Source organism: Aequorivita antarctica (genome assembly GCF_007997155.1).
GTDB lineage: Bacteria > Bacteroidota > Bacteroidia > Flavobacteriales > Flavobacteriaceae > Aequorivita > Aequorivita antarctica.
Window position 1 is genome coordinate 288,358 of the sequence record NZ_VORT01000003.1, and the last position, 57,671, is coordinate 346,028.

58 protein-coding genes (2 of these 58 only partly in view) are annotated in these 57,671 nt (G+C 37.4%); 42 read left to right on the plus strand and 16 right to left on the minus strand.

Annotated elements, in window-relative coordinates:
- Positions 1 to 19: the 5' portion of a DNA repair protein RadA gene (radA, locus tag ESU54_RS05940; RefSeq protein ID WP_111843364.1), read on the minus strand. The gene continues 1,343 nt to the left of window position 1, outside the view; only the first 19 of its 1,362 coding nucleotides appear in the window; its start codon is at positions 17 to 19; its stop codon lies beyond the left edge, outside the window.
- Between the two features lie 47 nt (positions 20 to 66).
- Here radA and ESU54_RS05945 point away from each other — a divergent pair, with 47 nt between their 5' ends.
- A complete protein-coding gene (locus tag ESU54_RS05945) occupies positions 67 to 2,928 on the plus strand; it encodes a sensor histidine kinase (RefSeq protein WP_111843363.1) in 2,862 nt (953 codons plus the stop codon).
- Positions 2,929 to 3,582, plus strand: a complete 654-nt coding sequence (locus tag ESU54_RS05950; protein WP_111843362.1) for a response regulator — start codon at positions 2,929 to 2,931, stop codon at positions 3,580 to 3,582. It begins immediately after the preceding gene.
- A gap of 2 nt (positions 3,583 to 3,584) precedes the next feature.
- Here ESU54_RS05950 and ESU54_RS05955 read toward each other — a convergent pair whose 3' ends face one another.
- The 4 genes from ESU54_RS05955 to panC form a co-directional block, all read right to left on the minus strand.
- The gene (locus tag ESU54_RS05955; RefSeq protein ID WP_111843361.1) at positions 3,585 to 4,733 is read right to left on the minus strand and encodes an alpha/beta hydrolase; all 1,149 of its coding nucleotides are present in this window, start codon (positions 4,731 to 4,733) and stop codon (positions 3,585 to 3,587) included.
- A 78-nt stretch (positions 4,734 to 4,811) separates the two neighbouring features.
- Positions 4,812 to 5,783 (minus strand): lysylphosphatidylglycerol synthase transmembrane domain-containing protein, encoded by a 972-nt coding sequence (locus tag ESU54_RS05960; protein WP_111843360.1) that lies wholly within the window; start codon positions 5,781 to 5,783, stop codon positions 4,812 to 4,814.
- A 1-nt stretch (position 5,784) separates the two neighbouring features.
- Positions 5,785 to 6,135: an aspartate 1-decarboxylase gene (gene panD / locus ESU54_RS05965; RefSeq protein WP_111843359.1), complete on the minus strand. Its 351-nt coding sequence runs from the start codon at positions 6,133 to 6,135 to the stop codon at positions 5,785 to 5,787.
- Between the two features lie 12 nt (positions 6,136 to 6,147).
- Complete coding sequence (gene panC / locus ESU54_RS05970; RefSeq protein WP_111843358.1) at positions 6,148 to 6,993, minus strand: pantoate--beta-alanine ligase; 846 nt, start codon at positions 6,991 to 6,993, stop codon at positions 6,148 to 6,150.
- Between the two features lie 129 nt (positions 6,994 to 7,122).
- Here panC and ESU54_RS05975 point away from each other — a divergent pair, with 129 nt between their 5' ends.
- The 8 genes from ESU54_RS05975 (at position 7,123) to ESU54_RS06010 (ending at position 16,309) form a co-directional block, all read left to right on the plus strand.
- On the plus strand, positions 7,123 to 7,932 hold the full coding sequence (locus ESU54_RS05975; protein ID WP_111843357.1) for a glycogen/starch synthase: 810 nt from the start codon (positions 7,123 to 7,125) through the stop codon (positions 7,930 to 7,932).
- Positions 7,933 to 8,088: 156 nt separating this feature from the next.
- Positions 8,089 to 9,636, plus strand: a complete 1,548-nt coding sequence (locus ESU54_RS05980; RefSeq protein WP_160113244.1) for a DUF4270 domain-containing protein — start codon at positions 8,089 to 8,091, stop codon at positions 9,634 to 9,636.
- Positions 9,637 to 9,645: 9 nt separating this feature from the next.
- On the plus strand, positions 9,646 to 11,493 hold the full coding sequence (gene glmS / locus ESU54_RS05985; RefSeq protein ID WP_111843355.1) for a glutamine--fructose-6-phosphate transaminase (isomerizing): 1,848 nt from the start codon (positions 9,646 to 9,648) through the stop codon (positions 11,491 to 11,493).
- A 127-nt stretch (positions 11,494 to 11,620) separates the two neighbouring features.
- A complete protein-coding gene (locus ESU54_RS05990) occupies positions 11,621 to 12,343 on the plus strand; it encodes a sulfotransferase-like domain-containing protein (RefSeq protein ID WP_111843354.1) in 723 nt (240 codons plus the stop codon).
- 1 nt (position 12,344) lies between these two features.
- A complete protein-coding gene (locus ESU54_RS05995; RefSeq protein WP_111843353.1) occupies positions 12,345 to 13,238 on the plus strand; it encodes an aminotransferase class IV in 894 nt (297 codons plus the stop codon).
- Between the two features lie 202 nt (positions 13,239 to 13,440).
- Positions 13,441 to 14,946: a F0F1 ATP synthase subunit beta gene (atpD, locus tag ESU54_RS06000; protein ID WP_111843352.1), complete on the plus strand. Its 1,506-nt coding sequence runs from the start codon at positions 13,441 to 13,443 to the stop codon at positions 14,944 to 14,946.
- Between the two features lie 76 nt (positions 14,947 to 15,022).
- Entirely contained in the window at positions 15,023 to 15,298 is a 276-nt protein-coding gene (locus ESU54_RS06005) for a FoF1 ATP synthase subunit delta/epsilon (RefSeq protein ID WP_111843351.1), read from the plus strand.
- 147 nt (positions 15,299 to 15,445) lie between these two features.
- Positions 15,446 to 16,309, plus strand: coding sequence for a cupin-like domain-containing protein (locus ESU54_RS06010; protein WP_111843350.1), 864 nt, complete (start codon positions 15,446 to 15,448; stop codon positions 16,307 to 16,309).
- A 102-nt stretch (positions 16,310 to 16,411) separates the two neighbouring features.
- On the opposite strand, the gene ESU54_RS18305 is transcribed toward ESU54_RS06010, so the two are convergent.
- The 3 genes from ESU54_RS18305 to ESU54_RS06025 form a co-directional block, all read right to left on the minus strand.
- Positions 16,412 to 16,885 carry a regulatory protein RecX gene (locus ESU54_RS18305; RefSeq protein ID WP_111843349.1) on the minus strand — a complete coding sequence of 158 codons (474 nt, stop codon included), beginning with the start codon at positions 16,883 to 16,885 and terminating at the stop codon, positions 16,412 to 16,414.
- Between the two features lie 210 nt (positions 16,886 to 17,095).
- Positions 17,096 to 18,640, minus strand: coding sequence for an Rne/Rng family ribonuclease (locus tag ESU54_RS06020; protein WP_111843348.1), 1,545 nt, complete (start codon positions 18,638 to 18,640; stop codon positions 17,096 to 17,098).
- Positions 18,641 to 18,999: 359 nt separating this feature from the next.
- Entirely contained in the window at positions 19,000 to 19,290 is a 291-nt protein-coding gene (locus ESU54_RS06025) for an HU family DNA-binding protein (protein ID WP_014782104.1), read from the minus strand.
- A gap of 127 nt (positions 19,291 to 19,417) precedes the next feature.
- On the opposite strand from ESU54_RS06025, the gene mutY reads away from it, so the two are divergent.
- The 7 genes from mutY (at position 19,418) to rpmA (ending at position 24,717) form a co-directional block, all read left to right on the plus strand.
- Complete coding sequence (gene mutY, locus ESU54_RS06030; RefSeq protein WP_111843347.1) at positions 19,418 to 20,482, plus strand: A/G-specific adenine glycosylase; 1,065 nt, start codon at positions 19,418 to 19,420, stop codon at positions 20,480 to 20,482.
- Between the two features lie 110 nt (positions 20,483 to 20,592).
- Positions 20,593 to 21,042 carry a single-stranded DNA-binding protein gene (locus ESU54_RS06035; protein ID WP_111843346.1) on the plus strand — a complete coding sequence of 150 codons (450 nt, stop codon included), beginning with the start codon at positions 20,593 to 20,595 and terminating at the stop codon, positions 21,040 to 21,042.
- A 21-nt stretch (positions 21,043 to 21,063) separates the two neighbouring features.
- Positions 21,064 to 22,386 (plus strand): gliding motility-associated protein GldE, encoded by a 1,323-nt coding sequence (locus ESU54_RS06040; RefSeq protein WP_111843345.1) that lies wholly within the window; start codon positions 21,064 to 21,066, stop codon positions 22,384 to 22,386.
- On the plus strand, positions 22,373 to 22,936 hold the full coding sequence (gene gldD, locus ESU54_RS06045) for a gliding motility lipoprotein GldD (RefSeq protein ID WP_111843344.1): 564 nt from the start codon (positions 22,373 to 22,375) through the stop codon (positions 22,934 to 22,936). Before ESU54_RS06040 ends, gldD begins: the two co-directional genes overlap by 14 nt.
- A 91-nt stretch (positions 22,937 to 23,027) precedes the next feature.
- Positions 23,028 to 23,483: a DUF4199 domain-containing protein gene (locus tag ESU54_RS06050; RefSeq protein ID WP_111843343.1), complete on the plus strand. Its 456-nt coding sequence runs from the start codon at positions 23,028 to 23,030 to the stop codon at positions 23,481 to 23,483.
- Positions 23,484 to 23,666: 183 nt separating this feature from the next.
- Entirely contained in the window at positions 23,667 to 24,422 is a 756-nt protein-coding gene (rplU, locus tag ESU54_RS06055) for a 50S ribosomal protein L21 (protein WP_111843342.1), read from the plus strand.
- A gap of 31 nt (positions 24,423 to 24,453) precedes the next feature.
- On the plus strand, positions 24,454 to 24,717 hold the full coding sequence (rpmA, locus tag ESU54_RS06060) for a 50S ribosomal protein L27 (RefSeq protein WP_111843341.1): 264 nt from the start codon (positions 24,454 to 24,456) through the stop codon (positions 24,715 to 24,717).
- Positions 24,718 to 24,790: 73 nt separating this feature from the next.
- On the opposite strand, the gene ESU54_RS06065 is transcribed toward rpmA, so the two are convergent.
- Together ESU54_RS06065 and ESU54_RS06070 are read right to left on the minus strand one after the other, a co-directional pair.
- On the minus strand, positions 24,791 to 25,438 hold the full coding sequence (locus ESU54_RS06065) for a transglutaminase domain-containing protein (RefSeq protein WP_111843340.1): 648 nt from the start codon (positions 25,436 to 25,438) through the stop codon (positions 24,791 to 24,793).
- Positions 25,439 to 25,504: 66 nt separating this feature from the next.
- Complete coding sequence (locus ESU54_RS06070; protein ID WP_111843339.1) at positions 25,505 to 26,485, minus strand: DUF1028 domain-containing protein; 981 nt, start codon at positions 26,483 to 26,485, stop codon at positions 25,505 to 25,507.
- A 301-nt stretch (positions 26,486 to 26,786) separates the two neighbouring features.
- Here ESU54_RS06070 and ESU54_RS06075 point away from each other — a divergent pair, with 301 nt between their 5' ends.
- Positions 26,787 to 28,937: a tetratricopeptide repeat-containing hybrid sensor histidine kinase/response regulator gene (locus ESU54_RS06075; protein ID WP_146743960.1), complete on the plus strand. Its 2,151-nt coding sequence runs from the start codon at positions 26,787 to 26,789 to the stop codon at positions 28,935 to 28,937.
- Positions 28,938 to 28,993: 56 nt separating this feature from the next.
- Here ESU54_RS06075 and ESU54_RS06080 read toward each other — a convergent pair whose 3' ends face one another.
- The 4 genes from ESU54_RS06080 to ESU54_RS06095 all read right to left on the minus strand — a co-directional run bounded on the left by ESU54_RS06080 (position 28,994) and on the right by ESU54_RS06095 (position 35,370).
- Positions 28,994 to 29,740 carry a succinate dehydrogenase/fumarate reductase iron-sulfur subunit gene (locus ESU54_RS06080; protein ID WP_111843337.1) on the minus strand — a complete coding sequence of 249 codons (747 nt, stop codon included), beginning with the start codon at positions 29,738 to 29,740 and terminating at the stop codon, positions 28,994 to 28,996.
- A gap of 3 nt (positions 29,741 to 29,743) precedes the next feature.
- Positions 29,744 to 31,747 carry a fumarate reductase/succinate dehydrogenase flavoprotein subunit gene (locus tag ESU54_RS06085; RefSeq protein WP_111843336.1) on the minus strand — a complete coding sequence of 668 codons (2,004 nt, stop codon included), beginning with the start codon at positions 31,745 to 31,747 and terminating at the stop codon, positions 29,744 to 29,746.
- 11 nt (positions 31,748 to 31,758) lie between these two features.
- On the minus strand, positions 31,759 to 32,421 hold the full coding sequence (locus ESU54_RS06090; protein WP_111843335.1) for a succinate dehydrogenase cytochrome b subunit: 663 nt from the start codon (positions 32,419 to 32,421) through the stop codon (positions 31,759 to 31,761).
- Positions 32,422 to 32,529: 108 nt separating this feature from the next.
- Positions 32,530 to 35,370, minus strand: coding sequence for a WD40/YVTN/BNR-like repeat-containing protein (locus tag ESU54_RS06095; protein ID WP_111843334.1), 2,841 nt, complete (start codon positions 35,368 to 35,370; stop codon positions 32,530 to 32,532).
- A 187-nt stretch (positions 35,371 to 35,557) separates the two neighbouring features.
- Here ESU54_RS06095 and ESU54_RS06100 point away from each other — a divergent pair, with 187 nt between their 5' ends.
- The 8 genes from ESU54_RS06100 to ESU54_RS06135 all read left to right on the plus strand — a co-directional run bounded on the left by ESU54_RS06100 (position 35,558) and on the right by ESU54_RS06135 (position 42,070).
- Positions 35,558 to 35,941 carry a hypothetical protein gene (locus tag ESU54_RS06100; RefSeq protein WP_111843333.1) on the plus strand — a complete coding sequence of 128 codons (384 nt, stop codon included), beginning with the start codon at positions 35,558 to 35,560 and terminating at the stop codon, positions 35,939 to 35,941.
- 150 nt (positions 35,942 to 36,091) lie between these two features.
- Entirely contained in the window at positions 36,092 to 36,670 is a 579-nt protein-coding gene (locus ESU54_RS06105; RefSeq protein ID WP_111843332.1) for a sigma-70 family RNA polymerase sigma factor, read from the plus strand.
- A 345-nt stretch (positions 36,671 to 37,015) separates the two neighbouring features.
- A complete protein-coding gene (locus ESU54_RS06110) occupies positions 37,016 to 38,335 on the plus strand; it encodes an NAD(P)-binding domain-containing protein (RefSeq protein ID WP_111843331.1) in 1,320 nt (439 codons plus the stop codon).
- Positions 38,336 to 38,607: 272 nt separating this feature from the next.
- Entirely contained in the window at positions 38,608 to 38,997 is a 390-nt protein-coding gene (locus ESU54_RS06115; protein WP_111843330.1) for a hypothetical protein, read from the plus strand.
- Between the two features lie 289 nt (positions 38,998 to 39,286).
- A complete protein-coding gene (locus tag ESU54_RS06120; protein ID WP_111843329.1) occupies positions 39,287 to 40,579 on the plus strand; it encodes an aminopeptidase P family protein in 1,293 nt (430 codons plus the stop codon).
- A gap of 74 nt (positions 40,580 to 40,653) precedes the next feature.
- Positions 40,654 to 40,968 (plus strand): DUF3784 domain-containing protein, encoded by a 315-nt coding sequence (locus ESU54_RS06125; RefSeq protein WP_111843328.1) that lies wholly within the window; start codon positions 40,654 to 40,656, stop codon positions 40,966 to 40,968.
- A 22-nt stretch (positions 40,969 to 40,990) separates the two neighbouring features.
- Complete coding sequence (locus ESU54_RS06130) at positions 40,991 to 41,761, plus strand: alpha/beta fold hydrolase (protein ID WP_111843327.1); 771 nt, start codon at positions 40,991 to 40,993, stop codon at positions 41,759 to 41,761.
- A 3-nt stretch (positions 41,762 to 41,764) separates the two neighbouring features.
- Complete coding sequence (locus ESU54_RS06135) at positions 41,765 to 42,070, plus strand: hypothetical protein (protein ID WP_111843326.1); 306 nt, start codon at positions 41,765 to 41,767, stop codon at positions 42,068 to 42,070.
- Between the two features lie 74 nt (positions 42,071 to 42,144).
- Here the strand turns inward: ESU54_RS06135 and thiL are convergent, their stop codons facing one another.
- Positions 42,145 to 43,200 (minus strand): thiamine-phosphate kinase, encoded by a 1,056-nt coding sequence (gene thiL, locus ESU54_RS06140; RefSeq protein WP_111843325.1) that lies wholly within the window; start codon positions 43,198 to 43,200, stop codon positions 42,145 to 42,147.
- Positions 43,201 to 43,402: 202 nt separating this feature from the next.
- On the opposite strand from thiL, the gene ESU54_RS06145 reads away from it, so the two are divergent.
- The 16 genes from ESU54_RS06145 (at position 43,403) to ESU54_RS06220 (ending at position 57,275) form a co-directional block, all read left to right on the plus strand.
- On the plus strand, positions 43,403 to 44,815 hold the full coding sequence (locus ESU54_RS06145; RefSeq protein WP_111843324.1) for a choice-of-anchor B family protein: 1,413 nt from the start codon (positions 43,403 to 43,405) through the stop codon (positions 44,813 to 44,815).
- A 20-nt stretch (positions 44,816 to 44,835) separates the two neighbouring features.
- Complete coding sequence (locus ESU54_RS06150; RefSeq protein ID WP_111843323.1) at positions 44,836 to 46,218, plus strand: hypothetical protein; 1,383 nt, start codon at positions 44,836 to 44,838, stop codon at positions 46,216 to 46,218.
- 29 nt (positions 46,219 to 46,247) lie between these two features.
- Positions 46,248 to 47,084: an MbnP family protein gene (locus ESU54_RS06155; RefSeq protein ID WP_111843322.1), complete on the plus strand. Its 837-nt coding sequence runs from the start codon at positions 46,248 to 46,250 to the stop codon at positions 47,082 to 47,084.
- A gap of 10 nt (positions 47,085 to 47,094) precedes the next feature.
- A complete protein-coding gene (locus tag ESU54_RS06160; RefSeq protein WP_235004533.1) occupies positions 47,095 to 48,198 on the plus strand; it encodes a cytochrome-c peroxidase in 1,104 nt (367 codons plus the stop codon).
- 155 nt (positions 48,199 to 48,353) lie between these two features.
- Positions 48,354 to 48,683: a HesB/IscA family protein gene (locus tag ESU54_RS06165; RefSeq protein ID WP_111843321.1), complete on the plus strand. Its 330-nt coding sequence runs from the start codon at positions 48,354 to 48,356 to the stop codon at positions 48,681 to 48,683.
- A 13-nt stretch (positions 48,684 to 48,696) separates the two neighbouring features.
- A complete protein-coding gene (gene sufB, locus ESU54_RS06170) occupies positions 48,697 to 50,145 on the plus strand; it encodes a Fe-S cluster assembly protein SufB (RefSeq protein ID WP_111843320.1) in 1,449 nt (482 codons plus the stop codon).
- A gap of 72 nt (positions 50,146 to 50,217) precedes the next feature.
- The gene (locus ESU54_RS06175) at positions 50,218 to 50,625 is read left to right on the plus strand and encodes a hypothetical protein (RefSeq protein ID WP_111843319.1); all 408 of its coding nucleotides are present in this window, start codon (positions 50,218 to 50,220) and stop codon (positions 50,623 to 50,625) included.
- Positions 50,626 to 51,375, plus strand: a complete 750-nt coding sequence (sufC, locus tag ESU54_RS06180; RefSeq protein ID WP_111843318.1) for a Fe-S cluster assembly ATPase SufC — start codon at positions 50,626 to 50,628, stop codon at positions 51,373 to 51,375.
- Positions 51,376 to 51,431: 56 nt separating this feature from the next.
- A complete protein-coding gene (locus ESU54_RS06185; RefSeq protein ID WP_111843317.1) occupies positions 51,432 to 51,821 on the plus strand; it encodes a four helix bundle protein in 390 nt (129 codons plus the stop codon).
- A gap of 39 nt (positions 51,822 to 51,860) precedes the next feature.
- Positions 51,861 to 53,174, plus strand: coding sequence for a Fe-S cluster assembly protein SufD (gene sufD, locus ESU54_RS06190; protein ID WP_111843316.1), 1,314 nt, complete (start codon positions 51,861 to 51,863; stop codon positions 53,172 to 53,174).
- A 10-nt stretch (positions 53,175 to 53,184) separates the two neighbouring features.
- Positions 53,185 to 54,402 (plus strand): aminotransferase class V-fold PLP-dependent enzyme, encoded by a 1,218-nt coding sequence (locus tag ESU54_RS06195; protein ID WP_111843315.1) that lies wholly within the window; start codon positions 53,185 to 53,187, stop codon positions 54,400 to 54,402.
- A gap of 56 nt (positions 54,403 to 54,458) precedes the next feature.
- The gene (locus tag ESU54_RS06200) at positions 54,459 to 54,899 is read left to right on the plus strand and encodes an META domain-containing protein (RefSeq protein ID WP_111843314.1); all 441 of its coding nucleotides are present in this window, start codon (positions 54,459 to 54,461) and stop codon (positions 54,897 to 54,899) included.
- 9 nt (positions 54,900 to 54,908) lie between these two features.
- Positions 54,909 to 55,334: a SufE family protein gene (locus ESU54_RS06205; RefSeq protein WP_111843313.1), complete on the plus strand. Its 426-nt coding sequence runs from the start codon at positions 54,909 to 54,911 to the stop codon at positions 55,332 to 55,334.
- Positions 55,335 to 55,338: 4 nt separating this feature from the next.
- On the plus strand, positions 55,339 to 55,662 hold the full coding sequence (locus ESU54_RS06210) for an SUF system Fe-S cluster assembly protein (protein WP_111843618.1): 324 nt from the start codon (positions 55,339 to 55,341) through the stop codon (positions 55,660 to 55,662).
- A gap of 68 nt (positions 55,663 to 55,730) precedes the next feature.
- Complete coding sequence (locus ESU54_RS06215) at positions 55,731 to 56,237, plus strand: DUF2480 family protein (RefSeq protein ID WP_111843312.1); 507 nt, start codon at positions 55,731 to 55,733, stop codon at positions 56,235 to 56,237.
- 111 nt (positions 56,238 to 56,348) lie between these two features.
- Complete coding sequence (locus ESU54_RS06220; protein WP_111843311.1) at positions 56,349 to 57,275, plus strand: DUF3078 domain-containing protein; 927 nt, start codon at positions 56,349 to 56,351, stop codon at positions 57,273 to 57,275.
- A gap of 78 nt (positions 57,276 to 57,353) precedes the next feature.
- On the opposite strand, the gene hflX is transcribed toward ESU54_RS06220, so the two are convergent.
- Positions 57,354 to 57,671, minus strand: partial view of a GTPase HflX gene (hflX, locus tag ESU54_RS06225; protein ID WP_111843310.1) — the end only. Its footprint extends 894 nt past the window's final position; the window shows 318 of its 1,212 coding nt (coding positions 895-1,212); its start codon lies off the right edge, out of view — the gene reads right to left on this strand; the stop codon is at positions 57,354 to 57,356.

The window sequence follows — 57,671 nt, forward strand, 5'->3', positions numbered from 1 at the left end:
TTGATTTTGTTTTGGCCATAATAGTTCCGCTAAAATAAATATATTTACGCTACAAACCTTCGCTAAATGAAACGCTTATTTCTTATATTTTTTTTATTGTCTATTTGCTCTTTATCTGTAACCGCCCAGCGATACCAATTTAAAAAATATAAAACCGAAGAAGGTTTGGTTAACAACGAAACCTATGCTATCATGCAAGATAGCAAAAACAGAATTTGGGTAAGCACCACGGGAGGAATAAGTTGCTTTAACGGTAAAACCTTCAAAAACTACACCACGGAAGATGGACTAGTTTCCAACATTGTCTTCAGCATTTTCGAGGATTCTAAAGGACGAATGTGGGTTGGCACACTGGACAATGGCATAAGCATTATTGAAAACGGTAAAATCACCAACCCAAAGGGTGTTGATTTTGATTATCTGGGAAGTGCCACCTATATTTTGGAAGGTGCCGATGGCACTATTTATATAATTTTCGTAAAAGGAATCGTAATATATAAAAAAGGTAAACTTGAGTACTTGATAAAAGGAACTGAAGACAATCAGATTTCGGGAATGCAAAGTGCCGATTGGTATGACGACAATAACCTCTATATAGCCTCATCGAATAAAGGCATTTATAAAATGACACTTAATCCGTTAAAAATCGAAAATATTTTTAATGAAAAAGACGGTATAAACAATATTTGCTATTCGGTATTTGTAGATGCTAAAAAAGATATTTGGGTGGGGGCTTATGGCGAATTATATAAAATATCAAACGGAAAACTTACCATATATAGATTTAAACCTGAAGATTTTGACAAAAACCGGGTCTATGGAATTCTTGAAGAAAATGAAAACGAGCTGTTTTTGAGTTTTGAAGGCAATGGCTTTGGGATTTTCAACAAACAAACCGGTGATCTAAAGATTATTAATGAAGCACAAGGCCTACCTACTAAATACATTTACCAGATGATCAAAGACACAGAAGGTAACCACTGGATGACCTCTTATGGGGAAGGAATTATCCGTTTTAGAGATACTGCTTTCAAAATTTATGATGACACACAGGGTTTGTCATCGGTGAATGATATTGTGGAATGGAACGAAGAATTGATTATAGCCACAAATGATGGAGTAGTTGTTTTAGATGAAAACAAAAACATCTACCAAATTACTAAAGGTAGCCCGATAAAAAATCTTTTTGTTACACCTGAAGACAACCTTCTTTATAATACCGGCAAAGCAGTTTTTGAACATTCCAATAATAGTACAAAACTCAAACTTATTGATGAAGGAGATTACAATTTGTTGTTCAAGGAACGAGATAAAACATTTCTTTTTGGAACTGATAATATTAAGGTTCTGGCAGAAGATTCAACATATTTTATAAAATCTAAAAGAGCAATAACCATTAAACCCATTGGAGACCGTTATTTAGTCTGCAAAATAAGTGGCTTGCTTCAAATGAACGATAAAAAAATAGATACCATTCCTGGGCTTAATCCAAAACTGCATAATGACTTTCGAAGTATGGACATCATTAATGCAAACGAAGTACTTGCCGGAAGCGAGAAGAAGTTATACCACATAACAATCCACAATGACAGTTTTAAAATTCAGACGTTTAATATGAGTCGCTTTCCCTCTCTAAAACATTTTCGGGCATTGAAGGTTGATGGCAATGATTTATGGTTGGCCGGTAGAGATAAGTTACTGAAAGTGGATCTTGAACTTTTATTAAAAAAAGATACAGTTATAGCAAAGAAATATAATACTATGTCTCATTTTTTGGAAAACGACATCGATTTCAATTCACTTTTGATTACTGATGACAAAACTATTTTAGCCGCTTCTCTGAGTGGAATGCTTGCCTTTAACGAGAAAGCCTTTCTTCCAAACACACAACCTCCAAAATTGGATATTTCGCAAATTCTTTTGTTTTCTGAGCCTTTGGAAGATAGCCTTTTTAGAACAAAAAAAGGTATCGTTCTCCCCTTTCAAAAAAACTATTTAAGTTTTTCAATGGAAGCCATAACATATACAAATCCCGAGGACGTTCATTATCAATACCGCATGAAAGGACTTCGGGACGGAAACGAATGGTCACAACCCACAAAAGAACCAAACGTAGTGTTTTCCTACCTTCCACCAGGTGAATATGTTTTTGAATTTATTGCAGACAATGGTGATGGTGTATGGCAGACCCAGCCCTATCAATATTCATTTGTGATAACAGTCCCATTTTGGAAGACTTGGTTCTTTTGGGTTTCTCTTTTATCGATTACTTCGATTAGTGTTTTCCTTTTTTATTATTTAAAAAACAAGGCTGAACAAAGAAGAAACGAAGCCTACACACACAACCTTATTAAAGCCCAAGAGGAGGAACGCACGCGAGTGGCACGTGAACTTCACGACAGCGTGGGGCAAAAATTGATGCTCCTTACCAAAAAAACCAAAAGTACTGGAAACCAAGAAATGGAAACTTTAGCAACCAATACGCTGCAAGAATTACGGGCTATCTCTAGAGGATTACATCCGGCAACATTAGAACGATTGGGCCCCGCAGCTGCAATTAGAAATATGGTTGATGAGGTAGATGCAAATACAAATATTTTTTTTACCCACGAAATTGAAGATATTGATACTTTGTTAAGCAAAGAAGCATCCTTACATTTGTATAGAATCATACAAGAAGTTTTGAACAATATTGTAAAACACGCCGAAGCCAAAGCCGCTTCTGTGACTATTGAGAAAAAGAAAAATACCATTGAAGCAATTATTACAGACAATGGAAAAGGCTTTGAATTTTCTGAAAAGGTTAAAATCAGTGAAAGCTTGGGCATGAAAACCTTATTGGAGCGAGCAAAAATTTTACATTCAAAAATTGATTTTAAAAGTCAAATTAATAAAGGAACAACAGTAACCCTTACTATTCCAATTTAAATGGTTGATAAAAAAAATATTTCCACCGTTATAGCCGATGACCACCCGATGATCCTCAAAGGGCTAAATGATGAACTCACAGCAAATAATTATAATATTGTTGGGCAAGCTGCAAACGGAATGCAAGCTCTGGAACTTATTTTAACCCATAACCCCATCATTGCGCTTTTAGATATCGATATGCCACTTTTAACAGGCTTTGAAGTAATAAAAATGGCCAAACAAAAAGAAGTGGACACCAAGTTTATCATTTTATCTTATCATAAGGAAAATGAATATATATCTCAAGCCAAGGCACTACAAATCAATGGTTATCTTTTAAAAGAAGACTCTTTTTCCGAAATTGAGGAATGTATTGAATGTGTATTGAAAAATGAAGTATATTTTAGTCGTTCCTTTGTTCCAGCTTCACTTGTAAGTGTTTCGGAGGATTTAAAAAAAATAAAGCACTTGACTTCCTCCGAAAAAACCATTTTGAAATTGGTAGCTCAGCAAATGAGCAGCAGCGAAATTGCAGAAACACTCTTTATTTCAATACGCACCGTAGAAAAACATAGAAGCAATATAATTACAAAACTTGAAATAGAAAATAACACCGCCAATACCCTGACCAACTGGGTCTACCTTCATAAAAATGCAATTAAAGAACTTTAGGGTTAATAACCGAAGTCATCTTTAATCTTGTCTGCCCTATCCAGCAATTTATCAATGGTTATAAAATCCACTTCTTTTTTGTTATAGGCTCCTTGGAAGGTTTTCATTGCTTTTTTTGGCTCACCGGTTTCTTCGTAATAGCGGCCTAAATAATAATCGCCGAGCACGGTGTCTGGATATTGTCTTTTTGCAAGTGTTGCAATCTCACGTAAAGATTCCCATTGATTTTTCTTTTCTGCAGCAGTTGCAGTGGCTATAAAATCGTTTACGCGAATGTTGTTTGTTATACCGAAAAGATCCTCAATCACTTTATATTTATCTAGTAAATATTGACTGATTGGCGTGTCCATTTTCAGCAAAACTTCAGAAAACTCCTTTTTACTAATGGGTCTATAAACTGAAAATATTTTTTCCAAAGCATTCGGAATACCACGTCCGCCAAGGGAATAATGGGTAGCCCCATCAAAATTGTCATAATAATAATTGAAAGATTTACTTTTTAAACCACTTAATTGACTGTTTAAATCCTGAGTAGATTCCATCAACCCTTTAATATCGTCAGTTCCGGTAGCCAAGTAATAGAATATTTTTTCAGGTATTTGTGGAATCCGCGCCACAAGCCGTTCTTCCATCATGGGTGCCATATCTGGACTCAAGTTTATGTATCCATTCAGCAATGGTGGATCTTTGAAAAGATAATAGTTGAGAAAGTTTGCCGTAAAATCGTGCCCAACGCCAATGATGAATTTTGCTGTGCGGTATTTTTTGTCAACATAAGGTATCAATTCTAACCCAATAAATTCAAAAAATTGGGCGCCCTTTTCACCTGGCATAAAGGTTTCGTCATTATAAGAACAATCGTCATAACGGGAATCACCCTGCATAATTCCAATGACTATAGATTCTGGCATATCCTCCCAATAGCTGAAATAATCAACATTTCCAGCCACTGGCTCAAAAAGATAATCAGCATCAAGCACCAATACAATAGGATATTTTTTTTCTACATTGGTTTCGTAATTTCTTGGAAGCTGAATTTTCAGTCTTCGAGTTTCACCGAGTTTGGTAGAATTGAATTCCTCGTAAATTATTTGGGAAAAGGAGGCGTAATTAAGTAAAACGCAAACTGCGAATAGTAGGATTTTTTTCATTGGTTAGAAGTTTTAGGCTGCGGAAAGATAACAAATTTTGAATTTGCGGCATTTTTCGGAAGAAAATTATTTTTAAAACTACAGTCTAAGTCGTTTGCGGTTATAAAGAGGAAGAAGCACTAGAGATAGCACCCCAAAGAAAACAATGGAAGAGATATTTGAAATCCAAACAATCCATCCAAAAGCCACGCCAACGGTTTTTGCGATGCCGAAAACTGTTAAAATTCCAGCTACTGCTGCAGGATAGGTACCGAAACCACTATTGGTAAAGGCAAAAGTGAAACTGCCTACCACAAAAGTGATTATAATCGTGCCGAAAGAAATGTTTGAAGTTTCCGGTAAAGCGTGCATTGCGGTATAAAAAGAAAGCAGATAAAGCCCCCAAATAATAAAAGTGTGAAATAGAAAAGCGCCTTTTTTTTGCATTTTCAAAATACTGAAAACACCTTCTTTCAGACCAATTATAAAGCTTTTTAGTTTTTTATTGATATTCGATTTTGAAAATTTAATATACAACGGAATGCTTATGGCCATCAAAACAATTCCAAAAATGAGAACATATAATATAGATGGCGGTATGCTTTCTAGAACGTAATCATATAGCACATCAAACTTGATTAATAATGCAAGAGCTGTGAAAAAGAGCAGAAAAATAAGATCCACAACTCTTTCAGAAATAATGGTGCCGAATCCTTTTTGAAAAGGCACACCCTCATATTTGTCTAAAATGATACCCCGAGAAACCTCGCCGCTTTTCGGAATAAAAACATTCATTAAATAGGCTACGGAAACTGCCATAAAATTATTGACCAATTTGGTTTTATAACCCAATGGTTCTAACATAAAACTCCAACGATAGGAGCGAGAAAGATGGCTCAAAACACTAAATGCAACCGAAAGCAGAACAAAACCATAGTTTGCATCTGCAAAATATTTTTTGGTTTCTTCAAGTTGTTGCGGTGTGAACGATTGGTAGATATACCAAATCAAGAAAACTCCTAACCCAAGCGGAATCAAGATCTGTAAAAATTTTGAAAGCGATCGGCTCAATTTATCGGAGTAGGTTTGTTTCCTCGTCTGGGAAAACCATTGCGGGCTTGAAAGTTTTGGCTTCTTCCAATTCCATCAGCGCATAAGTGATGAGTATCAGCACATCACCTGGGGCTACGCGTCTTGCTGCGGCACCATTTAATGTGATTTCGCCACTGTTTCGCGGGCCTGGAATAGCGTACGTTTCAAGACGTTCGCCGTTGTTGTTATTTACTATTTGGACTTTTTCGCCTTGAATAATGTTGGCAGCGTCCATTAAATCTTCGTCAATAGTAATGCTGCCAATGTAATTTAGATCGGCGCCGGTAACTTTTACTCTATGGATTTTAGATTTTACTACGTGTATTTGCATCGTGCAAAGATATTAATTTAAAGGCATATTATCTATTAACCGAACTTCGCCAGCAAATGCTGCAATAAAAGCTCTGTATTTTGAACTTTTGTTTTTTTGCTTTGCAGTTTTGAGTGTTTCTTCGTTGGCTATTTCAAAATATTCCAATTTCAAATTGGGGTTTTGCAAAAATCGTTCCGCAACCAAAGCATTCAATTCTTTAATGGATTTAGAACTGAATTTTTCGCGAACTTCATTTAATGTTTTGTAAATAATCGTGGCTTCTTCAAATTGTTTTGCACTTAGTCGTTTGTTTCGCGAACTCATTGCAAGTCCGTTTTTCTCCCTTAAAATAGGGCATCCCATTATTTTTACGGGTAGTTTTTCGATGGCTACTAATTTCTTCACGATTTGCAATTGTTGAAAATCCTTCTCGCCAAAATAGGCAATGTTTGGCTTTACAATTCTTAATAGCTTGCTTACAATTGTACCCACTCCGTCAAAATGTCCCTTTCGGTGTTTTCCCTCCATTTCATTTTCGAGACCTCCGAAATTGTATTTTTTTGCAGAAACCGAATCGTCATACAAGTCTGAAACCTCTGGTAAATACACAATCAGTTCTCCTTTTAGATTTTTTAATAGTGAAATATCATCTTCAGGAGTGCGGGGGTATTTTGCAAGATCAGTATTGTTGTTGAATTGGGTAGGGTTCACAAAAATGCTAACCACCACTAAATGATTTTCATTTAAAGCATTAACAACCAAAGAGATGTGCCCCTTATGTAATGCACCCATTGTTGGCACAAAACCTATTTTGTCATTTTTCGCCACGGAAGACAAGGCCTGCACCATTGTTTCTTTCTGGGTGTATATTACCATAAATTCGGGTTAAGAGCGGGCAAAATTAATATATTAAAGACAATCTACATAAATTTTCGTAATTTTGCGTGTTTTTAATTGCCTCGATACTTTGGGGCGATATCAGAATTAATACCTAAAACCCTATAGATGAAAGATAAAAGAGTCTTGTATGTGTCATCCGAAGTAATACCCTATCTTCCTGAGACCGAGATTTCTTCAATGTCGTTTGAAGCTCCCCGTATGATCAACAACAATGGCGGCCAAATAAGAATATTTATGCCCCGCTATGGCAACATTAACGAAAGAAGGCATCAATTGCACGAAGTGATTCGCCTCTCCGGAATGAACTTGGTGATCAACGATTTAGATATGCCTTTAATAATCAAGGTTGCCTCCATTCCAAAAGAGCGCATCCAGGTTTATTTTATTGACAATGAAGACTACTTTAAAAGAAAAGCGACCTACGCAGATGAAGATGGCAATTTTTATAAAGACAATGACGAGCGCGCCATTTTCTTCGCCAAAGGAGTCATTGAAACCGTAAAAAAATTGAACTGGGCGCCAGATATTATTCACGTTCACGGATGGTTGGCTTCTTTTTTACCTTTATATCTTCGGAATTATTACGGTAACGAACCTCTTTTTGAAAACAGTAAAATAGTTACTTCTGTATACAATCAAGGCTTCGATGGAACGTTAGCTAAAAATACAATTGATAAAATTCGGTTTGATGCTATTGATGACGAAGCCATTGCAGAACTTGAAGAACCAAATTATGTCAACTTAATGAAAATTGCCATCAAAAATTCTGATGCTATTATCGTTGGGTCTGAAGAAATACCAAAAGAGCTTGAAGAATATCTTAACACTTTGGACAAACCAGTGTTAAAATATCACAATATGGAAAATTTTTCGCAGGCATATTTAGATTTTTACAGCGGTAAGGTTTTAAAATAAATTCTTCAACATTAATGATGAAATTTGTTAGTAACGTTTCATCAAAAAAGACAATTAAAAACGGATGAAATGCCTCGTAACAAATTGCGAAATAACGGAAATAAATAATTCGGGCGTTTCCTCTTCTTATACTTATATATCAAATATTACATGCAGATGAAAATTAAAAATTTGTTGCCAATAGCAGGCACTATTCTATTCCTGATTATTGCACTGTCCTCTTGTCAAGAAGACATTAGCACCATTGGTTCCGAAATTTTGGGTGATGAAACTCCAAACGGAATTTTAGACGATTCACAAACAATCGTTTCATACAGCAGAAAGCTTGGCCCCGTGCAGAGCAACAGATTGCCTGGATACCAACTTGGTGTTTACAACGATCCTGTTTATGGAAAATCTACCATAAATTTACTTTCGCAACTTACTTTAGAGCAAAGTAATCCAACCTTTGGCGACACTGCAACTGCAAAAGTAGACAGTGTTTTTGTTTACTTGCCTTTTTTTAGTACCGCAACTACCGTGGATAGTATAACCACATATGAACTTGATTCAATCTATGGTAGTTCCCCTATAAACGTTAACATAATTAAGTCTAATTATTTTTTAAGAGAGTATGACCCAAATAGTGGTTTTCAAGAACTTCAAAATTATTACACTGATCAGGGTTCAACTTTTGAACAAAATTTAGACATACAATTGGGCGCTGTTGAAAATTTCATCCCAAGCAATAGAGGCTTCATTTTAAGAAAAGGCGAAGATGATGAAGAAAAACTAGGTCCTGGATTGCGAGTTAGGCTGGACACCGCTTTTTTTAAGAAGAATATTATCAAGATGCAGGGAACTGAAGAATTGCGTAATAACAATAACTTCAAAAATTATTTAAGAGGGCTTTATTTTGAAGTAAATTCCTCTACCGACAATGGAAGCCTGTTCATTTTTGATAACACCAAAGCGCATGTTTCAATATTTTACACCGTCGATGATGAAGACAACCCAGGTGAAAGAAAAAGTAAAGTCTTTAAATTGAATTTTGGCGGTATTAATGTAAATACCTTCCAAAACGAGCTTTCACCAGAAATACAAACTGCCTTGGAAAATCCCAATATAGAAACTGGGGAGGAAAACCTATACTTGCGAGGCGGCGACGGTATCATTTCGGTAGTAGAACTCTTCGGAAAAGATAATGACAACAACGGCGTGGCCGATGAACTTCAAGTACTTCGCGATAAAAAATGGATCATCAATGAAGCCAATCTTTTCTTTTATGTAAACCAAGATTTAATGGTTGGCGGCGCCACGGAGCCAGAGAGAATTATGATCTACGACCTTAAAAACAGTAACGTTTTGGTAGATTATCTACTTGACCCAACAAATGGTTCGGATCCTGTTAATGCATTTACCAATCACTTTGGAAAATTGGAGAGAGGGAGTGACGGCAATGGCAAATATTATAAATTGAAAATTACCAGTCATATCAGCAACCTTATAAATAAAGACAGTACTAATGTGCCTTTGGGAATCGTGGTTTCACAAAATGTTGCAATCCGTACCACCCAAAAACTTCAAAATCCAATGGAACCTCAAATTGAACAGATTCCATCCAGTACCGTTGTTTCGCCTGAAGGAACTATTCTTTACGGAAACGCAGCCCAAAACCAAGAAAAAAGATTAAAGCTCCAAATTTATTATACTGAACCAAAATAAACCCCGCTTATGTGTGGAATTGTAGGCTATATTGGCAAAAGAGAAGCATACCCGATCATTCTGAATGGTTTGAAACGTTTAGAATATAGAGGTTATGACAGTGCAGGAATTGCACTTTTTGACGGAACAGATATCCAACTTTGCAAAACAAAAGGCAAGGTTGCAAATCTTGAGGAAAAAGCTGAAAAAGAAATTTCACTCAAAGGAAACCTTGGTATTGGGCACACCCGTTGGGCAACCCACGGAGTTCCTAACGACGTGAACAGCCACCCACACTTCTCAAACAGTGGCGATTTGGTAATCATCCACAACGGTATTATTGAGAACTACGATTCCCTTAAAAAAGAATTGATAAAAAGAGGATACACCTTTAAATCTGATACTGATACAGAAGTATTGGTAAACCTTATTGAAGATATTCAAATAAATGAAAAAGTAAAACTCGGCAAGGCGGTTCAAATTGCTTTAAACCAAGTTGTTGGCGCTTACGCCATTGCCCTTTTCGATAGAAAAAAACCCGATGAAATAGTGGTAGCCAAACTTGGTAGCCCTTTAGCAATCGGCGTTGGCGAGGATGAATTTTTTGTTGCAAGCGATGCTTCACCCTTTATTGAATTCACCAACAGCGCCATCTATTTGGAAGATGAGGAAATGGCCATCATCCGCCTTGGACGCGATGTAAAAATTCGAAAAATCAAGGACGACAAATTAGTTGCGCCATACATTCATGAACTCCAACTGAATCTTGAACAAATTGAAAAAGGTGGTTATGACCATTTTATGTTGAAGGAAATCCACGAGCAGCCTGCTGTAATAAAAGATACCTATCGTGGACGATTACTTGCTGAACAAGGCATTGTAAAGTTGGGCGGACTTGAAGATTATATTGAAAAATTCATCAACGCAGACCGCATTATTATTGTAGCCTGCGGAACTTCGTGGCATGCGGGTCTGGTGGCCGAATATATTTTTGAGGATTTAGTACGCATACCCGTTGAAGTGGAATACGCTTCTGAATTCCGTTACAGAAATCCAGTTATTTCAGAAAAAGATGTTGTCATTGCCATTTCACAAAGTGGTGAAACCGCAGATACACTTGCTGCAATAAAACTTGCAAAATCAAAAGGTGCTTTCGTTTATGGTGTTTGCAACGTTGTAGGCTCCACCATTTCAAGAGAAACCCATAGTGGAACTTATACGCACGCTGGACCTGAAATTGGTGTTGCTTCCACTAAGGCTTTTACCACACAAATCACCGTTTTGGCAATGATAGCCCTGCGTTTGGCAAAGGCGAAAGGCACCATCAGCCATCGTGATTTTATGCTTTATCTACACGAGTTGGAGCTAATTCCAAAGCATGTAGAGGAAGCTTTAAAAACAGAAGACAAAATAAAAGAAATAGCTGCCGTTTTTAAGGACGTTCGCAATTTCCTTTATTTAGGAAGAGGATATAACTTCCCAGTAGCTTTGGAAGGCGCCTTGAAACTAAAAGAAATTTCATACATACACGCTGAAGGCTATCCCGCCGCCGAAATGAAACACGGCCCAATCGCTTTGATTGACGAACATATGCCTGTAGTGGTTGTTGCGATAAAAAGCGACCATTACGATAAAGTCGTGAGCAACATTCAAGAAATAAAGGCTAGAAAAGGGAAAATTATAGCAGTAGTTTCAAAAGGAGATACCGCAGTTAGGGAGCTGGCAGATTACGTAATGGAAGTACCACATACTCCAGAGGCTTTATCGCCTTTGGTGACCACCATTCCGTTGCAATTGCTCTCTTACCATATTGCCGTAATGCTTGGCAGAAACGTTGATCAGCCACGTAACTTAGCGAAATCTGTTACCGTAGAGTAATTCAAGGTTTCATGCTTTAAGTTCCATGTTTCAAAAATAGTGGATCAAGACCATCATCTTGGCTCAAAAAGTTCTGTTTCCTGATTCCCTCACATCATATTTCCAAATAAATTGATACTTTTAGATAATGAAAGTTATCAATCTAATTTCCGGGCCCCGAAATCTTTCAACGGCATTAATGTATTCCTATGCACAGCGCGAAGACATTACAGTTTTAGACGAACCTTTTTACGGCTATTACCTTAAAAATGCTTTTTTGGAAAACGGGCATCCTTCGCAAAAGGAAATCCTTCAAACGATGGAACTGAAAGAAGAAAAAGTTGTTGAAGAAATAAATTTACTTTCAGAAAAAAAAATCGTCTTTGTAAAAGGAATGGCGCACCATTATTTATCAGAAAACCCTTCTTTTATCTTGAACTGGGGAAATGTAATTCTCATTCGGCACCCCAAAAAATTGATAGCTTCCTTTTCAAAAGTAATCCACACGCCCACTCTGAATGATATTGGCATCAAAAAAGCTTCGGAATTATTTTTATTTCTAAAGAAAAATGGAAAAACACCAATCGTAATTGACAGCGATGAACTTTTAAAAGATCCTGAAACTTATCTCAAAAAACTTTGCCATCTGCTAAACATTCCTTTTTCTTCAACAATGCTTCGGTGGAAAAAAGGCGGTATTCTGGAAGATGGTATTTGGGCAAAACATTGGTACAGCAATGTGCACAATTCTGAAGGATTTGCAATTCAAAAAAGTAGCGCGCAGCCCTTCCCTAAACATTTGGAACCTTTGCTCGAAAAAGCCTTGCCTTACTATGAAACATTAAAAAATAATATTTTAATCAACAATTAATATGCTTCAAAAATCCAACCCCAAAAACGACAATATCCAAGTATTTATAAAAGACAAACTCTATCCGCGAAGTGAAGCAAAAGTTTCGGTTTTTGACAGTTCCGTACAAGGCGGTGATGCGGTTTGGGAAGGATTGCGTGTTTATCCCGAAGGCGTTGTTTGTTTAGACAAACATTTAACCAGACTACACGAATCTGCGAAAACATTGCTATTTGCTGATATTCCTTCCAAAGAATTCATAAAAAAAGCTATAAAACAAACCCTTGATGCCAATGGAATGACGGACGATACCCATATTCGTCTGACGTTAACTAGAGGTGAAAAAATAACCAGCGGTATGGATCCAAGATTGAATCAAAGCGGTTCTTGTTTAATTGTTTTGGCAGAATGGAAACCTTTGGTTTACGACAATAGCCACGGAATAAAAGTAATAAGTACCAGTCAACGTCGCAACTCACCACAATTTTTGGACAGTAAAATACACCACAACAATTTGCTCAATAATATAATCGCAAAAATCCAGGCTAACGTTGCTGGAAAAGACGCCGGATTAATGCTGGACGATCGCGGTTTTATAGCTGAACTGAACGGCAGTAACGTTTTTATGGTGAAAAACGGAAAGGTTCTTACACCTTTCGCACACGCTTGTTTACCTGGTATAACGCGAAATTCAGTAATTGAAATGTGCAAAAAAAACAATATCGAAATCGCCGAAGCAGATATTACACTTTCCCAATTCTACAATGCCGATGGCGTTATAGCAACAGGCACTATGGGAGAGCTTACTCCGATTGTTGAAATTGACGGTCGAAATATTTCAAAAGACGATCCACTTCAGAAAAGAATAATTACAATTTTTGCGAAAGAAGTTCGCGGGTTGTGTGAAAAGCTTTGATTTTATTAGACCTAACAAGGTTTTAATTGACTTCCGAAGCTTTTTTCCGCAGAGGAAGAAAAACTATAAGGTCTCTTAGCAAAAAACTGTAAATTTTTTAAACTTGGCGTTGCAATTTTAATTCAGAAAAAACTATCTTTGCACCGTTCAAAACAGGGGTGGTTTTTTCACCCTTAGATAACTATAAAATAAACAGTTACTCATGTCACAAAGCATAGGAAAAGTTGCACAGATTATTGGCCCGGTAGTTGACGTTGCGTTTGATAGCGGATCGGAACTTCCAAAAATATACGACTCTTTGGAGGTAAACAACAACGGAAACCTTTTGGTTCTTGAAGTTCAATCTCACATTGGTGAAAGCATGGTTCGTACCATATCAATGGATTCTACTGACGGTCTTAGCCGCGGTGTAGATGCAGTTGCAACCGGAGCACCAATTCAAATGCCAATCGGTGATGATATTTACGGCCGACTTTTCAACGTAATTGGTGATGCTATTGACGGTATTGGAAACTTGCCAAAAGCTGGCGCTAACGGTCTTCCAATCCACCGCGATGCTCCAAAATTTGAAGATCTTTCAACTTCTACCGAAGTTCTTTTCACAGGTATTAAAGTAATTGACCTTATTGAGCCTTATGCAAAAGGTGGTAAAATTGGTCTATTCGGTGGTGCTGGTGTTGGTAAAACAGTACTTATTCAGGAGTTGATTAACAATATTGCGAAAGGCCACGGTGGTCTTTCAGTATTCGCTGGTGTAGGTGAACGTACTCGTGAGGGTAATGACTTGCTTCGCGAAATGCTTGAGTCTGGTATTATTAAATACGGTGATGACTTTATGCACTCTATGGAAAATGGCGGATGGGATCTTTCAAAGGTTGACAAAAAAGTGATGAAAGAATCTAAAGCTACTTTTGTGTTCGGACAGATGAACGAACCACCTGGAGCACGTGCACGTGTTGCACTATCAGGTTTGACCATTGCTGAATATTTCCGTGATGGAGCTGGCGAGGGTCAAGGGAAAGATGTACTTTTCTTCGTAGATAACATTTTCCGTTTTACGCAAGCGGGTTCTGAGGTTTCTGCACTTCTTGGGCGTATGCCTTCAGCTGTGGGTTACCAACCAACTTTGGCAACAGAGATGGGTGCGATGCAAGAGCGTATTACTTCAACTAAAAGAGGTTCTATTACTTCTGTACAAGCGGTTTACGTACCTGCGGATGATTTAACGGATCCAGCACCGGCAACAACGTTTGCCCACTTGGATGCTACAACCGTACTTTCACGTAAAATTGCTGAGCTAGGTATTTATCCAGCGGTAGATCCATTGGATTCTACTTCTCGAATTCTTACCGAAGCAATTCTTGGAAAAGAGCATTACGATTGCGCACAAAGAGTAAAAGAACTTTTGCAGCGTTATAAAGAATTACAAGATATTATCGCAATTCTTGGGATGGAAGAACTTTCCGAAGAAGATAAATTGGCGGTAGGGCGCGCACGTCGTGTACAGCGTTTCCTTTCTCAGCCATTCCACGTAGCAGAGCAGTTTACAGGTATTCCTGGAGTTTTGGTTGATATTAAAGAAACAATCAAAGGTTTCAACATGATTATGGATGGTGAATTGGATAAACTTCCAGAAGCAGCTTTCAACCTTAAAGGAACAATCGAGGAAGCAATTGCCGCTGGCGAGAAAATGCTTGCTGAAGTTTAAAATAGTAATTAGAAGTTAGTATTGAGTATTTAGACTTTTACTCAATACTAATTTCTCAATACTCAATACTAAAAATATGTACTTAGAAATAGTAACCCCCGAAGCATCCTTAGTTGCTGGAGAAGTTGAAAGCATAACCGTTCCTGGCGTGGATGGTGAATTCCAAATGTTAAACAACCACGCTCCTATTGTTTCCGTTTTGCAAAAAGGCAAAGTGAAGTTTAAAGGAAATCCTACGATTGCGGAAGGTTTTGAGAAAAAATTTTCTCAAGAAGACGGGAAATGGGTTCTTGAAATTTCTGGCGGAACTATTGAATGTAACAACAACCGCGTGATAGTTTTGGCAGATTAAACCATATAAAACATCAAAATATTAAATCCCAAATTCCAAAATGATGGAGTTTGGGATTTTTGTTTTCATAAATAATATTTAAAGTTATATAAACACCCCTATCAACAATGCAAAGAGATTTGTAAATTTGTTCCGAATGAAAACGCTATGCAGTTAAAGGAAATAGACAGGGTAAAAACCATTACCAAAGAAGATTTTCTAAAGAATTATTTCAAGCCCCAAAAACCCGTCGTTATTGAAAGGTTTACAGAGGAGTGGCCTGCTTTTAAAAAATGGGACCTTGAGTATATGGCCGATATTGCGGGAGATATAATGGTTCCACTCTATGACAATCGCCCTGTGAGCCATAAAGACGGTTTTAACCAACCGCACGCCAAGATGAAAATGCGCGAATATGTTGAGCTTCTAAAAACCGAACCTACCAAATACCGCATCTTTCTTTGGAATATTCTAAAGGAAGTACCGCAACTTCAAAACGATTTTGACTATCCAGATTTTGGATTAAAACTGATGAAAGGCCTACCGATGCTTTTCTTCGGCGGAAAAGATTCCTACACCTTTATGCACTACGATATCGATTTGGCAAACATCTTCCATTTTCACTTCCAAGGAAAAAAGGAAGTGATACTTTTTGATCAAACACAAAACAACCACCTATACAAAATACCCCATTCCTTAATAACTAGAGAAGATATTGACTTTGCAACTCCAGACTATGAAAAATGGCCTGCGCTAAAAGAAGCTAAAGGCTATAAAGCCAATTTGGAACATGGCAACATACTTTATATGCCCGAAGGCTATTGGCATTATATGCGCTATATTACCCCTGGTTTTTCCATGAGTCTTCGCGCTATGCCCAGAAACCCAAAAAACTTGGTAAAAGCTGTTTACAATATTGCATTTATGCGCTATTTCGATCAATTAATGCGAAAACTGAAAGGCCAAAAATGGATTGATTGGAAAAATGAACAAGCTATTGTTCGCACAAATTATAAAATCAGGAATTATTGACTAAATCCCATTATAAACATTAAGCTAAAGATTAATAGGCTGTTGAATTATATCCTGAAAGCAACAACTGTAGCCAACAATGCACAACAAAGCCACCATTAATTACTTTATCTCCCCAACCTTCCCATAAACAAGCTCACTCTCCCACCCCCGATAAAAAAGATAGTCTGCCAATTTCTTTCGTTTTTTCTGAAGGTCTTTTTCTGAAACCAATTGTTGCATTCGCTTTTCTGCTAAGGCTTCAAAGGTTTTGTAGTATTCAGAATCAGGAATTTCCTTTAAAGCAATTTTAATGTTGAATTTTGAAATTTGACGCATTTTCAATTCATTCACAATCCTATTTCTCCCCCACTTTTTTGTTCTAAACTTTCCGCGGGCAAAGGCTTGCGCAAAGCGAGTTTCATTTAAAAAGTTGTGTCTTAATAAGTGATCTATTATTTCATCCACCGCTAAGGGAACCATCCGCATTTCATAAAGCTTTTGATGTACCTCTTTATGGCAACGCTCTTGGTAGGCGCAGTAACGCTCCATCTTTTTGGTGGCTTCATCGACGGTGTATGTTTTGTGGGTGTTCAATTTTTTTTAAAAATTATTCGTTTTCTCTTTGTGTCCTTTGTGCCTTCTTGGCGGACTTAGTGGTAAAATTAACCACAAAGAACACAATGTTTTTCACAAAGTTCACAAAGAAATTTTTATAACCATAACAATAGTTATAAAAAATTAAATACTATTCATAGGAATAAGAACAAAAAAAAACCCCTTCAAAATAAATTGAAGGGGTTTTGATTATTTAATCATTTCGCCGTCTTTATCGACAAAGTGATATTCGAGATACGTATACGCATCGCGAGGTTGAATTTTTACCCATTTTTTGTGCTCCAAAAACCATTTGGTGCGCACACTTGGGAAACCTTTGGTTAAAAAGGCCGCTATAAAAGGATGTGTATTGAGTGTAATCTTTTTATAGTCCTTTGTGAAAAGGCGTTTTACCTCTTCATTTATTCTATTTATAACGATGATAGGCGCTTCAATTTCCCCGTCGATCACATTGCTGGGATCTTCTTCACGGGTCTTGATGTTCATTTCTGGCCTAACGCGTTGACGGGTTATTTGTATTAACCCAAACTTGCTTGGTGGGAGTATTTTATGCTTAGCCCTATCGTCATTCATTTCTTCACGAAGGTGGTTGTAGAGCTGTTTGCGGTGATTCGCGTTTGCCAAATCAATAAAATCTATCACAATAATTCCTCCCATATCGCGCAACCTTAGCTGTCTTGCCACCTCGGTGGCTGCAATCATATTCACTTCCAGCGCTGTGCCTTCCTGTGTTTTTTGCTTGTTGCTTCGGTTACCGCTGTTCACGTCTATAACGTGCATTGCTTCGGTATGTTCAATTACCAAATAAGCTCCTTTGCTACCTGATACTGTTTTTCCGAAGGAAGTTTTAATCTGCCTGTCAATGCCGAATTTCTCAAACATCGGAACATTGCTATCATAAAACTTTACGATATTGTCTTTCTTTGGTGCAATTTCCTGCACATAATCTCTTATTTTCAAGTATAAGGTTTCATCGTCAATATGTATTGCGGAGAATGAATCGTTAAACATATCACGGATGATAGAGGCTCCCCTATTTAACTCGCTTAGCACTTTTGATGGGTGGTGCGCCCCTTGTAGCTTCTTACACATCGCCGTCCAGCGATCCATAAGGTTCTGTAAATCTTTGTCCAGTTCTGCTACTTTTTTGCCCTCGGCTACGGTGCGTATAATAACGCCAAATCCTTTGGGTTTAATGCTCGTAATCAAGCGTTTTAACCTGTCTTTCTCTTCGTTGGTTTCTATTTTTTGTGAAACAGAAACGCGATCGGAAAAGGGAACCAAAACAATATATCTTCCAGCTATAGAAAGCTCGGAACTAATTCGTGGTCCTTTGGTGGATATGGGTTCTTTTACAATTTGAACCAATATGGATTGATTGCTTTTTAAGGCATCATTTAAGTTACCATGCTTATCAATCTCTTTTTCAAATGGAAAGTTATTTAAAGAATAATCTTTTAACTTACCTGAACTAACACTTTTCACAAATTTTAATTGCGAAAGTATTTTTGGGCCCAGATCATGATAGTGTAAAAAACCATCTTTCTCATAGCCCACATTCACGAAGGCGGCGTTAAGCCCAGGTACAGTTTTACGTATTTTAGCGAGAAATATGTCGCCTACGGTAAAATTGTTATCCTCTTCTTCTCTGTGAAGCTCTATAAGTTTTCCATCCTTTAAAAGGGCAAAATCAACTTCTTGTGAACCGGACCTAATAAATAATTCGTAGTTCACGTTACATTAATTTTGTTGCCCGCCTAAAGCGGACTAATTAAACAATATTTTTCACAGGTTTTCTATAAAAACCCGGCGAAATTACACCAAAACCAAAAGCCGGTTGTTGCAATTTCATTTTCAAAGAACAAATTTTCGTTTGTTTTATTAGAAAATTGGACCAAAAAGGCACATTTTCCAAAACACTTTTAAAACAGAAAAAGTAGTTTAGAAACTACTTTTTCTTTTTGTGGCGGTTAGCGCGACGTCTCTTCTTGCGCTTGTGAGTCGCTACCTTATGTCTTTTTCTTTTTTTACCACTTGGCATACTGAAGTCTTTTTTAATGTCCTGAATTTACTTCAAGGACGGGTTATTATTATTATTTTACGTCCACATTGGTTTTTACACCTTCAACAAAAACTTTTGCAGGTTTAAAAGCCGGAATATTGTGGGCTGGTATTTTAATGGTTGTGTTTTTTGAAATGTTTCTCCCTGTTTTTTCAGCTCTTGTTTTGATAATAAAGCTTCCAAAACCTCTTAAATAAACATTGTCGCCACCTTCAAGAGAATTTTTCACTTCTTCCATAAAGGTCTCAACTGTAGCTTGAACTTCATTCTTTTCCATTCCTAATTTTTCTGAAATCTTCGCTACGATATCTGCTTTCGTCATTACTTTTAAATTTTAATTAATTTTCTTTTACTAGTTTTTTTTGAGACCGCAAATATACATATTTTAAAATCAATAATTCAAGCCTTAATCCTTTAAAATTTAAAGGGATATAGATTAATTTTACCTAATGCCGAAAATAGTCCCGTATTTCCCCAATAAACTCATTTCGTGGTATTTACAAAACAAACGTGAATTGCCATGGCGAAATACCGCAAATCCATACCATATTTGGCTTTCCGAAATCATGCTACAGCAAACTCGTGTTTTGCAAGGTTTGCCCTACTATTTGAAATTCGTTGAAGCCTATCCAAAAGTTGAAGATTTGGCCAAAGCCCCCGAAGATGAAGTTTTAAAACTCTGGCAAGGTTTAGGCTATTATTCCCGCGCTCGAAACTTACACACTACTGCAAAAATGGTTTCGGAAGAAATGAATGGGGTCTTTCCAGATAATCATAAAAATTTATTGAAACTAAAAGGTGTTGGTGATTACACCGCAAGCGCTATAGCCAGTATCTGTTTCAATAAACCAGAGGCAGTAGTTGATGGAAATGTGTACCGTGTCCTTTCGCGTGTTTTTGGAATTTCCACTCCTATTAATACATCCACTGGTCAAAAAGAGTTTAAGCAGCTTGCTCAACAATTAATTGACGAAAAACAACCGGGCACTTTTAACCAAGCTATTATGGAGTTTGGCGCGCGCTATTGCGTGCCGCAAAACCCCGATTGCGGAAACTGTATTTTCAACGACAACTGCGTGGCTTTTCAGCAGAAAAAGGTAGCTGAGCTTCCTGTGAAAATAAAGGCTAAACCTGTGAAAAAAAGGTTTTTCAACTATTTGGTCATTCTTTCGGAAAACGAGCGCACCATCCTTCAACAGCGTATGGGAAAGGGAATTTGGCATAAACTGTACGAATTTCCACTGATTGAAACTTCAGAAGAAGTAAACCTATCAACCCTAAAAAAACTTCAACAGTTTCAGGATTTTGCAAAAAAAATAAATATTGAAACCATATCACTTTTCAACGAAAAACCAGTGGTGCACAAACTTTCACACCAACATTTAAATACGCAGTTTTGGATTGTGGAAACTTTGGAAGATTCTGAAAACACTGTCCCAATTTCTGAAATAGGAAATTACGCCGTTCCCGTTTTAATTGCAGATTTTGTTTCGGAGTTTTTTGAAAATTATTGATTTTCTATACTTTAATATCACAGTATGAATTCAATTCATATAAAAATTTAAAAATTGATTATATTTAAAACGCAAAATCTACCTTTGCACAATATTAAAGATATATAATTATGAGTGGAACATTGAACAAAGTAATGTTGATTGGGCATACCGGTGATGATGTAAAAATGCATTATTTTGAAGGCGGAAACAGCTTGGGCCGTTTTCCACTTGCAACCAACGAAACCTATACAAACAAAACAACCAACGAACGTGTAACCAACACCGAATGGCACAATATTGTGGTACGAAACAAGGCCGCGGAAATCTGTGAAAAATATTTGAAAAAAGGCGATATGGTTTATATTGAAGGTCGCCTAAAAACCCGCAAATGGCAAGATGACAAAGGGCTAGATAGATACAGCACTGAGATTCACTGTACAGATTTCACCTTTTTGACCCCAAAGGGCGAAAGCGCTTCAAATAATAATTCTGGGCAAAATACTCAGAAACCTCAACCTTCAGCGGAACAGCAAAACAACAATTCAGTTTCTGACGAAGAGGACGACCTTCCTTTTTAATGTTTAACTAAACCCAATAACTTGGACACAGAACCCCCTGGTTTACTTTTCTTTTTTACCGTTTTGGATATTACCCAAATAACAAGCGGCGTAATGCTGATTGTTCTTTTAGCCTGTTCGGCCCTCATTTCGGGCGCCGAAGTGGCTTTCTTTTCATTGACTCCCTCTGATTTTGAGACTAATGAAGAAAAAGCAATCGCAAAAAAGCTTGGGATTGTACAGCGTTTGTTGGCAAGACCAAAAAAACTGTTGGCTACTATTTTGGTTGCGAATAATTTTATAAACATTGCTATTGTACTGATTTTCGACTCTTTGACCGATGCACTTTTTTCGGGAATACAATCCAACTTTTACGGCATTGATGTTCGTTTTATTGTTGAAGTAGGCGTGGTTACATTCTTTATTCTGCTCTTTGGTGAAATTCTTCCAAAGATCTATGCAAACCGTAATCGAATTTCGTTCGCCGTGTTTATGGCACAGCCGCTTAATATTTTAGACACACTTCTTTCGCCAATAAGTCTACCAATGCGTTCTGCCACCTTGTATCTTCACGATCGTTACGGAAAGCAGAAATCCAATATTAGCGTAGACCACCTTTCACAGGCACTTGAACTTTCTAACCAAGACACTACTTTTGAGGAGCAGAAAATTCTACAAGGCATCGTAACCTTCGGAAATACAGACACCAAGCAGGTAATGAAAAACCGAATGGACATATTCGCACTCAACGAAGACCAATCCTTCAAAGAAATTCTGCCAGAGATTATCCAGCGCGGGTATTCGCGAATTCCCGTTTACAAAGACAGTATAGACACCATAACGGGGATTCTTTATGTGAAAGATTTGATACCTTATACAGACCGGAAAATCCTCGATTGGAAAAACCTGAAACGCGAAGCCTATTTTGTTCCTGAAAACAAAAAACTGGACGATTTGCTGAATGAATTCAAGGAAATGAAAATGCATCTCGCTATTGTAGTTGATGAATATGGCGGAACCAGTGGGTTGATTTCTTTGGAAGATATTATAGAGGAAATTGTGGGCGAAATAAGTGATGAATTTGATGATGAAGATTTGATCTTTTCAAAGTTGGACGACAATACGTTTGTTTTTGAAGGGAAAACACCGCTTAAAGACTTTTATAAAGTAATAAAACTCGAAAATCCAGAAATTTTTGAAGATGAAAAGGGCGAAGCAGAAACACTGGCTGGATTCCTTTTAGAGATTTCAAAAGGCTTTCCGAAGAAAAACGAAATAATATCTTTTCGCAATTATGCGTTTACCATTGAAGCGTTTGAGAGCAAGCGCATCAAACAAATAAAACTTATCATTGAAAATCAATAGCTTTGTCTTCCTTTTCCTTTCAGGTCTTTTAATCCTCACTTCCTGTGAAGATGATGTTTTAGTAAAACCTTCGGCTATGCTTCGTTTGGATTATCCAAAACCTGAGTACCGCACAATAAAAACAGACTGTCATTATTCGTTTTCAGTGAATGAAAACACAACAATCGTCCACAAAAAAGATTGCAACATAAACATAACATACCCAAATATGAAGGCTACTTTGTATTTGACCTATAACGACGTTCGGAGCAACAATCTGGATTCCTTGTTGCGGGATGCCCAAAATTTGGCTTACGACCACACCAGTAAGGCAAACAGTATTCCCGAGCAACCTTTTGTGAATCCTGACAAAAAAGTGTACGGAATGTTTTACATGATAAACGGAAACGCCGCTACCCAAGCCGAATTTTATATCACCGACAGCATAAACCACTTCCTGAACGGCGCGCTGTATTTCGACGCTAAACCGAACTTCGATTCCATCTATCCAGCTGTGGTTTATCTTCGTGAAGACATCCGTAAACTGATGGAGACAATTACCTGGAAATAACTGTCCACGAGGCTGTTTTTGAAAAAGTTAACAAAGCCTTTGCAATTGGTTCGGCAAGTTTTTGTAACTTTTGACTGTAAAACTAACAGCTATGTTCGAAGTATATTCCCGTTACGGTATTTGGATTGCAGTAATTTTAATTGCGTATTTTCTTCTATTAAAGTTAATTGGTTTGGATCAATACCCTATTTTGAGTGTGGTAAATGGATTGATTTATGGAGCTGGCTTGTATATGGCGATGAAAAAATACAGCAGCAGAAAAAATAAATTTAAATATGAAAAAGGCTTTGAAGTAGGACTGCTTTCTGGAGGAATAGCAACCATTATCTTCACTGTTTTTATGGCCATCTATATGTATCAAATAGATACTGAATTTGCAACTGCCATAATGGAAAGGTGGGATCTTGAGTTCGCTTTAGGAACCCTGATGCTCCTTTTGACTATTATGATAATGGGTTTTGCCACCACCTTGGTTTTAACACTCTCTTTTATGCAACTTCTCAAAAAATCTTGGAACACCAAGGATGGAAACAGGAACACACTTTAAATAAAATTCCAAATTTAAAATTTCAAATTCCAAAAAAACAAAACGCATTGAATACGTGATTAATTGGCTTTGAAAATATTAACCAAAAAACACTTTGTTGTTTCCTTTTTAAAAATTATATTTGCACCCGCTTTTACTGGACGGTAGAAGCATAATGTTTAACTAATTTATAAACGATTCGCTATGTACGCAATTGTAGAGATAGCAGGGCAGCAAGTAAAAGTTGCAAAAGACCAAAAGGTTTTTGTTAATCGTTTGCCAGTTGAAGAAGGTAAAAAAGTGTCTTTTGACAATGTACTTCTTATTGGTGACGGAGACAAAATTACCATTGGCGCCCCAGCTATAGACGGAGCTCAAATAGGAGCTAAAGTCGTAAAACACCTTAAAGGTGACAAGGTTATTGTATTCAAAAAGAAAAGAAGAAAAGGTTTCCGTAAGAAAAACGGTCACCGTCAATATCTTTCTGAAATCATAATCGAGAGCATTGTAGCTTCAGGAGCTACACCTGCCAAAAAGGACGAAGCTAAAAAAGCTACTCCAAAAAAAGAAACTAAGCCAGCCGCTGCAAAAAAAGCCGAAGCTAAGCCAGAAACCAAGAAAGCTGCTCCTTCAAAAAAAGAAATTGAAGTAAGTGAAAACTTGGTTACACGCGCAGAGCACCGTGCTGAAGATGCTCACATCGAAATCAACATCGATAAAGTGCTTCACAGCATTGGTACAGCTACAAAATCAGATGCTGATGACTTGAAACTCATCAACGGTATTGGCCCAGCGTATGAAGCGAGACTTAATGAAGTAGGCATTTATACTTGGGAACAAATAAGCAAACTTAAAGCTGCAGACCGCGAAGAGCTTTCAGCTATTGACGGGATTACCCGCGATAAGATTGAAGCTGAAGAGTGGGTAAAGCAAGCTAAGGAATTGTTGAAAAACAAATAAACCAAAATCATTAATTAAAAAAGCATAAACCATGGCTCACAAAAAAGGAGTTGGTAGTTCCAAAAACGGTCGCGAATCAGAATCGAAACGTCTTGGCGTTAAGATTTTCGGAGGGCAGGCTGCCATTGCTGGAAATATCATCATAAGACAAAGAGGAAATACACATCACCCAGGTGAAAACGTGTACGGTGGTAAAGATCATACCCTTCACGCTAGAGTGGATGGTACAGTAAAATTCACCAAAAAGAAAGATAACAAGAGTTACGTTTCAATCGTTCCAAACGCTGAGGCATAGTAACAAACTATCTTGTTCAATATTCAAAAACCTTCACACTGTGAAGGTTTTTTTGTTTTAGTGTACAAGTATTTTAAAATTCAGAAAAGGAAATAGGATTATTCAAAAGTAGCCATTTCTTATCCTCAGGATAGTGGGAGTAAATAAAATCCGAAGGTCTTGTTAGAAACCAAAAATCATCGGGCGTGACGTTGCTGCCGTGACTTATGGCCCAAGTAATATCCAGAAGCTGCCATTTGCCATTAAGCTTTATAACATTCCATGTATGGTCGGGTTTTTTGTTTTTTTGAGCTTTTCCCGTGTAATCCTTAGTATATCCGTGGACCACTTCCGCGGAAATACCTACATCTTCACATAAATTTTTAAAAAGGAAGGCAAACCCACCACAAAGTGCCATTTTCCGCTCCAAAACCTTCTTTATCACATTTTCTTCGGAAATGTAAAATTCTTTTTGAAGTTTTACATTCCTTCGCAATTCATTGTCGTACGAAATATTGGCAGCAATCCATTTATAAATTGCCGTGGCTTTTTCAGTATCCGTTGCTGCGTTTTTCGTAATCTTAAACGCAAGTGTTTTGGTGGAAAAAATAGTCTTGTTTTCCTTCGGAAACGATTTTTTATGAGTTCTGTTATTGTCAATAACAGCGCCAATCTGCCCAAAGGAATTGAAGCCAAAACCCATAAGTAAAATTGAAAGAAATAAAATTGACCTTTTCAGCATATTGAATATAGTATTATACTGAAAACGAAATAATAAGAATTATATTGAAAATACTGTTGTTAAAAATTACTTGAGCAATTCTTTTAAATCTTCTTCTGAAACATTCAGCAAACCAACTTTAGGTAAACGCGCAGTAAGCTTTCGCCAATTTTCATCCTTTTTATAGATATTCTGGAGCATTTCAGAAGCGTGCGCAATTTGTTTATCGTTTGCCAGCGTTATAGCAGTCCAATATTGCATTTCCAAGTTTTCGGGAAACATTTTCATGGCGGCATTGTATTCATCCATCGCGCTTTTCATTTCATTCTTTTCAACAAACAAATCGCCTTGATTCATATGTTCATAAGCCCGAAATACTTTTAAAAGCCTATCAATTTCTTTTATAGGATTTTCAGAATCATCCACACGTAAGTCTATAAGCCTGTCATTCCATGGTTCTTTGGTAGCTTCAGGAGAGACAATCATTAATGCTGCAGATTGTTTTCCGCGAATATCACCTCCCGCATTTTGTGCGGCTAGCAAAACTGCTACCATCCTTTCGGCCAAAGGCATTTCATTATTTTCTTTCCAAGCTTTTTCCATTGCTGGAACTACTTTATCGTTAAGCATCATATTTGCCTGTACCGAAAAGTTTTCGCCATTGTTGTGACCTGCATAATCTATACAGCTTTTTCCGGTGTGTGTTGCAACCCTGCCCTGCTTGTCAAGAATGGCCACCTGCCTAAAATCTCTTCCTTCATCATCACTCAACAAAATATTCAGCGCCTCTTGAGGAGATTTCCCTTGTTTCAATAAATCCAAACCGCGAATTCCGAAGGATCTGTTGGTAAAAGATTGCGTGGCAACAACTCCAACTCCAGCTTCGCCCCATGAAACACCAGTACCTACACTAAACCAATGACTCTGCACTGCTACCGCCATTTCTCCAGTTTTTGCATCACGTGCCACTATTGAAAATGTGTGTGCCAAAGGATCGTTAGGTTTAATTGTTTGCGCCATAGATGGAAGAATCGAAAATAGACCGAAAATTAAAAGAATAGGTTTCATTGTATACATTTTAGTACCTAAAGATAAATTTTTATTATAACAATTAGAAGATTTTAAACTACTACCAAAGAAAAGCATAGTCATTTTAAAGCATAATATTTATTGATTTTTGAATTTATGGCAAATGGTTTAGTGTTTGAATTCCATTATAATATACTATTTTAGTACTTTATTAAAACCTACTTTGAACACTTTCTGAATTTTGAATTATTTACGCTACTTTATACTCTTAATTTCCTTTATAGGATTTGCGCAAAATAGCCAAGATACTATTTCGACTCAAGACAAGAAAGAATTTGCTATGCTTAAGGATTCCTTAAAGGCACGGCAAGATCGGACGGATTATATGTTTTTTGAAGGAAAGTATGACTCCGTAATCTTATCTTCCATAGACAATATAAAGCTAGCCGAAAAGCTTGGCAATAAAGACGCCGCCTTTTATTCTAGGTATATGATAGGGGCTTCTTTTATATACCTCAAGGATTTTAAGAATGCCCATGTTTATGGAGAAGATTATCTAAATTTTGCAGAGAAATCAAAAGACGACTTTAAGATTGCCCGTGCCTATAATTTTATGGGAGCACTATACCTCACCGAAAAAAAATACGATTCTGCTCTTCCTTTGTTTAAAAAAGCGCTCCCGCTTTCTTTAAAAAGAAAGGATACCCTAGAAGCTTCCATGGTGTATTATAACCTCTCTGAATCTTATCTAAACCAAGGCGACAATAAAAATGCCCAGCTTTATTTTCAGAAAGCAAAACAGGGAATAGATGCTATGGGGTCTAAGGCATTAGTAACCGAAATGAATCTGCTACAGGGTAAGTTGAACCTATCTCTAAACAATCCCAAAGAAGCCATTGTAAATTTTAAAGATGCAATTGCTTTTGCTCAAGAAAAAAATTACATAGATGACTATCTAACTGAGGCTCATAAAGAATATAGCAACGCTCTATATGATATTGGCGACTATAAAGAAGCATTTGTAGTTCGAAAAAAATTCGATAGCCTTATCGAAATTCAGTTCGAAAATGAAAAATTGATGGCAATTCAGAACGCAGCTGCCCAGTTTAGCGTGAATGAATATAAAAAACAAGCCCTTCAAGCAGAACTGGAAAAAAAATTGATTTCAGAAAAGGTTTTATTGAGCAATATCCTTCTTTATTTTTTTATTGGAACAGCAATCGTGATGGGACTATTTTTGATAATTCTATATATATCACACAAAGGAAGAAAAGAACTAACCCTTACCTTAAAAGAAAAAAACCAACAGTATTTAAAAGCAAAACAGAAATCGGAAAAACTGGCTTTAGCCAAAAGCAAGTTCTTTTCAACAGTTAGCCACGAATTGCGAACCCCTCTATATGGTGTTATTGGTTTAAGCTCTGTACTTCTGGAAGACGAATCGCTCAAAAATCATCAAGCAGATTTAAAGAATCTAAAGTTCTCTGCAGATTACCTTTTGGCACTTATAAACGACGTGCTTCAAATAAGCAAACTCGAGTCTAATACGCTTGAAGAAATGAAATCACCCTTTGATTTAAGAGATTTGGTTCAGTCTATCGTTACTTCTTTTCAATATTCTTTGGTGCAGAATAAAAACAAGCTTCACGTAGAGATTTCAGAAAATATTCCACACACCATTGTTGGCGACCGTGTACGTCTTTCACAAATTCTCATGAATTTAGTGGGTAATGCCATAAAATTTACCAATAACGGTGATATCTATATTAAGGTTCAAGAAGAATCAATTTCAGAAAATGAAGTAACCATACATTTCAGCATTAAAGATAACGGTATTGGCATTCCAAAGGAAAAACAAAAGGCCATTTTCGAAGAATTTCAACAAGTAGATTCCGATGATTTTAAAATACAAGGAACTGGTCTTGGGCTCACCATTGTAAAGAAATTGCTCGAAGCTTCAGGCTCTTCCATCAAGCTTAAAAGTGAGCAAGGCGAAGGATCTACATTTAGTTTTACTTTAAGCTTTCAAATTTTGAAACACTTACTTCAAGACAAAATAATAGACGATAACAGTATTTTAAACGGTAAAAAGATACTCGTGGTAGACGACAACAGAATCAACCAAATTGTCACAAAGAGAATACTTGAAAACCACGGAATAATTTGTAGTATCGCGGAAAGTGGAGATATTGCCATTGAACAGTTACGGATAAACGATTTTGACCTTGTATTGATGGACATTAATATGCCGGGCAAAGATGGAATTGAAACTACAAAAGAAATTAGAAAATTTAATAAAATAGTTCCAATTTTGGCTTTAACGGCGATTGAAGTTGAAGAGATGAAAAACAAAATTGAAGCTTCAGGAATGAACGACATTATTGTTAAGCCCTATGATACCGATAAGTTTCTTAAAGTAATTCTTAACAATCTAAATGATACTGACGAAGATATATTTTACCAACACAAAAGTTCTTCCTTAGAAAAATAAAAAATCCCAAGTAAAGAATACTTAGGATTTTAGTGATGTTTTATTTTATTAATCTTTTATCCCTTCAAACTCGCGCTTAAATATTCACGGTTCATTCTGGCAATGTTTTCTAGGGAAATTCCTTTAGGACATTCAATTTCACAAGCTCCAGTATTTGTACAGTTTCCAAAGCCTTCTTTATCCATCTGCGCTACCATATTAAGCACGCGCTCGGTTGCTTCAATTCTTCCCTGTGGAAGCAAAGCAAACTGACTCACTTTAGCTGAAGTAAACAACATAGCACTAGCATTTTTACAGGCCGCCACACAGGCTCCACAACCAATGCAGGTAGCTGCATTGAAAGATTCATCTGCATCGTCTTTATTAACGGGAATGGTGTTGGCATCAATAGTATTTCCAGACGTATTCACTGAAATAAAGCCACCCGCTTGTTGAATTCTGTCAAAAGCACTTCTGTCTACCACCAAATCCTTAATCACAGGAAATGCTTTTGCACGGAATGGTTCAATAACAATGGTATCGCCATCGTTAAACATACGCATATGCAATTGGCAGGTTGTAACCAATCTATCAGGTCCGTGAGGCTCACCGTTTATTTGCAACGAACAACTTCCGCAAATTCCTTCACGACAGTCGTGATCAAAAACCACTGGCTCTTCGCCTTTATTTATTAAACCTTCATTAAGAACATCGAGCATTTCTAAAAAAGACATGTCACCTTCTATTCCATCAATAGGATATGTTTTTAGTTCTCCTTTTGTAGTTGCGTTTTTTTGACGCCAGATTTTTAAAGTAAGTTTCATAGTCTATTTATATGATCTCGATTTAACTTCAATATTTTCGTACTCCAATTCTTCTTTGTGTAGCACTTCATTTCCTGGATCTCCAGTGTATTCCCATGCAGCGACGTACATAAAGTTTTCGTCATCGCGGAGGGCTTCTCCTTCTTCGGTTTGGTATTCTTCTCGGAAGTGGCCACCACAAGACTCATTTCTATGTAGTGCGTCTTTTGCGAATAATTCACCTAACTCCAAGAAATCTGCAACGCGAGTAGCTTTTTCGAGCTCGGCATTCATTTCGTTCATCTCTCCTGGAACTTTTACGTCTTTCCAGAATTCTTCACGCAACATTCTAATTTCAGCCATAGCCGACTCTAAATCTTTTGCATTCCTGGCCATTCCACATTTGTTCCACATTATGTGACCCAATTTTTTATGGAAGTGATCTACGGAATGTGTTCCTTTATTATTTATCAACTTCTCCAAAAGTTCACGAACCTTGTTTTCGGCTTCGTCAAATTCTTTGGAATCTGTTGGTATTTTTCCTGTTTTAATATCTTTTGAAAGGTAATCGCCAATCGTGTATGGCAACACAAAGTAACCATCTGCCAAACCTTGCATCAAGGCCGAGGCTCCCAAACGGTTTGCACCGTGGTCGCTAAAGTTAGCTTCCCCAGTAACGTAACAACCGGGAATGGTGGACTGCAAGTTGTAATCTACCCAAACACCGCCCATAGTGTAATGCACAGCAGGATAAATCATCATTGGGGTTTCGTACGGGTTTTCGTCAACGATTTTCTCGTACATCTGGAAAAGGTTTCCGTATTTATTTTCAATAACCTCTTTCCCTAGTTTTATTACTTCTTCTTTGGAAGGATTATGGTTTCCATGCATTGCAGCTTGCTCTTTTCCATAGCGCTCTATCGCCGTAGCAAAGTCTAGGAAAACAGCTTGCCCAGTTTTATTTACGCCAAAACCAGCGTCACATCTTTCTTTAGCAGCGCGTGAAGCAACATCACGCGGCACCAAGTTTCCGAAGGAAGGATATCTTCTCTCTAAGTAGTAATCTCTTTCTTCAGCTGAAAGATCGTTCGGTTTTTTCTTTCCTTGACGAATAGCTTCAGCATCTGCTATATTCTTCGGAACCCAAATTCTTCCATCGTTTCTCAACGATTCTGACATCAAAGTCAATTTACTCTGATGGTCTCCTGAAACAGGAATGCAAGTTGGGTGAATCTGCGTATAGCAAGGATTTGCAAAATACGCCCCTCTTTTGTGAATCTTCCAGGAAGCTGTAACGTTACTTCCCATAGCATTTGTTGAAAGGAAGAAAGCATTTCCGTAACCCCCTGAAGCAATAACCACAGCGTGTGCAGAATGTCTTTCAATTTTTCCTGTAACTAAATCACGGGCAATAATTCCTCTCGCTTTACCATCCACGATTACTAAATCAAGCATTTCGTGACGGTTATATGGTGTGATTTTTCCACGGTTTATTTGGCGGTTCATTGCAGAATATGCTCCTAAAAGCAATTGCTGTCCCGTTTGTCCTTTCGCATAAAAAGTACGCGAAACCAATACTCCTCCAAAAGAACGGTTGTCCAAATAACCTCCATATTCACGTGCAAAAGGCACCCCTTGTGCCACACATTGGTCAATAATATTTGCTGAAACCTCAGCAAGTCGATACACATTTCCTTCGCGGGAACGGTAATCGCCACCTTTTACAGTGTCATAAAACAATCGGTAGTTTGAATCGCCATCACCTTGGTAGTTTTTGGCGGCATTGATACCTCCTTGAGCGGCAATGGAGTGTGCGCGGCGAGGAGAATCTTGATAGCAAAATGTTTTTACGTTATAACCCAATTCGGCAAGGGTTGCAGCGGCACTTCCGCCAGCAAGACCCGTTCCTACCATAATTATGTCAATATTACGTTTGTTGGCAGGGTTAACTAGGTTTATATCGTTTTTATGATTTGTCCACTTATCGGCTAAGGGTCCTTTTGGGATTTTGGAATCTAATTTCGACATTGCTTTTTCTTTTAGTGGATTTGATTAAAGTGAAGGTAAAGGGCAATGAAAATAAAGCCTAACGGAATAAATATTGCGTAAAACTTTGTAAACCCTCTCAAGCCTTTTGAATATTTATTGTTCCAGCCCATACTTTGGAAAGACGAAGAAAAGCCGTGCCAAAGGTGAAGCGCCAACAATACAAAAGCCAAGCAATACAAGCCTGTACGAACTGGACTTTCAAATTTATGGAGCAACTCGGGGTAATAGCGAGTGGCATCCAAAGGGTTGCTTTCAATGTATTTGTGAACTATTTCCGGAAACCAGAAATCGTAAAAGTGAAGTCCCAAAAATGCCAAAATAACAGCACCGCTAATAATCATATTTCGCGAAGCCCAAGTTGAGTTTTTGTTGCCTTTAAAAGACTTGTAACTAATTTGTCTTGCATTATTGTTCCTTACTTCAAGTATAATTCCCATAATAAAGTGGAAAACCACACCAAGAATCAAAATTGGTTGAAGAATGCCCTGCACTAAAATATTGTGACCCATAAAATGGGACCAGCTATTAAAAGTATCGGGATCAATGACCGAAGTGATATTGATGGTAAAATGTTGTGCCAAAAAGAAGACAAGAAACAAGCCGGAAAGTGCCATAGCTACTTTTCGGGCAATTGAAGAGTTTAATATTGCCATTATGGTTTTATTTCAAGAATAGTTGTACAAAAATACGCTTCAAGCAGCTTGTTGCCAAACATTCTTAATTGTTTAAAATCTATTTAGAATCGGTTTAAATACATTAGCTTACTTTACCTCCAACTCAGAAGTTGCTGTTTTCCCGTTTATGGAAACACTCACTTTATACTTTCCTTTCGGAAGATACTGTTTACCGTTTTCAGCCTTTTTTATTTTTGCCTCAGCTTTTTCAAAAGTCTTTATTCCTTTTTCCGAAATAGAAAAATCATAATCCATTATGTTTACGCCTTTTGAAGCTTCCATCGTGATTTGTTGCAGTTCTTTTCCGTCTTCAGTTTTGATAGCTATTGTTGCTTTTCCTATTTGCGGACTGTAAAACTGAATGCTGGTTTTAGGTTCGTAAACCTCTCCCCAAGTACTCCATTTACTTCCCCAGCGAGGTGAATAATTTACCGTCTCCATTTCAGCGGCAACCACTTCATTTGTATTATTTGCATTCAGTTTTTGAAGTAAAGCGATATCAACCACATAAATAGATCTTCCGTGGGTTCCCAAAACCAAATCCTTCGCTTCAGGCTGAATTACCAAATCGTGCACAGCAACATTGGGTAATTCTTTTGAAAACACTTCCCAACTTTCACCGCGATTGAAGGAAACATATGCTCCATTATCTGTTCCCAAATACAGCAGATTTTCATTCGTAGGATCTTCTTTTATTACGTTTACTGATGAAGTAGGCAAATTGTTGCTGATGTCTTTCCAAGTGGCGCCATAATTTTCACTTACATAAACATATGGTTTAAAATCATCCCAACGATAGCCGTTCAAGCTAACATAAACTCGTTCTTTTTTATGTGAAGAAGCAACCACTCGGCTTACCCAAAGATCCTTTGGAAAACTATCTGAAATTTTTGTCCAGCTACCGCCTGCATCTTTTGAGACATAAACCAAGCCATCGTCGCTGCCAGTGTAAAGCAAGCCAAACTGAAAAGTAGATTCGCTGATGCTCGATAATGTACCATAGGCCACATTACCCTGTTTTCCGCCCTGCGTTAAATCTTCTGAAATTGTAATCCAGTCATCACCCTGGTTCATGCTTCGCATCAATTTATTTCCACCCAAATAGAGAATATCCTGGTTGTGCGGACTCAGCAAAATTGGCGTTTGCCAATTAAAACGATATGGGCTATCACCCAATTCGTGTTTCGGTTGAATGTAAACTGGTTCGGCTCCGTTTCTGTTCAATCTGTAATAATTTCCAAACTGAAACCCGGTGTAAACTATTTTACTATTTCGGTTGTCAATTTGCACATGCATACCGTCACCACCAAAAAGGAACTCATACGGATATTTGCCCTCTTGCAACCAGCCAGGATTTGCCTCATAATCATGTGGACCCACCCAAACGCCATTGTCCTGAAGACCGCCGTAAACATTATAATTTTTTTCATGATCGATATTTACCGAATAGAATTGCCCTACGGCAGGGGCATTGTTTTTTATCCACGTTTTACCATCGTCATAACTTATGTTTACGCCCCCGTCGTTGCCATCAATTAAATGGCTTGGCATTTTGGGGTTTATCCACAGTGCGTGGTGGTCTGCATGCACGTTATCGGCATCAATGCTTGTAAAAGTCTTTCCTCCGTCAGCAGATTTCAAAATTGGTACGCCATACACATATATTTTATTGGCATCACTAGGATTCACGTGAATTTTTCCGAAGTAATATCCATAAGAATAATACAAATCATCTAAAAAACCTTCGTGAGTTTTCTTCCAGGTTTTTCCGCCGTCGGTGCTTTTGTAAACCTCAGCACCAATAACAGGCGTGTCAAAAAGCGCGCTGTTGGCATCTTCCAAATATTTTGCAATATCTTCAGGTTTTACGGTACCTACGCGCACCATTTGCTTTACATTTTCTGCACGGTATTTTTCCTGAAAACCATTCATTTTAAGGAATTGATTCAGTTTTTTATCATCTAAATTCAGAAAGGCAGCCACGTCCATTTTCTTGAAATCGTTTTTGGTGAGGATTTCTGTTTCTTCTTTTTTGGATTCTTCTTTTCTGTGGAATTGGTTGTCAACAATTAAATAAACTGTGTTGTCATCTACAACTGCTGTACCCATCCTGCCCATTCCTTTACCTATTGGCAAACCACTATTTTCGGTAGAAACTTTGGTCCAACTACTTCCCGCATCGGTGCTTTTATAAACTCCGCTACCCTCGCCGCTGCCATCAAAATTCCAGGCTTTGCGGTCTTTGTCCCAAGCGGCAGCATACATAGTATTGAAATTTTTCGGATTAGCGGAAATTTCAATAATCCCCGTTTCATTATTTATGAAAAGTGTTTTACTCCAAGTTTTGCCTCCATCAGTAGTTTTGAAAACCCCGCGCTCGTCGTTGGTGGAATACAAATGTCCCACCGCGCCAACAATAACTTCGTTTGGATTGGAAGGATTTATAAGAATACTGCTAATGTGGTGAGTGTCCGTTAGCCCCATGTTTTGCCATGTTTGGCCTTTGTCATCGCTTTTCAGCAAACCGATTCCCGAGTATGAGGAACGGGAAGCATTCACTTCGCCTGTACCAACCCATATGGTGCCATTTTGCCAATCTACCGCCACACAACCTACATTCTGAGTGGGACTGCTGTCCATTGCGGGCGTAAATGAAGTGCCGTTATTGTTAGTATGCCACAGTCCGCCACTGGCGTAGCCCACGTAAAATTCCGTGGGATTATTAGGGTTTACGGCAAAATCAACCACTCGGCCGCTCATAATGCTCGGGCCAATGCTTTTAAAAGGTAGATTTTTAACAGGAGAGGCTTGCGCCAGTTGTGTTTTTTGTTGAATGCCGCTTACCACTGTGGTTGCGGGAGTAGCGGGCTGTTGCGAAAAAGCTACGGCAGTAGCTAGGCAGAGCGCCGAAAGAAACAATTTGTTCATGTGATTGGTTTTGAAAAGATGAAGGTACTTAAATGAGGCGGGTTTTGCAATTGTTAAGCGATGAGGAATTAGCGATGAGCGAAAAGGGGAATTGTTTTTTGGTATATTTGGGTTGAATTATATAATGGGAATAAACACTATATAGTGTTTATTCCCATGTTACCTGTAAGCTGAAAACACAAATACTATGGATTTAAAAGATTTTATAAAAAATACGATTTCTTCAATTAGTGAGGCTATTGTTGAAAGTCAAAATGAACTGAAAGACAAAGGAGTTATAGTAAATCCAGAAAAAACTGAAATTGGAAAAACTGGTGAAAAACTGTTGAGAAGTGATGGATGGAGATATGTTCAGAACTTGGATTTCGACATTTTAGTTGGAGTTGATGACAAGCAAGGAACTGGTGGAAAAGGAGAACTAAAAGTAGCTGGACTTTTTAGCATCGGTGCAGGAATAAATGATGAAAACACTACTGTTAACCACAACCGAATTAAATTTACAGTTCCGGTAGCTTTTAGCACCGTTGAAACACCGACAGAATACAAACCGAAAGGACCATCAATACTATAAAAGCCAACAGGTAACAATGTATAACCGCAATTACGGCGGATTCGACTGCGTCCGAATCCACTCGGAATTGCTAACGCCAGTACTTAACCGAAAAACCTCGTAAATTTACCCGTAACTGACGGTTATACTGGACCGTTGTAGCTAATCAATATGAAGAAAATTGAAAAATATAAAGAAGTCTCTTCCCTTTGGATTGAATATAAAAGTGGATTAAAATATTATATTTTAAAAAAGCTTAAAAATGAAGATCTAGCTGATGAATTATCTCATGAGGTATTAATGAAAATTTACAATTCCTGTTGCTCGGGGAATGAAATAAAAAATATTAAATCATGGATATATCAAATTGCCCATAATACTGTGATTGATTATTTAAAATCAGAAAATAAATTCACAAATGAAGTCACTGAAAAATTCGAATCAGATGAAAATAATACTTATGAAGAGGCTGAAAAATTCTTGGAGCCTCTTATAAAATTATTACCTGATAAATATGCTCTCCCTCTTTTATTGTCAGATATTGAAGGAGTAAGCCAAATTGAAGTTTCCAAAAAAATGAATTTGAGTTTAACGGCCACTAAAAGCAGAATTCAACGTGCAAGAAAATTATTGAAAGAGAAAATTATTGAATGTAGCAATTTGGAAATAAATGCCAAAGGAAGGCCTATTTCTATTGAAATTAAAGCAGATTGTAAACCGTTGAAAAAAAACCCAAAAAATAATAATTAATAAATTTTGCGTCTTTTTGTATCTTAATTAGTCTTGGTTATGATTATTAATTTAAAAAACACACAAAATGGAAACAATAAAATATTCAAGAAGAACAACATGGAATAATAATAGAAACTATAGATCGAATTCAGCAACACGATCATTATGTATAATATCATCTAAAGGCATTTTTGGCTCGAATCGCAGATATTGTTGAGACCTTTAATTTCATTAAATAATAATTTAAAAAGCTTCCTAATATAGGAGGCTTTTTTAGTTAAAAAATATTTAATCAATAAATTTTGCGTCTTTTTGTATCTTAATTAGTCTTGGTTATGATATTAAATCTAAAACTAAGAAATAATGAATAATCACGATTTACCAGTAGCAATAATTGGCGGAGGTCCAGTAGGTTTGTCCGCAGCCGCACATCTTAAAAAAAGCAATCAGCCATTTATTCTTTTTGAAACAGGAAGTCAAATTGGCGCTAATATTTTAAAATGGGGACACGTAAGGTTGTTTTCACCTTGGGAATATAATATTGACAAGATAGCAGAAACCTTATTACGAGAAGCACAATTGCCAATTCCAAACAAAGCAGATGTTCCTTATGGAAAGGAAATTATTGAAGATTATTTAAAGCCACTTGCAAATTTACCAGGCATTAAAGAACATATTAATTTGAATTCGAAGGTAATCGCCATTGGAAGAAGCGGTTTAGATAAAATGAAAGATGCCAAGAGAGAAGAACTTCCTTTTTCTATTCAAGTTATTGAAAATGGAAAATTTAAGCTGTATGAAGCTAAAGCAGTAATTGATGCTTCAGGTACTTGGCAAAGTCCAAATCCTGTAGGATCTGGTGGAATATTTGCACTTGGTGAGGTGGATAATAGAGCCCAAATATATTATGGTATGCCCGATATCAATGAAGCAGATGAGGATAAATATGCTAATAAAACTACTTTAGTCGTGGGCGGAGGGCATTCGGCTATTGGAACTATTTTAGCATTAAATGATCTCATTCATAAATACCCAAAAACAAAAATTCATTGGGTATTGCGAAAAAAGCAAGTTAGTGATGTGTATGGCGGTCAAGAGGCTGATAAGTTTAAGGCAAGAGGTGCTTTAGGTATTCAAATTGAAAAATTGGTGAATTCAGGAGCTATTGAGATTCATACGCCTGTGTATATTCATGAAATTGAAAAAAATAAGGACCAATTAGTAATTAAAGGCTTAAAACACAAAGACAACTTTGTTTTGGAGGGTATAGATGAAATAATTAGCAATACAGGCTCTCGTCCCGATTTTAATTTCTTAAGAGAAATTCGCTTTGACTCAGATTCAGCTCTTGAAAGCGTTCCTAAGCTGGCTAATTTAATTGATCCAAATATTCATAGCTGTGGTACTGTACGACCACATGGGGAGGCAGAATTAAGGCAAAAGGAAAAAGGTTTTTATATCGTTGGGATGAAAAGCTATGGACGTGCTCCTACCTTTTTAATGACTACAGGTTATGAGCAAATAAGGTCAATAGTCGCTTTCATGAACGGTAATTTTGAAAGTGCAAAACGAGTAGAATTAAATTTACCAGAAACTGGTGTTTGTAGCTCAGGAATCAATACGGCAATTAAAGAAGCTGAGGTCAAAGTAAAAAGCAGCTGTGCTGCGAGTTGTGGTGTATAAATTAATAGTTATCCTACTATTCTATTTAGTTATCAGCAATTTACTGAATAAAAGACATCAAACGGAGAGGAAGTATTAATGAAGAACTAGCTACAACAATGTATTAAAGCAATAGCGGTTTGGGTGTTTACCTGAACCGTTTTTGTGCTTAATTCAGTATCTTGTTCTCTGAAAAGTAAGTGCGATTAAATCCGCTACTGCTCTTATACTAAACGTTCGTTACCCTTCAAAATAATCCTAATAGATTTCTGAATGAAAATGCCTAAACATTTATGATAACAACCCTAGCAAAATGGACGGTAATAATATTTGGAATATTTATAATTTTTGTGGGTTTTCTAATGCTTTTTGCACCAGAAAGAGCAAGGGCAACCTTACGTAAAGCCGGAAGTACAAATTTTATAAACTATACTGAAATTACAATACGATTAATCCCAGCGGTAGCATTGATTCTGTATTCAGATTTTTCCAAGTTCCCTTTAGCGTTTACAATTTTTGGTTGGTTTATGGGTATAACCTCTTTGATACTTTATCTTGTTCCGAGAAAAACACATCATGCATTTTCAATGAAAAGCGCCGATATGCTTAAACCCAAGTATGTTCAACTAATTTCCCCATTTGCTTTTTTATTTGGCGGATTAATTATTTTTAACGCCATATAACTTTATGAGCTATTTAAAGTACATTTCTCAACACCCCAAATTTTATAAAAACATATTACTTCTCACAGTAGCCTTTTCATTCGTTAACCTTTTCACACAAGAAAATTGTAACTGCAGAAGAAGATAATTATAACTATGAAGCCAAAATGGACGGAATAGATTTAGTTGTTTCTGAGACCATATATATAATCTATTAATGCTGAAAGCACAATTAATATACTTTTAACCCTTCACAGCAACTTAATAAGGTTGAAATAATTAATTTTGAGGAAATTCATAAAACAATACGATGAAGTACGATCAGATAGACAACAAACTCTACATTAAAAACCGCAAAAACTTTATGGCCCAAATGAAGCCGAAAAGTGTAGCGGTTTTCAATAGTAATGACATTTACCCAATTGGGGCGGATAGTACAATGCCTTTTCAACAGGCACGCGATATTTTTTATCTAACTGGTGCGGATCAAGAGGAAACCATATTGGTTCTTTTCCCAGATGCCCCAAACAAGGATCATCGCGAAATGCTTTTTGTACGCGAAACCAATGACCACATTGCCGTTTGGGAAGGTGAAAAACTTACAAAAGAAAAAGGTACTGAGGTCAGTGGTATAAAATCAGTTTACTGGCTGAAGGAATTCGACAAGATTTTCTATGAAGTAATGACGCAGGCAGAGCGCATTTACTTCAACACTAACGAGCATTACCGCCAAAGTGTGGAAACCGAAACCCGCGAGGATCGTTTCATCAAAACCACAAAAGAAAAATTCCCTGCGCACAGTTGGGAACGCAGCAATCCAATCTTACAGCGCTTGCGTGCCGTAAAAGATAAAATTGAGCTCGATTTAATTCAAACAGCTTGCAACATTACCGAAAAAGGATTTAGAAGAATCCTGAATTTTGTAAAACCAGGCGTTTGGGAATACGAGATCGAAGCTGAGTTTATGCACGAATTTTTAAGAAACCGTTCCCGTGGTTTTGCCTATACGCCTATTATAGGTAGTGGCAACAATGCAAACGTGCTACACTATATCGTGAACAATCAGCAATGCAAAAAAGGCGATTTAATTCTGTTGGATGTGGGTGCTGAATACGCAAATTATGCGAGCGATATGACCCGAACTATTCCTGTGAGCGGAAAATTCAGCAAACGCCAGCGCGAGGTTTATGATGCAGTAAAGCGCGTGAAAGACGATGCCACAAAAATGCTGGTTCCCGGAAATTACTGGAAGGAATACCACGAAGAAGTGGGCAAATTGATGACCAAAGAACTTCTCGGCCTAAAACTTTTGGACAAAGCCGATGTAAAAAACGAAGACCCAAACTGGCCTGCCTATAAAAAATATTTTATGCACGGCACCAGTCACCATATGGGACTTGACACTCACGATTACGGAGTGCTTTGGGAAAAGATGACCGAAAATATGGTCTTTACCGTCGAACCGGGAATCTATATTCCGCAAGAAGGTTTCGGGATCCGTTTGGAAGACGATGTTGTTATTCAGAAAAAAGGAGAACCTTTCAACTTAATGCGCAACATTCCTATTGAAGCTGAAGAGATTGAGGAGATTATGAATAAATAGAAAATTGAATAAAGATTAAAGAAAAAAGACTTAAAGAGAATTTCTTTTTAAGTCTTTTTTATAAAACAACATTAATGGAAACTTCATATATCTATGTTGGCATTTTTCTCATCCTACTTGGAATTCTGATAAAGCATTTCAAACTATATTTTCTCATCGCCGGCTACAACACTATGAGTAAAGCCGAAAAAGAAAAAGTGAAGATTGAAAAAGTGGTTGTTCTGTTAAGAAACGTCTTAATTATTATAGGGCTTTCAATGATTTTGTTGTGTTTTGCCAATTCATATATGGAAAATCCTCAAGTAGCCAACTATCTGTTTTTTCCAATTGTTATTGGAAGTGTTATTTATCTTCTCGTTAAATCCAATTCTAAAGCCTATAAAAAATAGGCTTAACATACCTTTTCAAAACATGACTTTTCACTATAAAAATATTCCAATTCAATACGAAATTTCAGGAAACGGCCCATCACTTGTCTTACTTCATGGTTTTTTGGAAAGTTCTACAATGTGGAATTCTTTGATTCCACAGTTTTCAAAAAACAATACTATAGTTACAATTGATTTTCCCGGTCACGGAAAAAGCGGTGTTATTTCAGAAATTCATTCTATGGAATTAATGGCTGAGGTTGTAAATGAATTACTTCAACATTTGCAAATTTCATCAGCAACTTTCATAGGTCATTCCATGGGCGGCTACGTGGCTTTGGCTTACGCCGAAATGTTTTCTGAAAAAGTCGAGAAATTGATTCTTCTAAATTCAACACCCATAGCAGATTCTGAAGAACGTAAAGAAAACCGTAATCGTGCGCTGAAGGTTATCGATCAAAATCCTCAGGTTTATATTAGTATGGCTATTGGAAATCTGTTCGCCGAAACTTCTCGTAAAAAGTTTGCTGCAGAAATTGAAATGTTAAAAAAGGAAGTTTATTCTTTTCCAGTGGAAGGTATAAAAGCCGCTATAAAAGGAATGCGTGACCGAAAGGATCGAACTGTAATTTTGAAGGATTTCAACAAAGGGAAATATATGATTTTAGCTGAAGAAGATCCTATTTTACCAATTTCAGATGCAAAACAATTGGCCGAACAATGTGGCGTTTCTGTAAAAATTATTGAAGGAGGGCATATGAGTATGATAGAAAATTGGGATTCTGTTGTAAAATATTTACATTTTATCGGATAAAACTTGCACTTTATCCGAAAAAACGTTAATATTGAAGAATCAACCCCAATTAATTTGACAGAAATGGATAAAGTTACGCCCCAAAGCAGACCTCCAATCTTGAGTCTAATATGCACTGCATTTGGCCACGATTACATTATTACACGCAAAATTACCGACCACATTAGTGAATACAAATGTGCTTGTTGCGGCAAAGAGGTTTCAAACAGTTATTCTGGTAAATTTGAGCTACTTACCTTCAAACAACGCGAAGTGAACGAGTGTTTATCTTCTTTTTTCAGAAAAAAGAATAGAATTACCGTCCATTAGAAAGCTGCGATTTTCTTAAAGAATATTCTTCCTTAAAATTAGGGAACAAGTCTTTTAGTGCCTTTTCCTAAAATCTATCCATTATCTTTTAACGCATTCCAGCCTCTTGCAACCAAAGGTATTTTTGTTCCTGCACGGCTTATTAAATGAATTCCTTCTTTTTCATCAGTTATATGACCAATGATTGTTAGATTTGGATTCGCCTTAATTTTTGGATAATCCTCGGTCTTAATAGAAAAGAGCAGTTCATAATCTTCCCCACCACTTAAAGCTATTGTAGTGCTATTCAAATTGAATTCTTCACAAGTTGAAATAACCTGAGGGTCAAGCGGAATTTTATCTTCAAATAAATTGCACCCTGCCTTCGAGCTTTTACAAATATGTAAAATTTCAGAAGAAAGACCGTCACTAATATCAATCATCGAAGTAGGTTTCACATCTAATTCCTTCAGCAAACCTGAAATATCCTTGCGAGCTTCGGGTTTCAATTGTCTTTCCACCAAATAGGAATAAGGCTCCAAATCTGGTTGTGAATTTGGGTTTACCTTATAAACTTCCTTTTCGCGCTCCAAAACCTGCAGCCCCATATATGCTGCGCCAAGGTCGCCCGTTACAACTAACAGATCGTTTTCTTTGGCACCACTTCTGTATATTGCTTCGCCTTTATTTACCATTCCAAGAGCGGTAATGCTTATCAACAAACCCGTTGTTGAAGAAGTGGTATCGCCACCCACTACATCTACATTATAGGTTTTTGCAGCTGCTATAATACCTGCGTAAAGTTCTTCTAAAGCTTCTACTGGAAATCTATTTGAAACTGCAATACTTACCGTAATCTGGGTAGGTTCTGCGTTCATTGCGTATATATCAGAAAGATTGACAACTACAGCTTTGTAACCCAAATGTTTTAAAGGAACGTAACTCAAATCGAAATGCACACCTTCCAAAAGAAAATCAGTAGAAACAACAATTTCCTTTTTAGAATCACAGGAAATCACTGCGGCATCGTCGCCAACGCCCTTCACAGTTGACTTTTGTTTTATTTTGAAGTTTTTGGTGAGATGGTCAATGAGTCCAAACTCGCCTAAACTCCCAATACTTGTACTGGAATCGTCTTTATTTTCGAACATTTGTATTATTTATCATTATTCTTTGGCAAAAATACATCTTCAAAATCAATAAGCGAAGTCTCCAGTTAATATTAGTTGTTATCGGGAAAAACATTAATAATCGTTTAACTCGTTAACATTATACTAATATTTAATCTTTTACGTTTGTTGAAACAGTTATAATATTGTTATTTTAGCCTGCTTATTAACTTAATACATAAATATGAAAATATCATTACAAGTTTTAATTTTATTATTCAGTACATTTTCAATAGCCCAAACTCCATGTGAAAATGGCATGGCAGGACAGTATCCCTGTAATGGCCTTGATCTTTTATCCCGTATTAGCCTAAGCGCTATGAATGCCAGTGCGGGAAATGATTCTTGGGGATGGACTGACCCACAGGACGGAAAGGAATACGCAATTATGGGCTTGAACAATGGAGCTGCATTTGTTGATATTTCGGACCCCATAAACCCAATATATCTTGGCAAATTACCAACACATTCAGATTCAAGTATTTGGAGGGATATAAAAGTATATAATAATTACGCATTTATAGTTAGTGAAGCCAGCGGACATGGTATGCAGGTTTTTGACCTTACTCGTTTGCGTTCCGTTAGCAACGCTCCTGAAGTTTTTACTGAAGATGCACACTATAACGGTTTTGGGCGCTGCCACAATATTGTTATCAATGAAGAAACTGGTTACGCCTACGCTGTGGGAACCAGTACTTTTGGAGGCGGCCCACATTTTGTGAACATTCAGAATCCATTGAGCCCTGTGGCTGCAGGTGGTTTTAGTGGTGATAACTATAGCCACGATGCACAAGTAGTGATTTACGATGGCCCTGATGCAGATTATGCAGGCCGTGAGATTCTCTTTGGAAGTAATGAAGACAGAGTTTCGATTGTGGATGTTACCGATAAAAATAACCCAATTGGTATTTCCAACGGATTCTACGGAAGCGTAGATTACACCCACCAAGGCTGGCTTACCGATGATAAACATTACTTTATTATTGGTGATGAATTAGACGAATCCACATTTGGCTTTAATACCAGAACTATCATTTTTGATGTAAGTGATCTCGATAATCCCGTAGTACATTTTGAATACGAATCAGATGATGTTCAAGCAATAGATCACAACGGTTATGTATTGGGAAATGAATTTTACCTCTCTAGTTACCGTGCGGGTTTACGAATTATGGACATTAGTGATATTGAAAACCAAAATATGGTCGAAACCAAATTTTTTGACACTTACCCAGGCAGCAACTCGGCTAATTTTGACGGGGCTTGGAGCGTCTATCCGTTTTTTGCAAGTGGGAATATTGTGATCAGTGACATTGACAGAGGTCTTTTTATTGTTAGGGATTCATCTTTGGGTGTAAATGACAATTCCATTTCAACCTTTGCAATTGCTCCCAACCCTGCAAAAGACCTAGTTACAATCTCTTCAAAAACAGAACCTTTTGCTCAAATTGAAATATTTAACGTACTTGGACAAAAAGTGATAAATCTAAATTTTGCAAATAGTCTTTCAGAAAATATCGACATTTCAAAACTTCAATCAGGAATGTATGTGGTGAAAATTAATTCAACCACAACAAAAAGATTATTAATCAATTAAAACAATCTACTTATCCCCTTATGTTATTTTTTAAAAAACCTAAATTAAAAGCGCTCCCACTTCTGCTTTCACTTTCGTTCATTATTTTTTCCTGTGGAAAAGATGACAATCCTACTCCAGAAGAGGAAGAGGAAATTCTCGGAACTATAGAACTTGTAAAGACCTATGGAGGAAGCGGAATAGATGAGGCAATTTCAGTAGTGGAAGCCGCAGATGGAAACTATGTGGTTTTTGGAACCACCAGAAGCACTGATGGCGATCTTACAGGCAGAAGTGGGAGCGACAGTGATTATTGGTTGCTTAAGACCTCCAAAACCGGTGAAATAATCTGGAGCAGAACCTATGGAGGAAGTGATGATGAAAATGCAGCCCGTATTACAAAAACCAATGATGGCGGCTATTTATTAAGCGGATATACTTCCAGCGATGATGGGGATGTATCTGGCAACGAAGGGTTTCAGGATTATTGGATTTTAAAAGTAGATGCTTCCGGAAACAAACAATGGGACAAAAACTTTGGTTTTGCAGGTAGTGATCAGGCGTACAAAGCATTTCAAACCTCTGATGGCGGATATTTCATTACAGGATTTTTTGACGTTTCTGCCAGTGGTGGAGCAGGGAATGATATTCAAAGCGGATCCGGAAATGATCTTCAAAAAGGAGTTCTTCATGGTGTTGGTGAGTATTGGGGCATTAAGTTGGACGCTAATGGAACCAAACAGTGGAGACGCTATTTTGGTGGCACCAATAACGACCGAAGTTATGATGCACTTGAAACAGCAGATGGCGGGTTTTTAATGACCGGCACCTCAGAAAGTGTAGATTTTGATAAAATAGATCCCAAAGGAAGTTATGATTACTGGGCCGTAAGACTTACTTCGTCTGGAGATTTGGTTTGGACTAAATCTTTTGGAGGAGCAGAGATAGACAACTCCTACGCTTCAATAAAAGCCAATGACGGAAATTACATTATGGTTGGTGACTCACGAAGCAGCGATCAAGATGTTACAGCTCCACGCGGAAACGCAGATGCTTGGATGGTGAAATTTGACGACAACGGAAACAAAATTTGGCAAAAATCGTTCGGAGGGTCACAGTTTGACACTGCACACAGCATTGTTCAGCGCAACAACGGAGATTACATCCTTTCTGGCCACAGCCGAAGTAATGATGGAGATTTGCAGGCCAACAACGGTTTTAACGATGCTTGGATATTCGTCGTTGACCAAAGCGGAATTTTAAAGTTTCAGAAAAACGTTGGTGGATCTGGACTGGATTTCGCTTCTGAAGCAATAGAAACCTCTGACAACAAAATAGTAGCTGTAGGCAACACTGAAAGTAATGATCAAGATATTCCCTTGAATAAGGGGTCTAAAGATTTTTTAATTATTAAACTAAAATAAACTTATTTATTTAACCCCCTATTTAACCTATGAAAAAAGTAGCTCTTTTTTTTATTATGGCATTTTTTGCTGTTGCATGTGGCAACGATGATGATTCACAACCAGAAATTTTTGGATGTACGGATTCTTCTTCATTAAACTATAATTCAGCCGCCAATACTGACGATGGCTCTTGTATCTACAACAAAAATGTTACATTTAGTTTTATCCAAGACTGGGATGGACAATCTGTTACCAGCGCAGATTTTAACGTTACTTCTTTTACAAATGCCTTTGGAAATACTTTGCAAATTTCAAAACTTCGATATCTAATCTCCAAAATAGTACTCCATAAAGCGGATGGCTCTACAGTTGATTTTGAAGAATATAAATTAATAGATTTAACAGACCCAACTTCTCTCACCCTTACGCCAGCGATAATGGCAACTACAGGCGATTACACAGGCATTTCATTTGTATATGGTTTTAATGAATTAGACAATAGGAGCGGTGCCTATCCCGATCTAAACGACGCTAATTGGAACTGGCCAGCAATGCTTGGTGGCGGCTATCATTTTATGCAAATGGAAGGTAAATATGAAGATGGCACTGGTGGCGAACTACCTTATGCATACCACAACGGTACTGCCCGAGTAAGTCCAGATGTATTCGAACAAAATTTTATTTCTTTTAATTTCAGTCAAAATTTCACCATTTCAGCAGATGCTACCATAGAGATAAAAATGAATATTGCCGAATGGTACAAAAATCCATATATTTGGGACTTAAATGTCTTTAATACTGATTTAATGATGAATTATGAGGCTCAAAAACATATGAATGAAAATGGTGCTAGCGTTTTTAGTATTGGCGCCATCACTCAATAGCATATAAAAAATGAAGGAACGGTCAAAGAAAATATTTAGAATATTTATTGGGGTTATGGCAATCAGCCTTCTGGTTGCTTGCTCTTCAAATGACCCAGACCCAATTGATCCCGGTGAGGACTATATACCCACACCAAAACCGTTGACCGTTCCTCCAATTTTTGAACAATTTTTACCCCAACCATTCATTCCTGCTGATAATCCACAAACTGTGGAAGGAATAGCGTTGGGAAGAAAATTATTTTACGACCCAATCCTTTCTGGCGATGGGACACAAGCTTGTGCTTCCTGCCATAAGCCGAGCAATTCCTTTACAGATGAAAATCAATTCAGCATAGGTATTGACGGTTTTGAAGGCACTCGCAATTCTATGCCGCTCTACAATATGGCTTGGAATACAAACAGCAAATTTTTCTGGGACGGCCGCGCTATAAGTATTGAAGACCAAGCACTTGGCCCCGTAGAAAACCCCATAGAAATGCACAATACATGGGAGAATGCCGTGGCAAGCTTGCAGAGCAGCAGTGCATATCCCGAACTTTTCAACAAAGCTTTTGGAACTAGCAATATCACCAAAGAATTGACCACAAAAGCAATCGCACAGTTTGAGCGCACCCTTATTTCCGCCAATTCACCTTTTGATCGGTATTTATTGGGTGAAAATTCATTGACACCTCAAGAAATAAATGGTTTTGCTATTTTTATGGATGAAGCTCGCGGAGACTGCTTTCATTGCCATGGAAATGAATTTAGCCCTTTGTGGACAGATAATATTTTTCACAACAACGGACTGGACCCTATTATTACAGACAAAGGCTTGGGAAATGTAACAGGAGATCCAAATGATGACGGCAAGTTTAAATCACCTTCTTTAAGAAATCTAGCTTACACCGCGCCATACATGCACGATGGCCGCTTTGCAACTTTAGATGACGTAATAAACCATTATAGTGAAGGTCTTGTTTATTCCAGAACCATAGACCCCTTAATGAAAGCTGTTTCAAGAGGTGGTGTGCATTTGACTGAACCTGACAAAGCAGACCTAAAAGCCTTCTTACTTTCACTTTCAGATCCTTCATTTATAAACAATCCAGATTTTCAAGACCCCAATTAAGCTTTTTTTCTTTTCAAACACTTCAATTTCCAAATAAAACCACTCTGTTAATTATTGTTTAAAACTATAGTTCAATAGTTTTAAAATCCCACTTAGGTATGGTTAAAAATACTATTTGATGTATATTTGCCATCTAATTTAGAATTAATCTACATATGATTAAAGTAAGTGAAAGTGCAAAAACCAAGATAGCGCAACTGATGGCCGAGGAAGGTTTTAACATTGCGGTAGATTATGTTCGCGTGGGCGTAAAAAGCGGTGGATGTTCCGGTTTAAGCTACGAGCTGAAATTTGATCACAGTCTGGGTGAAAACGATAAACTTTTTGAAGAAGAGCATGTGAAAATTGCTGTGGACAAAAAAAGCTTTTTGTACCTAGTGGGAACAACTTTAGAGTTCAGTGGTGGACTTAACGGAAAAGGGTTTGTTTTCAACAATCCCAACGCAAATCGCACTTGTGGTTGCGGAGAATCTTTTTCACTTTAAAACATAAATGAGGATGAGCAAGTATACTGAAGATGATTTAAAAAAAGAACTTGAAACCAAAGAATACGAATATGGTTTCTACACCGATATAGAATCTGACACTTTTCCCGTTGGACTGAACGAAGATATAGTCCGTGCTATTTCCAAAAAGAAAGAAGAGCCTGAATGGATGACCGAATGGCGCTTGGAGGCTTTCCGTTATTGGTTAGAAATGGCGGAACCGGATTGGGCAAATGTGCATTATGAAAAGCCTGATTTTCAAAACATTTCTTATTATTCAGCTCCAAATAAAAAACCAAAATATGACAGTATTGATGAAGTAGATCCAGAACTTTTGGATACCTTCAAAAGACTTGGAATTTCTTTAGACGAACAGAAGAAACTAGCTGGTGTCGCTGTAGATATTGTAATGGATTCTGTTTCTGTAGCAACTACTTTTAAAAAAACCTTAGCGGAAAAAGGAATTATTTTTTGTTCCATTTCCGAAGCCATAAGGGAGCATCCTGAATTGGTCAAAAAATATATAGGCACCGTGGTACCGAAACGTGACAATTATTATGCAGCTTTGAACAGCGCCGTTTTTAGTGATGGTTCGTTTTGCTACATTCCAAAAGGTGTTCGTTGCCCAATGGAGCTTTCAACTTATTTCCGTATTAACCAGGGAGGGACTGGGCAATTTGAAAGAACATTATTGATTGCAGACGAAGGAAGCTATGTAAGTTATCTGGAAGGCTGCACTGCTCCAAGTCGCGACGAAAATCAACTGCATGCTGCAGTAGTTGAACTGATAGCAATGGACAATGCTGAAATTAAATATTCAACAGTACAAAACTGGTATCCAGGTGACAAAAATGGAAAAGGCGGCGTTTACAATTTTGTGACCAAAAGAGGAATTTGTGAAAATGGAGCAAAAATTTCATGGACTCAAGTAGAAACTGGAAGTGCCGTTACATGGAAATACCCAAGTTGTGTGCTGAAAGGCGACAACTCTATTGGCGAGTTCTACTCCATAGCTGTTACTAACAATTTTCAGCAGGCCGATACGGGAACTAAAATGATTCATATTGGGAAGAACACCCGAAGTACAATCATATCAAAAGGTATTTCAGCTGGTAATTCACAAAACAGCTATCGCGGATTGGTGAAAATTATGCCAAATGCAGACAATGCCCGGAACTTTTCGCAGTGTGATTCCTTATTAATGGGGAACAGTTGTGGCGCCCACACTTTCCCATATATTGAGGTAAAAAACAAAACCGCGCAAATAGAACACGAAGCTACTACCAGCAAGATTGGGGAGGACCAAATTTTTTATTGCAACCAACGCGGTATTGAAACTGAAAAAGCAATCGCTTTGATAGTGAACGGTTTCAGTAAAGAAGTGTTAAATAAGCTGCCCATGGAGTTTGCCGTGGAAGCACAGAAATTATTAGAAATAAGCCTTGAAGGCTCTGTAGGTTAAAAGAATCAACCCTTTCTTGGTTTGAAACCCCAGAAAGGTCCTAAATATTCATTCTAAATCAAACTATTAATTATGAAAAAAACCATTTTGTTGCTAATGCTTTCAGTAGCAATTTTTTCTTGTAAAAATTCAGAAGAGAAAAACACGGAAACCGAGGAAACAACTGTTGAAAATGTACAAAAAATACAAGCTTACAAAGGAGATTTTATAAGTTCCGACGGAGCGCTGGTACTAATGGGCCCCAATTATATTTATGGAGTTAAGCGAGACTTGCTTTCCGAAGGACTCTCAAAACAGGTAGCGGCAATTAAAAAAAACGATTTTGATATGGTTGGCGTCATTGTTAAAGGAATAGTTTCCAAGAATACTGACAAAGAAAGCGAATGGGAAGAGATAATAACAATCACAGAAATTATGAGGATTGCCGATAAACCTTCCGAAATAGATATTAAATTAAACGAAACAGAAAAGAAGAATTAAATGTTAAAAATTAAAGATTTATACGCCGGACTAGAAGGAAAAGATATACTGCAAGGCATCAATCTTGAAGTAAAAGCGGGCGAAGTCCACGCAATAATGGGACCCAACGGTTCCGGTAAAAGTACATTGGCTTCGGTTGTCGCTGGCAAAGATGAATATGAAGTAACTCGTGGTTACATCACTTTTGAAAACGAGGACATTTCTGACTTGGATCCCGAAGAAAGAGCTCACAAAGGCATCTTTCTTTCATTCCAATATCCTGTAGAAATTCCAGGTGTTTCGGTGACCAACTTCATCAAAACCGCAATTAATGAAACTAGAAAAGCAAAAGGACAAGCAGATATGCCAGCTGCAGAAATGCTTAAAATGATAAGGGAGAAGGCCGATATGCTGGAGATTGATCGCAAGTTTCTTTCACGCTCTTTAAACGAAGGTTTTTCTGGTGGCGAAAAGAAACGTAACGAAATTTTCCAAATGGCAATGCTAGAACCTAAATTAGCAATCCTTGACGAAACCGATTCTGGATTGGATATTGATGCTTTAAAAATAGTTGCAAACGGAGTAAACAAATTGAAAAGTGAAGACAACGCAGTTCTATTAATTACACACTATCAGCGTCTTTTAGACTATATAGTTCCAGATTTTGTACACGTATTGATGAACGGAAAAATAGTAAAGTCCGGCAGCAAGGAACTTGCATACGAGCTTGAAGAAAAAGGATACGATTGGATTAAAGAAGAATTGGTTTAAATATTTGTTTCTGGTTTTTTGTTTCAAGTTTCTGGTTGGTTAAAAATTAAAAATTTATGGCAACAATTGAACGGTTTGAGGATTTAGATATTTGTAAAGAAGCAAGACTTCTTTACAAAGAAATAATTCTGCTTTCAAGAAATACTGAACTAAAAGCCGATTACAAACTAAAAGATCAAATAAAAGGTTCATCGGGTTCAGTAATGGACAATATAGCAGAAGGATTTGAACAGGATGGAAACAAGGAATTCAGACAATTTTTATCAATCGCAAAAGGTTCAGCTGGAGAATCCCGCTCTCAATTATACAGAGTTTTCGATTCAGATTATATTTCCGAAGAAGAACTATCCTCTTTGGCAGACACATATTTGAGCCTGAGTAAGAGAATAGCAAACTTTATCATCTATTTAAATAAAAATGAATTTAAAGGAAACAAGTTCAAATAACTTGTAACCTGAAACAAGAAACTTGAAACAAGAATTTTCATGAGTTTTAAAGACAAATTATTATCATCATACATAGCTCTCGAAGATTATTTGGAGTTTGATTCGCCCTTACATGAGTTGCGAAACAACGCCATTAAAATTTTTGAGGAAAAAGGATTTCCAACAAAAAAGGAAGAAGCCTGGAAATATACATCGCTTAATTCATTACTGAAACCCGATTACTGTGTCTTTTCAAACAAGGAACGAAATGTAGAATTGAAAAATGTACGCAAGTACTTCCTTCACGAAATAGATACCTATAAACTTGTTTTTGTGGATGGTGTTTACAACTCTTTTCTTTCGGAAACCACGCACGATTCGTTGGATGTCTGCTTGATGTCTGCCGCTTTGAACAAAAGCAAATACAAACCCATTATTGAAACCTATTTCAATAAAATAGCAAAAAGCGATAGTTTAACTGCGCTAAATACAGCTTTCACGAAAGAAGGTGCATACATTCACATTCCGGCGCACAAAGAAGTTGAAAAACCTATTGAAATAATCAATTTTTCAACTGGAAATGAGGCTTCGATGTTCCTTCAACCCAGAAACTTAATTGTTGTTGGCGAAAACGCACATGTTCAAATCATAGAGCGTCACCAAAGCCTTTCCAGCAATGAAGTTTTGACCAATTCGGTTACCGAAATTTTTGCAGAGAAACGCGCTTATGTAGACTACTACAAAATTCAAACCGATGAAGCAACCGCTTCATTGATTGACAATACCTATATTTCGCAACAACGCGATACGGTTTGTCGCGTACACACCTTCGCCTTTGGCGGAAATTTGGTTCGAAACAACCTCAACTTTTATCAAAAAGGTGAAAACTGCGATTCTACCCTGAAAGGAATTACCATCCTTAAAGGCAAACAGCATGTTGACCACAACACTTTAGTACACCACATTGCACCAAACTGCGAGAGCCATCAAGATTACAAAGGGCTTTTTGCAGAATCGTCCACAGGCGTTTTCAATGGAAAGATAGTTGTTGAAAAAGATGCCCAAAAAACTGATGCTTTTCAGCAGAACAATAATATTCTTATTGACGATAAAGCCACAATCAACGCCAAGCCACAGTTGGAAATTTTTGCAGACGATGTAAAATGCTCCCACGGTTGTACCATCGGCCAGTTTGACGAAGACGCTTTATTCTACCTCCGTAGCCGTGGAATTGGGCTTAAAGAAGCACGCGCTTTGTTGATGTACGCCTTCGCAAACACCGTCTTGGAAAGTGTAAAAATTCCCGAATTGAAGATGCGGATCAACAAGCTTATTGCCAATAAAATTGGGGTTAGCTTGGGGTTTGATCTTTAAAATCACTCTTATGTCGTTTGATGTTCAAAAAATACGAAATGATTTCCCAATCCTTTCCCGAGAGGTAAATGGCTATCCACTGGTATATTTGGACAATGCCGCAACTTCGCAAAAACCGAAGCAGGTTATTGATTGCATTGTGGATTATTACAGTAATTACAACGCAAACATTCACCGCGGCGTACATACGCTTTCGCAGGAAGCAACGGATGCTTATGAAGCTTCTCGTAAAAAAATTCAAACACATTTTAACGCGAAGGAAGCCTACGAAATGATTTTCACCGCAGGTACAACCCACGGAATAAATCTTGTTGCAAACGGTTTTTCTGAAATTCTAAAAAAGGACGACGAAATAATTGTTTCAGCAATGGAACACCATAGTAATATTGTGCCGTGGCAAATGCTTTGTGAAAAAACGGGAGCTATTTTGAGGGTGATTCCGATGAATGAAGAAGGCGTTTTGATTATGGAGGAATATGAAAAATTGCTTTCCAAAAAGACGAAACTTGTTTTTGTAAACCATATTTCAAACGCATTGGGAACCATTAATCCGATTGACGAGATTATTGCAAAAGCACATGAAGTTGGAGCAGCAGTCCTGGTTGACGGGGCACAATCCTGTTCCCATATAAAACCGGATCTTCAAAAACTAGATGTAGATTTCTTCGTCACCTCAGCCCACAAAATGTGCGGGCCAACTGGTGTTGGGATTCTTTATATGAAAGAGGAATGGGGCAACAAACTTCCGCCCTACCAAGGCGGCGGCGAGATGATTGCGGAAGTGACTTTCGAAAAAACCACTTATGCGGGACTTCCACATAAATTTGAAGCGGGAACGCCCAATATTTGTGGCGGAATTGCCTTTGGCGCAGCCATAGACTATCTTAACGATATTGGTTTTGAAGCCATTGAAAAGCACGAAAACGAACTTTTAAAATATGCCACCGAAAAACTGTTGGAAATAGAAGGTATGAAAATTTACGGGACGGGACCTGATAAAACCTCAGTGGTTTCTTTCAATATTGAAGGAATTCATCCCTATGATATTGGAACAATTGTTGACAAACTTGGAATTGCTGTGCGTACAGGCCACCACTGCGCCCAACCCATTATGGATTTTTATAAAATTCCCGGAACTGTTCGCGCTTCTTTCGCCTTTTACAATACTTTGGAAGAAGTAGATGCTTTGGTAAATGCCGTAAAAAAAGCTAAAATGATGTTAAGTTAACCAATCAATCTAAGTTAAAACTTGAACTTTGATTGTTCATCTTTAAAACATAAATTATGAAAACACTTGCCACATTATCATTATTAATATTTGCAGTAATCTTTACAGGGTGCGACGAAACCAAAAAAGTAATTGACGTTGCCGGAAACGTGCAACTAACAGGGAGTTATACTGTTTCCGCAATAAATGGAAAGAAATTAGTAAACACCACAAACCCAACTTTTACACTGTCTGCTTTGGACAACTCCTTCCGTGGAACAACGGGCTGTAATTCAGTATTTGGAAATTACACTCTTGATCTTTACAGCATCAGTTTTGGCGATTTAGCAGTTAGCGAAAAGATGTGTATGGACAAAAACATTATGAAATCTGAACGAGATTTTTTAGATGCATTAAAAAACACTGGTTCGTATGCTTTGAATAATGGCGTTCTAACGTTTTATTCAAAAACTGACAGAAGTGTGCTGATCAGTGCAACCAAAGACACGAATAATTAAAAAGAGTATATGACGATTGAAGCAATACAGGAAGAGTTAATTGAAGAGTTTTCTATGTTCGACGACTGGATGCAGCGCTACGAATATATGATAGAACTCGGTAAATCGCTTCCGTTGATTGACGAAACCCTGAAAAATGAAGATAAACTCATCAAAGGCTGTCAAAGCAAAGTATGGCTAAATTCTGAAATGAAAGACGGTAAAATTATTTTCACCGCCGATAGCGATGCCATCATCACCAAAGGAATTATTGCCGTTTTGGTACGGGTTTTTTCAGATCAAAAACCACAGGCAATACTAGATGCGAATACTGATTTTATTGACGAAATAGGCTTGAAAGAACATCTTTCACCTACTAGGGCAAACGGTTTGGTTTCAATGATTAAACAAATGAAAATGTATGCGTTGGCATACCAAACACAAGTTAAGAATTAAACAAATGGAAGCAGAAATAGACATGGCCGAATTGGGCGAAAAAATTATCGAGGTTATAAAAACCATTTACGATCCAGAAATACCCGTGGATATTTATGAACTCGGACTTATTTACGACGTCTTTATCAACGAAGACCGTGAAGTTAAGATATTGATGACGCTTACTACGCCAAACTGCCCAGTTGCAGAAAGTTTGCCAATGGAAGTGGAAGACAAGATAAAATCTATGAAAATGGTAAAAGACGCCGAAGTAGAAATAACCTTCGACCCTCCGTGGAGCCAAGAGTTAATGAGCGAAGAGGCGAAGCTTGAACTTGGAATGCTTTAATTCATATTGAATATACAGTAATTAGTTGCCTCATAAATTCATAGCTCAGTAATACAATAAATTTCAGCGTGTCCCAAGAAATAATAAATCGCGTAGCGAACAGCAAACTTGTAACCTTCGACCTTGAGGAAATCTATCCAAAGGGAGAACGGGTTTCTTTTGATATTTCGAAATGGCTTTTGGAAGGTATAGTGCTTCGCGAAAGTGAGTTTCGTAATAAAGCTACGGAGCACGATTGGAGTCAATATCAGGATAAATTTGTGGCGCTTTTCTGCAGCACAGATGCAATTATTCCAGGTTGGGCAAATTTACTTTTATCGCTCCATTTAGCACCTTATGCCAAAAAAATTACTGTGGGTAGTTTGGATGAACTAGAAAGCATTCTTTTTGCTGAATTACTTCAAACTATTGACTTCTCAGAATATATAGACAAGTCCGTAATCATCAAAGGCTGCTCCCACAAACCCATTCCGCAGAATGCTTATGTGCTTTTGGCGCAAAATCTTCAGCCTGTTGCCAAAAGTATTATGTACGGCGAGGCTTGCTCTTCTGTGCCTCTTTTTAAAAGAAAATAAGGACTCTTAAAGTGCGTTCTAAGAATTATTGAAAAAATGTTGTTTTATAAGTATGTTTTTGCGAAATATTCAAAGAGTAAGTATTTTTGCACAAACAAAATCTATTATAAAATGAAAAAATTTTTACTTCTTGCAGTTCTATTTGCTGCACCTATGGCTATAATTGCCCAAGAAGAAACTCCGAAAGATTCTATTCCTAATGGTTGGACTCGTGCCGGAAATATTTCGTTATTATTCAACCAAGCAGCCTTCAATGCAGAATGGACTGGTGGTGGAACTTCAAATTATTCAGGAAACCTTTCACTAACTTATGATTTTAATTATAAGCACGATAAAATTTCTTGGAACAACCGTTTGACTGGAGAATATGGCTTAACCAGAAACAAGGATGATAAATACTCCCGTAAGACCAACGACCGTTTGGAATTAAACTCCATTTTGGGTCAACAGATAAAAGAAAGCAATTGGTATTATTCCCTGTTTTTTAACTTCAAAACCCAGTTCGCAAAGGGCTATGAGTTCAATAAGGATCTTAATCCAGAAGACGAAGGGTATCGTACCGAAACTACACATATCTTGTCACCAGCCTATATTCAGTTTGGCCCTGGTATGCTTTGGAAAAAAAGCGACAATCTGTATGTAAATATTTCTCCTGCTACCGCTAAACTTATATTAGTGGACAAAGATTTTACCGCAGTGGATGAGACTGTTCCTGGTGCCTTGGATGCTTATAACGAAAACAAATATTTTGGGGTTGACGCCAATGAAAGCACTCGTTTTGAATTTGGTGCTTCAGTTTCTGCTTATGCCAAGTTTAATATTATGGCGAATATTTCCGCAGAAAACATTTTGAACCTTTATTCAAATTACCTTGAAGATCCACAAAATGTTGATATTGATTATACTTTCAACCTTGTGATGAAAGTGAATAAATACATTACTTCAAACGTAACTTTCCAAGCAATTTATGATGACAATGCCATACAAGGTTTCCAGATTCGTGAAGCTTTGGGTGTTGGTGTAACTTATGGATTCTAAGAGAAATTTTAATTAAAATGAAAAGCCGATTCAGATATCTGAATCGGCTTTTTTAATTGTTGAAATCTTCGGAAGAATTTAATCCTCTTCGGTATATTCATCGTACAAAAAGCTATTGTAAGGAAAACGGGTGGTATGGATTTCCTTCACTTTTTCATAAACAAGTTTTCGGAACTCGTTGAAATTTTCTTTGTTTAAGGCCGAAATGAAAATGGCTTCGCCGTTCAGTTTTGCCATCCACGTTTGTTTCCATTCTTCCAAAGTGTAATGGGCCTTGGTCTTTTCGGTCATTAAATCGTCCTCCTCAATCTCTTCGGGATGGTAAGCATCTATCTTGTTGAAAACCATAACTGTTGGTTTATCTGCACTACCTATTTCTTCAAGAATTTTATTCAC

Excerpts from the sequence above, each read along its gene's own strand:
- ESU54_RS05945 (WP_111843363.1), top strand. The coding sequence starts at position 67 with ATGAAACGCTTATTTCTTATATTTTTTTTATTGTCTATTTGCTCTTTA.
- ESU54_RS06160 (WP_235004533.1), top strand. The coding sequence starts at position 47,095 with ATGAAGGAACGGTCAAAGAAAATATTTAGAATATTTATTGGGGTTATG.
- ESU54_RS06115 (WP_111843330.1), top strand. The coding sequence starts at position 38,608 with ATGATAACAACCCTAGCAAAATGGACGGTAATAATATTTGGAATATTT.
- sufB (WP_111843320.1), top strand. The coding sequence starts at position 48,697 with ATGAGCAAGTATACTGAAGATGATTTAAAAAAAGAACTTGAAACCAAA.
- rpmA (WP_111843341.1), top strand. The coding sequence starts at position 24,454 with ATGGCTCACAAAAAAGGAGTTGGTAGTTCCAAAAACGGTCGCGAATCA.
- ESU54_RS06005 (WP_111843351.1), top strand. The coding sequence starts at position 15,023 with ATGTACTTAGAAATAGTAACCCCCGAAGCATCCTTAGTTGCTGGAGAA.
- ESU54_RS06175 (WP_111843319.1), top strand. The coding sequence starts at position 50,218 with ATGAAAAAAACCATTTTGTTGCTAATGCTTTCAGTAGCAATTTTTTCT.
- sufC (WP_111843318.1), top strand. The coding sequence starts at position 50,626 with ATGTTAAAAATTAAAGATTTATACGCCGGACTAGAAGGAAAAGATATA.
- ESU54_RS06220 (WP_111843311.1), top strand. The coding sequence starts at position 56,349 with ATGAAAAAATTTTTACTTCTTGCAGTTCTATTTGCTGCACCTATGGCT.
- ESU54_RS06105 (WP_111843332.1), top strand. The coding sequence starts at position 36,092 with ATGAAGAAAATTGAAAAATATAAAGAAGTCTCTTCCCTTTGGATTGAA.
- ESU54_RS06095 (WP_111843334.1), bottom strand. The coding sequence starts at position 35,370 with ATGAACAAATTGTTTCTTTCGGCGCTCTGCCTAGCTACTGCCGTAGCT.
- ESU54_RS06035 (WP_111843346.1), top strand. The coding sequence starts at position 20,593 with ATGAGTGGAACATTGAACAAAGTAATGTTGATTGGGCATACCGGTGAT.
- ESU54_RS05975 (WP_111843357.1), top strand. The coding sequence starts at position 7,123 with ATGAAAGATAAAAGAGTCTTGTATGTGTCATCCGAAGTAATACCCTAT.
- ESU54_RS06090 (WP_111843335.1), bottom strand. The coding sequence starts at position 32,421 with ATGGCAATATTAAACTCTTCAATTGCCCGAAAAGTAGCTATGGCACTT.
- ESU54_RS06150 (WP_111843323.1), top strand. The coding sequence starts at position 44,836 with ATGTTATTTTTTAAAAAACCTAAATTAAAAGCGCTCCCACTTCTGCTT.
- ESU54_RS06085 (WP_111843336.1), bottom strand. The coding sequence starts at position 31,747 with ATGTCGAAATTAGATTCCAAAATCCCAAAAGGACCCTTAGCCGATAAG.
- ESU54_RS06050 (WP_111843343.1), top strand. The coding sequence starts at position 23,028 with ATGTTCGAAGTATATTCCCGTTACGGTATTTGGATTGCAGTAATTTTA.
- ESU54_RS06125 (WP_111843328.1), top strand. The coding sequence starts at position 40,654 with ATGGAAACTTCATATATCTATGTTGGCATTTTTCTCATCCTACTTGGA.
- ESU54_RS06195 (WP_111843315.1), top strand. The coding sequence starts at position 53,185 with ATGTCGTTTGATGTTCAAAAAATACGAAATGATTTCCCAATCCTTTCC.
- ESU54_RS05950 (WP_111843362.1), top strand. The coding sequence starts at position 2,929 with ATGGTTGATAAAAAAAATATTTCCACCGTTATAGCCGATGACCACCCG.
- panD (WP_111843359.1), bottom strand. The coding sequence starts at position 6,135 with ATGCAAATACACGTAGTAAAATCTAAAATCCATAGAGTAAAAGTTACC.
- ESU54_RS05995 (WP_111843353.1), top strand. The coding sequence starts at position 12,345 with ATGCTTCAAAAATCCAACCCCAAAAACGACAATATCCAAGTATTTATA.
- ESU54_RS05980 (WP_160113244.1), top strand. The coding sequence starts at position 8,089 with ATGAAAATTAAAAATTTGTTGCCAATAGCAGGCACTATTCTATTCCTG.
- sufD (WP_111843316.1), top strand. The coding sequence starts at position 51,861 with ATGAGTTTTAAAGACAAATTATTATCATCATACATAGCTCTCGAAGAT.
- ESU54_RS06065 (WP_111843340.1), bottom strand. The coding sequence starts at position 25,438 with ATGCTGAAAAGGTCAATTTTATTTCTTTCAATTTTACTTATGGGTTTT.
- ESU54_RS06145 (WP_111843324.1), top strand. The coding sequence starts at position 43,403 with ATGAAAATATCATTACAAGTTTTAATTTTATTATTCAGTACATTTTCA.
- panC (WP_111843358.1), bottom strand. The coding sequence starts at position 6,993 with ATGGTAATATACACCCAGAAAGAAACAATGGTGCAGGCCTTGTCTTCC.
- ESU54_RS06185 (WP_111843317.1), top strand. The coding sequence starts at position 51,432 with ATGGCAACAATTGAACGGTTTGAGGATTTAGATATTTGTAAAGAAGCA.
- ESU54_RS06110 (WP_111843331.1), top strand. The coding sequence starts at position 37,016 with ATGAATAATCACGATTTACCAGTAGCAATAATTGGCGGAGGTCCAGTA.
- ESU54_RS06200 (WP_111843314.1), top strand. The coding sequence starts at position 54,459 with ATGAAAACACTTGCCACATTATCATTATTAATATTTGCAGTAATCTTT.
- thiL (WP_111843325.1), bottom strand. The coding sequence starts at position 43,200 with ATGTTCGAAAATAAAGACGATTCCAGTACAAGTATTGGGAGTTTAGGC.
- ESU54_RS06155 (WP_111843322.1), top strand. The coding sequence starts at position 46,248 with ATGAAAAAAGTAGCTCTTTTTTTTATTATGGCATTTTTTGCTGTTGCA.
- rplU (WP_111843342.1), top strand. The coding sequence starts at position 23,667 with ATGTACGCAATTGTAGAGATAGCAGGGCAGCAAGTAAAAGTTGCAAAA.
- ESU54_RS06075 (WP_146743960.1), top strand. The coding sequence starts at position 26,787 with ATGCTTAAGGATTCCTTAAAGGCACGGCAAGATCGGACGGATTATATG.
- ESU54_RS06210 (WP_111843618.1), top strand. The coding sequence starts at position 55,339 with ATGGAAGCAGAAATAGACATGGCCGAATTGGGCGAAAAAATTATCGAG.
- ESU54_RS06100 (WP_111843333.1), top strand. The coding sequence starts at position 35,558 with ATGGATTTAAAAGATTTTATAAAAAATACGATTTCTTCAATTAGTGAG.
- ESU54_RS06025 (WP_014782104.1), bottom strand. The coding sequence starts at position 19,290 with ATGACGAAAGCAGATATCGTAGCGAAGATTTCAGAAAAATTAGGAATG.
- mutY (WP_111843347.1), top strand. The coding sequence starts at position 19,418 with ATGCCGAAAATAGTCCCGTATTTCCCCAATAAACTCATTTCGTGGTAT.
- ESU54_RS06010 (WP_111843350.1), top strand. The coding sequence starts at position 15,446 with ATGCAGTTAAAGGAAATAGACAGGGTAAAAACCATTACCAAAGAAGAT.
- ESU54_RS06165 (WP_111843321.1), top strand. The coding sequence starts at position 48,354 with ATGATTAAAGTAAGTGAAAGTGCAAAAACCAAGATAGCGCAACTGATG.
- ESU54_RS06080 (WP_111843337.1), bottom strand. The coding sequence starts at position 29,740 with ATGAAACTTACTTTAAAAATCTGGCGTCAAAAAAACGCAACTACAAAA.
- atpD (WP_111843352.1), top strand. The coding sequence starts at position 13,441 with ATGTCACAAAGCATAGGAAAAGTTGCACAGATTATTGGCCCGGTAGTT.
- ESU54_RS06120 (WP_111843329.1), top strand. The coding sequence starts at position 39,287 with ATGAAGTACGATCAGATAGACAACAAACTCTACATTAAAAACCGCAAA.
- ESU54_RS06070 (WP_111843339.1), bottom strand. The coding sequence starts at position 26,485 with ATGAAACCTATTCTTTTAATTTTCGGTCTATTTTCGATTCTTCCATCT.
- ESU54_RS05990 (WP_111843354.1), top strand. The coding sequence starts at position 11,621 with ATGAAAGTTATCAATCTAATTTCCGGGCCCCGAAATCTTTCAACGGCA.
- ESU54_RS06205 (WP_111843313.1), top strand. The coding sequence starts at position 54,909 with ATGACGATTGAAGCAATACAGGAAGAGTTAATTGAAGAGTTTTCTATG.
- ESU54_RS06130 (WP_111843327.1), top strand. The coding sequence starts at position 40,991 with ATGACTTTTCACTATAAAAATATTCCAATTCAATACGAAATTTCAGGA.
- ESU54_RS05955 (WP_111843361.1), bottom strand. The coding sequence starts at position 4,733 with ATGAAAAAAATCCTACTATTCGCAGTTTGCGTTTTACTTAATTACGCC.
- glmS (WP_111843355.1), top strand. The coding sequence starts at position 9,646 with ATGTGTGGAATTGTAGGCTATATTGGCAAAAGAGAAGCATACCCGATC.